Origin of the sequence: Paraburkholderia sp. CI2 (assembly GCF_014201055.1) — a bacterium.
GTDB lineage: Bacteria > Pseudomonadota > Gammaproteobacteria > Burkholderiales > Burkholderiaceae > Paraburkholderia > Paraburkholderia tuberum.
Genome location: NZ_JACHDL010000021.1, coordinates 56399 through 114069 on the forward strand (window position 1 = coordinate 56399; position 57671 = coordinate 114069).

Sequence of the window (57671 nt, forward strand, 5' to 3'; positions counted from 1 at the left end):
AACCTGAAGCAGAACATGTGGCAGGACGAGCGCCGCGACGTGCTTGCGTCGACCAGTGCTGCGCTCGACTACCTGTCGAACCTGCACGACATGTTCGGCGACTGGCAACTCGCGCTCGCTGCGTATAACTGGGGCGAGGGCAACGTGCAGCGCGCGATCGCGCGCAACGAGGCGGCGGGTCTGCCGACCGACTACATGAGCCTGCGTCTGCCGAACGAAACGCGCAACTACGTGCCGAAGCTGCAAGCGGTCAAGAACCTCGTGATGAACCCGCAGATGTACGGGCTCACCCTGCCGTCTATTCCGAACCACCCGTACTTCGTGACGGTCACGACCTCGCACGACATCGACGTCGACGTCGCCGCGCGGCTCGCCAACATGTCGACGGACGAGTTCCGTTCGCTGAACCCGTCGTTCAGGAAGCCGGTGATTCTCGGCGCGACGCAGCCGCAGATTCTGTTGCCTTTCGACAACGCGTCCGCGTTCGAGCGCAATCTGAAAACGTACTCGGGCTCGCTGTCGTCCTGGACCACCTACACGGTCGATGCACGCGCGACGCCCGCGGCGATCGCACAGAAGATCGGCGTCGACCCCGACACGCTGATGGAAGTGAACAAGATTCCGGTCGGTATGCGCCTGAAGCCGGGCTCGACGATCGTCGTGCCGCGCGGCTCGGACGACGACGAGGACATCAGCGCCGACGTCGCCGAAAGCGCGGTGCTCGCGATGGAACCCGACGTACCCGACACGCGCAAGATGCTGATCCGCGTGCGTCGCAATCAGTCGATGGCGGCCATCGCGGTGCGCTACGGCGTGTCGGTCGGTCAGCTGAAGGCGTGGAACAGGACGCATCGCGATCAGGTTGCGCGCGGCCAGGTGATCGTGCTGCACGTGCCGGTCGGCAAGCCGGTACCCAGCGAGCCGGGTCCGGAAAAGATCGCCGCCGACGTGCAAGGCGGCAGTGTGCAGAAGATTGGCGTCCACGTCGCAGACACACACGGTGAATCGCGCTACGATAAGAAGAAAGGGCGCGGCCACTCCGCCGTCGTCAAGGTCTCCGAGCCGGGCGGCAAGGGTAACAAGCCGGCGGCGCCCGTTACCAGCAAGGGCAAGGTCGAGAAGGTCTCGGCCTCGGAGCCCGGCAAGGCGTCGAAGGCCGCGGCTGAGAGCCGCCCGAAGACCGTGGCCAACGCGAAGAAGAAGGGTAAATAGACCAATAGCGGCTCTCACGGTAGTGACCACATGCGTTGCGGGGGCAGCGCATGGATTGCGCTCCGATCACGTACCGTGTTCATCCAACGCCGTCACCTCAGGGTGACGGCGTTTTTCATTGCGCGGACGATTTCTGCGCGTTTGCGGTATTTACTTTATTGTTCGTGCTTCGGCCGCGTTGGCCGCGGAGTGCCGGTCCGTCCTGATCCGTCCGAATCTCGGGAGAGGTTCTTGAGGTCATTTCCAGGTTTACTTCCTGATTTATGTCGTCGACCCAACTGCGCGTCTTTCTGCTTTTTTCCGCCGGCTACTTCGTCTCTTACGTGTTTCGCGGCGTCAATCTTGGTTTCGCGCCGTTCATCACGCGCGATCTCGGTCTGTCAGCCGCCGATCTGGGTGTGCTGACGAGTCTGTATTTCCTCGGTTTCGCGGGCGCGCAGATCCCCGCTGGCGTGCTGCTCGATCACTTCGGCGCGCGTCGCGTGACCTCCGTCACGTTGCTTTTTGCCGCGCTCGGCATCTGGGTATTCGGCGCCGCGCACAGCCTCGGCATGATGATGGTCGGGCGGCTGCTGATCGGCGTTGGCGTGTCGGTGTGCCTCGGCGCCGCGTTCAAGGCGCTCGCGCAGCATTTTCCGGTGGCGCGTTTGCCATTGATGAACGGGCTTGTGATGGCGATCGGCGGTTTCGGCGGCGTGATGGTCGGTTCGCCGCTCACGTGGGTGCTCGGTTTTTCCAGCTGGCGCCCGGTTTGCGTCGGACTCGGTGTGCTGACGGTAGCGGTTGCGCTCGCGCAATGGACGCTCGCTCCGGACGTGCGCGAAACGCATCGCCAGGCGAGCATCGTCGCGCAGTTCAAGGGTACGTGGCACATCCTGCGCAGCGCGGCTTTCTGGAAAATCGCGTCGTTCTCGGTCGTTACGCAAGGCGTCTTCTACGCGATGCAGTCGTTGTGGGTCGGAGCATGGCTGCGCGACGTACAAGGCTTCGAGCCGCACCAGGCGGCGGCGCTCGTGTCGATTCTCGGCTTCGCGATGATGGCCGGCTGCGTCGGTTTCGGCGCGGCGGCGCGTAGTCTCGAGCGGCGCGGCCTCTCGCTGTACGCGTTCTGCGGCATCGGCATGGCGCTATATGTGCTGACGCAGATGCTCATCATGTTTAACGCGCCGTTGCCGGCGAGCCTGTTGTGGGCCGCCTACGGCATCTTCGGCGGCACCGGGATTCTGAGCTACGCGGTGATGGCGCGGCATTTCCCGCCGCAGATGATCGGCCGGGTCAACACGACGCTGACGCTAATTATTTTTCTGCTGATCTTCGGTTTCCAGATCGGCGTTGGCGCGGTGCTGTCGCACTGGCCGGCGAGCGGCGGGCATTACCCGGCGCTCGCGCATCTGAGCGCGTGGAAAATCCTCGTCGCGCTGCAGGTGCTGAGTGCGATCTGGTACGTGTTGCCGGGTCGGCAGCTTGTCCGTTCGGGCGAGATGCGCGCGGAACAGGAGGCCTGAACGGCCGCGCCAGGCCTTGCGTCGGACCCGGAGGGGCCGCCACGGCGGTTCGGTCCCCGTCAATAGTGGTGTCTCGACAGAACCGCATAGACAGGCGTGGCAAGTACCTGGCGACGCGGCCCGGCAAGGCTTTGAAGGTCCGCCCAGGCACGTCGCCTCAACGCCTCGTCCTATCTCCCATTTGGAGGGGACAGTGGATTCAGGCTATAATTTGAAGGTTTGAGCTTATCCACCCGCACCCTAGCGCCTACCTCCCCCATACCGTTCATCCGCCGCGCGCCATTGGCGTAGCAAGAAGGGCTCCACACCCAGCCGAGTCGTCCGCACAATGGACCCGTCGCGCCCCTTGCAGCGTCACCCGGCAACTCGCGAGCGAGTCTGCGCGCGCATCCACGATGTGTTTCGCTGCGGCTTGCAATCGGATAGACAGGTGGCAACAGGGTGTTCCCCCAAGGAGTCTCCCGTGTTGCCGTCATTTTCTCCCGCTCTACTCGCGCTCGCCGACGGCACGGTCTTTCGTGGTTATTCGATCGGCGCCCCCGGGCATACCATCGGTGAAGTCGTGTTCAACACTGCCATCACCGGCTATCAGGAAATCCTGACTGACCCGAGCTACGCGCGCCAGATCGTGACTCTCACGTACCCGCATATCGGCAACGTCGGCGTGAATGCCGAAGACGTCGAAGCGACGAAAGTCCATGCCGCCGGCCTGATCATCCGTGATCTGCCGGTTCTCGCGTCGAACTTCCGCATGGAGGGCACGCTCCCGCAATATCTGCAGGACGAAGGCGTGGTCGCCATCGCCGGCATCGACACTCGCAAGCTGACCCGCCTCCTGCGCGACAAGGGCGCGCAAAACGGCGCGATCCTCGCTGGTTCCGACGACGAAGCGAAGGCCATCGAACTCGCGCGCTCGTTCCCGGGTCTCGCCGGCATGGACCTCGCGAAGGTCGTGTCGACCCAGGAAACCTACGAGTGGACCAAAACCGAATGGCGTCTGGGCACGGGCTACGGCGAGCAGAAAGCGCCGACGTACCGCGTGGTCGCATTCGACTACGGCGTCAAGCAGAACATCCTGCGCATGCTGGCCGAGCGCGGCTGCCATGTCACCGTGCTGCCGGCGCAAGCGAGCGCCGCTGACGCGCTCGAGCTCAACCCCGACGGCGTGTTCCTGTCGAACGGCCCGGGCGACCCTGAGCCGTGCGACTACGCGATAGCGGCGACCAGGGAGTTCATCGAGCGCGGCATTCCGACCTTCGGCATCTGCCTGGGCCACCAGATCATGGGCCTCGCGGTCGGCGCGAAGACGATGAAGATGAAGACCGGCCATCACGGCGCGAACCATCCGGTCAAGGATCTCGAAGACGGCCGCGTGGTGATCACGTCGCAGAACCATGGTTTCGCGGTCGATGCCGACACGCTGCCCGCCAACGCGCGCGTGACCCACGTGTCGCTGTTCGACGGCACGCTGCAGGGCTTCGCGCTGACCGACAAGCCGGCGTTCTGCTTCCAGGGCCACCCGGAAGCATCGCCCGGTCCGAACGACATCGCGTACCTGTTCGACCGCTTCACCGCGTTGATGGACGCGCACAAGAACGGCAAGAGCGCAGCGGCTTGAAGTAGTACAGGCCGGCCGCAGAGGCCAGCCGGAAGCGGCTCGCGGCGGCCGCCGCCGCAGCCCGCGGCGCTACGCGGCGGGCATGCCGCGAAACAGCGCGCGCAACGTGAAAACGGCGCGCCGACGGAAAGAATTCAGGAATACATTAGCGAGAGCGTTATGCCCAAGCGGACAGACATCAAGAGCATCCTCATCATCGGCGCGGGTCCGATCATCATCGGTCAGGCGTGCGAGTTCGATTATTCGGGCGCGCAGGCATGCAAGGCGCTGCGTGAGGAAGGCTACAAGGTCATTCTCGTCAACAGCAATCCGGCGACGATCATGACCGACCCGAACACGGCCGACGTGACCTATATCGAGCCGATCACGTGGGAAGTGGTCGAGCGCATCATCGCGAAGGAGCGCCCGGACGCGATCCTGCCGACGATGGGCGGCCAGACCGCGCTGAACTGCGCGCTCGACCTGCACGCGCACGGCGTGCTGGCGAAGTACGAGGTCGAGCTGATCGGCGCATCGCCGGAAGCGATCGACAAAGCGGAAGACCGCCAGAAGTTCAAGGACGCGATGACCAGGATCGGCCTCGGTTCGGCCAAGTCGGGCACCGCGCATTCGATGGAAGAAGCGCTGCAGGTGCAGGCGAAGATCGCCGTGGAAACTGGCAGCGGCGGCTATCCGGTCGTGATCCGTCCGTCGTTCACGCTGGGCGGCTCGGGCGGCGGCATCGCGTACAACCGCGACGAGTTCGAAGAGATCTGCAAGCGTGGGCTCGACCTGTCGCCGACGCGCGAGCTGCTGATCGAAGAGTCGCTGCTCGGCTGGAAAGAGTACGAAATGGAAGTGGTCCGCGACAAGGCGGATAACTGCATCATCGTCTGCTCGATCGAAAACCTCGACCCGATGGGCATCCACACCGGCGACTCGATCACGGTCGCTCCGGCGCAGACGCTGACCGACAAGGAATACCAGATCCTGCGTAACGCGTCGCTCGCGGTGCTGCGCGAGATCGGCGTCGACACGGGCGGCTCGAACGTGCAGTTCTCGATCAATCCGAAAGACGGCCGCATGATCGTGATCGAAATGAACCCGCGCGTGTCGCGGTCGTCGGCGCTGGCGTCGAAGGCAACCGGCTTCCCGATCGCGAAGGTCGCGGCGAAGCTGGCGGTCGGCTACACGCTGGATGAACTCAAGAACGAAATCACCGGCGGCCAGACCCCGGCGTCGTTCGAACCGACGATCGACTACGTCGTCACGAAAATCCCGCGTTTCGCGTTCGAGAAATTCCGTGAAGCCGATTCGCGCCTGACCACGCAGATGAAATCGGTCGGCGAAGTGATGGCGATCGGCCGCACGTTCCAGGAGTCGTTCCAGAAGGCGCTGCGCGGCCTCGAAGTCGGCGTCGATGGTCTCGATGAAAAGACCGCCAATCGCGACGAGATCATCCGCGAGATCGGCGAAGCTGGTCCGGATCGCATCTGGTATGTTGGCGACGCGTTCCGTGTGGGCATGAGCGCGCAAGAGATCTTCGAGGAGACCGCGATCGACCCGTGGTTCCTCGCACAGATCGAACAGATCGTGCTGAAGGAAAATGCGCTGGCAGGCCGCACGCTGGCGAGCCTGACGAAGGAGGAGCTGAAGTATCTGAAACAGAGCGGCTTCTCGGATCGTCGTCTGGCCAAGCTGCTCGGCGCGAAGCCGGCGGACGTGCGCGCGCGTCGTATCGAGTTGAACGTGCGTCCGGTCTATAAGCGCGTCGACACCTGCGCGGCCGAGTTCGCAACCAGGACCGCGTACATGTACTCGACCTACGAGGAAGAGTGCGAAGCGAATCCGACCAGCAACAGGAAGATCATGGTGCTGGGCGGCGGCCCGAACCGGATCGGCCAGGGTATCGAGTTCGACTACTGCTGCGTGCATGCCGCGCTCGCGATGCGCGAGGACGGCTATGAAACGATCATGGTCAACTGCAACCCGGAAACCGTGTCGACCGACTACGACACCTCCGACCGTCTGTACTTCGAATCGCTGACGCTCGAAGACGTGCTCGAAATCGTCGACAAGGAAAAGCCGGTCGGCGTGATCGTGCAGTACGGCGGCCAGACGCCGCTGAAGCTCGCGCTCGACCTCGAGGCGAACGGTGTGCCGATCATCGGTACGTCGCCGGACATGATCGACGCGGCCGAAGACCGCGAGCGCTTCCAGAAGCTGCTGCAGGACCTCGGTCTGCGCCAGCCGCCGAACCGCACCGCGCGCGCCGAAGACGAAGCACTGAAGCTCGCCGACGAAATCGGCTATCCGCTCGTCGTGCGTCCGTCGTACGTGCTGGGCGGCCGCGCCATGGAAATCGTCCACGAGCCGCGAGATCTCGAGCGCTATATGCGCGAGGCGGTGAAGGTGTCGAACGACTCGCCGGTGCTGCTCGACCGCTTCCTGAACGACGCGATCGAATGCGACGTGGATTGCATTTCCGATGGCGATGCCGTGTTCATCGGCGGCGTGATGGAGCACATCGAACAGGCGGGCGTGCACTCGGGCGACTCGGCCTGCTCGCTGCCGCCGTATTCGCTATCGAAGGCGACCGTCGCCGAACTGAAGAGCCAGACCGCTGCGATGGCGAAGGCGCTGAACGTGGTCGGCCTGATGAACGTGCAGTTCGCGATCCAGCAGGTACCGCAGGCTGACGGCTCGAAGGACGACGTCATCTACGTGCTCGAAGTGAACCCGCGCGCGTCGCGCACGGTGCCGTACGTGTCGAAGGCGACCAGCCTGCCGCTCGCGAAGATCGCAGCGCGCGCGATGGTCGGCCAGAAGCTCGCCGCGCAAGGCGTGACGAAGGAAGTCGAGCCGCCGTACTTCAGCGTGAAGGAAGCGGTGTTCCCGTTCGTCAAGTTCCCCGCGGTCGACCCGGTGCTCGGACCTGAAATGCGTTCGACCGGCGAAGTGATGGGCGTCGGCCAGACGTTCGGCGAGGCTCTGTTCAAGTCGCAGCTCGCGGCGGGTTCGCGTCTGCCCGAATCGGGCACGGTGCTGCTGACCGTGATGGACGCCGACAAACCGAAGGCAGTCGAAGTCGCGCGCATGCTGCACGAGCTCGGCTACCCGATCGTCGCGACCAAGGGCACGGCTGCCGCGATCGAAGCGGCCGGCGTGCCAGTCAAGGTCGTCAACAAGGTGAAGGACGGCCGTCCGCACATCGTCGACATGATCAAGAACGGCGAGATCGCGCTCGTTTTCACGACCGTCGACGAAACGCGCGCGGCGATCGCCGATTCGCGTTCGATCCGCATGAGCGCGCAGGCGAACAAGGTCACCTACTACACGACGATGTCGGGCGCGCGCGCGGCGGTGGAGGGTCTTCGTTATCTGAAGAACCTGGAAGTCTATGATTTACAAGGACTCCATGCTCGCCTAAACTAAGGCTTCGACTAGCTGTCCAAGATGTAAGTGCCGCGGTTAAGCGGCGTTCCGCAGGTGCTGCGGCCCGGGTTTGTCCACGGGCGGCGGCTTTCGCGGAATGCACTTAACCGCGGTGATTTTTTTTATGGCCGTTTTTTGCCTCCAGAGTTGTTTATGAGCACTATTCCATTGACGAAGCGCGGCGCAGACATGCTGCGCGATGAATTGCAGCGCCTGAAATCGGTTGAACGTCCGGCCGTGATCAACTCGATCGCGGAAGCGCGCGCCCAGGGCGATCTGTCGGAAAACGCGGAATACGACGCTGCGAAGGAAAAGCAGGGCTTCATCGAAGGCCGTATCGCCGAAATCGAGTCGAAGCTCGCGGGCGCGCAGGTGATCGATCCGTCGCAAGTGGAAGCGGACGGCCGCGTGGTGTTCGGCGCGACGCTCGAGCTCGAAGACCTCGAGTCGGGTGCGTCGGTCAAATACCAGATCGTCGGCGACGACGAAGCGGACATCGACCACGGCCTGATCTCGATCAGCTCGCCGATCGCGCGTGCGCTGATCGGCAAGTCGGAAGGCGACGTCGCGTCGGTGCAAGCACCGGGCGGCGTGCGCGAATACGAAATCATCGCGGTCAGCTACATCTGAGGGTGGCGCCGGTGTCTTTGATGCCGCATCGTTTTTTCCGCCTGTTGACGGTGGTGTGGGTCGGTAGTCTGTTGACTATCGGCTATGCGGTTGCGCCCGTGCTGTTCACGACGCTCGACCGGATGACGGCGGGCGCCGTCGCCGCGCAGCTGTTTCGTATTCAGGGTGTGATTGGCGTCGTGTGCGGCATTTTGCTGCTCGGTCTCGCCAATTTGCTCGTGCGGCGCGGGAGTGGCGCATATCGCCGCTTGCGCTGGCTGCTCGCCGGTATGCTCGTATGCGTGCTGGTTGGCTATTTCGCGTTGCAGCCGTTCATGAACGCGATGCGCGTGGCGGCGCTCGAGGCGGGCAGCGACATCGGGCATTCCGTTTATGCGACGCGCTTCGGCATCCTGCATGGCGTGTCCAGTCTGTTCTACCTGATCGAGAGCCTGCTAGGGGTTGCGCTCGTTTGGCTGCTGCCGGCGCCTGTTGGTGCCGCGGCCGAGGAAGAGGGCGCGCGCGGCGTCACGGGCAAGGTGGCGGGCTGAAGCTCGCGGGTGGCTGATGGTGTGACGGTGCGCGTGCCATGGCCGCCGGGTCGATGCCGATACCCGCGATGAACCTCACATTGCGACGAATCGTCGCGATTCCGGTGTCCAACTACGGTTTATTCGCGCTGCTTCGGGCCTCGCGCTCAAGGCCGCCAATGCGCAGTGCGGAGTCGGTCCGCACCTTGGGCGCGTGTTCTCTTACTTCGACTGATGCGAACGCTTTGCGCTGGTTTGACGCTTCTTCGCGCGCTTGATGTTGCCGCCCTGCGTCACGCGTTCATTGCCGCGCACCAGCACCGCTTTCGCTCGCGGCTTGCGCATCGGCACGTCGGTCGGCTTGGCGACCTTGACGATGCGGGGTGCGCGTCCCTTGGCCGGCCGGGTTTCTTCGGCTGCCGCTTCGCGGGCGCTCGGCAACGCGCCGCGCTTCGCTTTTGCCGCCGGCTGCGCCGATTCTGGCTTCCAGATCACGAGCAGCTTGCCGATATGCTGGATCGGTGCAGCGTTCAACGCATCGCAGATTTCTTCGTAGATAGCGATGCGCTCCTCGCGCTCATCGCCGAACACGCGAATTTTGATCAGTTGATGCGCGGCGAGGTGCACCTTGATTTCGGCGAGCACAGCGTCGGTCAAGCCTTCGGCGCCGACGAGCACGACCGGTTTGAGCGCATGTGCCTGGGAGCGCAACTCGGCGCGTTGGTCGGAAGAGACTTTGAGGGCTGGCATGGAAAGTGGAAGACTCGACTAAAATGGCGGCTCCTGCGTTTGCGTCCGATCGCCGAGCGATTCGGGCCACTCGATTCAGCAGGGCGCGCGTCAGAACAACAGAATCGCGGATCGCCGCCAGTCTGGCGGGGGCCGCGCGAATTAACCGCGTATTATCCCCTAAAGCGCGACCCGACGCAGCAATAGTTAAATCTTTAATGGCAAAAAACAAGTTCAATACCGCGTGGCTGCACGACCACATCAACGATCCGTACGTCAAAATGGCGCAGCGGGAAGGTTATCGCGCCCGCGCGGCCTACAAGCTCAAGGAAATCGACGAGCAGGACAAGCTGATCCGTCCCGGGCAGGTGATCGTCGATCTCGGTTCCTCGCCGGGCAGCTGGAGCCAGTACGTGCGCAACAAGCTCGCGGGCGGCTCGCAGCGCAACGCGGAGCGCGAAGGTGGCATCGACGGCACGATCATCGCTTTGGACATTCTGCCAATGGAGCCGGTGGCCGACGTGCACTTCATCCAGGGCGATTTCCGCGAAGACTCGGTGCTGGTCCAGCTCGAAGAATTGGTCGGTGCGCGCCAGGTAGACCTTGTAATTTCGGATATGGCGCCCAACCTGTCGGGCGTGGCGATCGCGGATGCGGCGCGGATCGAGCATTTATGCGATCTCGCGCTCGAATTCGCGCAAAATCACCTGAAGCCGGATGGTGCCCTTTTAGTCAAATGCTTTCACGGCAGCGGATACAGTCAGATTGTCGAAAAGTTCAAACGCCAATTCAAGGTGGTGGCGGCCCGCAAGCCGAAGGCGTCGCGGGATAAATCGTCAGAAACATTTATTTTGGGTAAGCATCTGAAGCGTCCCGCATAGGGATGCGGCGAGCCGGTTCCATCTCTGCCAATAATGAGCCCGATGCGTCCGGAGACGGGCGTCAAGCCGGCCCGCTACCCTATTTCCGTGGTAGTGAAACGTTATGGCAGGGGGCTGCGGACTGGATTAGAATGCTTTCGTGGTGCCGCAAGGCAAATGTAGGCGCCCGTCTAAGTGAAGGAGTGGTGCTTTGAACAACAATATGTTTTCGAAAGCAGCAGTGTGGCTGGTGATCGCACTGGTGCTGTTTACGGTGTTCAAGCAGTTCGACAAGCCCCGTGTCCAGGAAGGCGTTTCCTATTCGCAGTTCATGGACGACGCGAAGAACGGCAAAGTCAAGAACGTCATTGTCCAGGGGCGGAACCTCACGGTCACTCCAGCAGACGGCCAGAAGTACCAGATCGTGTCGCCCGGCGACATCTGGATGGTCGGCGATCTGATGAAGTATGGCGTACAGGTGAGCGGCAAGGCTGACGACGAACCCAATGCACTGATGTCCGTGCTGTATTACCTCGGACCGACGATCCTGATCATCGGTTTCTGGTTTTACATGATGCGACAGATGCAGGGGGGCGGCAAAGGCGGGGCCTTCTCGTTTGGCAAGTCGCGCGCGCGGCTGATCGACGAGAACAACAACGCAATCAATTTCACCGACGTCGCCGGTTGCGACGAAGCCAAGGAAGAAGTGTCGGAACTCGTCGACTTCCTGCGCGATCCGCAGAAATTCCAGAAGCTCGGTGGTCGTATTCCGCGCGGCGTGCTGCTCGTTGGCCCGCCGGGAACCGGTAAGACGCTGCTCGCGCGCGCCATCGCCGGCGAGGCGAAGGTGCCGTTCTTCAGCATTTCAGGTTCAGATTTCGTGGAAATGTTCGTCGGCGTCGGCGCGGCCCGCGTGCGCGACATGTTCGAGCAGGCCAAGAAGCACGCGCCGTGTATCGTGTTCATCGACGAAATCGACGCGGTCGGCCGTCATCGAGGCGCCGGCATGGGCGGCGGTAACGACGAGCGCGAACAGACGCTGAACCAGATGCTCGTCGAAATGGACGGTTTCGAGGCGAACTCGGGCGTCATCGTGATCGCCGCGACGAACCGTTCGGATGTGCTCGACAAGGCGCTGTTGCGTCCGGGCCGTTTCGACCGTCAGGTGTACGTGGGTCTGCCCGATATTCGCGGCCGCGAGCACATCATGAAGGTGCACCTGCGCAAGGTGCCGATCTCGAACGACGTCGATGCGGCAGTGATCGCGCGCGGCACGCCGGGTTTCTCGGGCGCAGATCTCGCAAACCTCGTCAACGAAGCAGCACTGTTCGCGGCGCGCCGCGGCAAGCGCATCGTCGAAATGACGGACTTCGAGGACGCGAAGGACAAGATCTTCATGGGTCCGGAGCGCAAGTCGGCTGTGATCCGCGAAGAATCGAAGCGTGCTACCGCGTATCACGAATCGGGTCATGCGGTGATCGCGAAGCTGTTGCCGAAGGCCGATCCGGTGCACAAGGTCACGATCATTCCGCGCGGCCGTGCGCTGGGCGTCACATGGCAGTTGCCGGAGCATGACAACGAAACGTACTCGAAGGAATATCTGCTCGACCGTCTTGCCATCCTGTTCGGTGGCCGCGTCGCGGAAGAGCTGTTCCTCAACCTGATCAGCACCGGTGCGTCGGACGACTTCAACAAGGCGACGCAGACGGCTCGCGCAATGGTTGCCCGCTTCGGCATGACGGATGCGCTCGGACCGATGGTCTATGTCGACGACGAGAACGACGCTTCGCCGTTCGGCCGAGGCTTCACGCGGACCATTTCGGAAGCGACGCAGCAGAAGGTCGACGCGGAAATCCGTCATGTGCTGGACGAGCAGTACAATCTCGCACGGCGCCTGCTCGAAGAGAACCGCGACAAGGTCGAAGCGATGACCGCCGCACTGATGGAGTGGGAGACGATCGACGCCGATCAGATCAACGACATCATGGCAGGCCGTCCGCCGCGTTCGCCGAAGAGCTCGCCGCCGTCGGCAAGCGACGCCTCGTCGGGCGGCAGCCCGGGCACCGAAGTCAAGCCGGGCAGCGCAACCGCGCCGGCCTGATCGGCAGCCAGTAGAAAGTGCGGGCCGGTGTGCTACACACCGGCCCGTTTTGCATTTATCCGTTCCAAGTGAAGCATTGCTACGTGTCGAAAGTCGATTCCTCTTCCGCACCCCTTCCAGAGCCGCTGCAGTGTGGCCGCTTCAAGCTGACGTTCGAACGCCCGTTGGTCATGGGCATCCTGAACGTCACTCCCGATTCCTTTTCCGATGGCGGCAAGTTCGCGACGCGCGGCGATGCGCTGCGCCAGGCCGAGCGCATGATGCTTGAGGGCGCGGACATCATCGATATCGGCGGGGAATCGACGCGTCCTGGCGCGCCGCCGGTGCCGCTCGACGAAGAGCTGGAGCGCGTGTTGCCGCTCGTCGAGCAACTGCGTGGCGCGAACGTGCCATTGTCGGTTGATACGTACAAGCCGGAAGTGATGCGTTATGCGTTGAACGCGGGCGCCGACCTGATCAACGACATCTGGGGCTTCCGCATGCCCGGCGCGATCGACGCGGTGCGCGACAGCGACTGCGGCCTTTGTGTCATGCATATGCTAGGTGAGCCGCAGACCATGCAGCTGGGCGAGCCGCACTATGACGACGTCGTCGGCGAAGTGCGCCACTTTCTCGAGGAGCGTGTCGCGACGTTGCAGCAGGCGGGGATTGCGCGCGAGCGTATCAGCGTCGATCCGGGTTTCGGCTTCGGCAAGGTCGTCGTCGAGCATAACTACGCGCTGCTCGCGCATCTGCGCGACACGGCTCCGCGCGCCGCTTCGCCGTATCCGATTCTTGCGGGCATGTCGCGCAAGTCGATGGTTGGCGCGGTGACGGGGCGGCCGGCGCCGGAGCGCGTGGCCGGCAGCATCGCCGCGGCGGTGTGCGCGGCCGAACGGGGCGCCGCGATTCTGCGCGTACACGACGTCGCGCAAACAGTCGATGCATTGAAAGTATGGGCAACCCTGCGCGACGCGGACAAGCAGAGCCGCGCGCACGGTTGAACCCGCAGCCACGGACAGGGAGAACAAACATGGCACGTCGTTACTTCGGAACGGACGGCATTCGAGGCAAGGTCGGCGAAGGCCCGATCACGCCGGAATTCGTGTTGCGGCTCGGCTATGCGGCCGGCAAGGTGCTCGCGGGCGCCGATCAATGGGCGAAAACAGGCACCCGTCCGACCGTGCTGATCGGCAAGGACACGCGGGTGTCGGGCTACATGCTCGAAGCCGCGCTCGAATCGGGCTTCTCGGCCGCCGGCGTCGACGTGATGCTGGCCGGCCCGATGCCGACACCCGGCATCGCCTATCTGACGCGCGCACTGCGGCTTGGCGCGGGTGTCGTGATCAGCGCATCGCACAACCCGTACTACGACAACGGCATCAAGTTCTTCTCGGCCGACGGCAACAAGCTGCCGGACGACGTCGAGGCGCAGATCGAGGAGCAGCTCGAACTGCCGCTCGCGTGCGCGGCCTCCGAGCAACTGGGCAAAGCGCGCCGTCTCGATGACGCAGGTGGCCGCTACATCGAGTTCTGCAAGAGCACATTCCCGGCCGCGTACGACCTGCGCGGCATGAAGCTCGTCGTCGATTGCGCGCATGGCGCCGCGTACGACGTCGCGCCGCACGTGTTCCATGAGCTCGGCGCGGAGGTGATCCCGATCGGCGTCTCGCCGAACGGCTTCAATATCAACGACGGCGTCGGCGCGACCGCGCCGGATGCGCTGGTTCGCGCGGTGCGCGCGAACCACGCGGACCTCGGTATCGCGCTCGATGGCGACGCCGACCGTCTGCAGGTCGTCGACGAGTCCGGCCGCCTTTTCAACGGCGACGAGCTGTTGTACGTGCTGGTCAAGGACCGTATGGCGACCGCCGGCCACGTGGAAGGAGTGGTCGGCACGCTGATGACCAACATGGCCGTGGAGGTCGCGCTGCAGAATGCCGGCGTCAAGTTCGTGCGCGCCGCGGTCGGCGACCGCTATGTGCTCGAACAGCTTCGCGAGCACGGCTGGCAGCTCGGCGCCGAAGGTTCGGGCCACATTCTGTCACTCGATCGCCATTCGACCGGCGACGGCATCGTGTCCGCTCTGCTCGTGCTGGCGGCGATGCAGCGCAGCGGCAAATCGCTCGCGGATCTGCTCGACGGCGTCACCCTGTTTCCGCAGAAGCTGATCAACGTACGCATGAAGCCCGGCTCGGACTGGAAGGGCAGCGAGACGATCCGCAGTGCGATCAAGGTGGCCGAAGGCGCGCTCGACGGCCGCGGCCGCGTGCTAATTCGCGCGTCGGGCACCGAGCCGGTACTGCGCGTGATGGTGGAGGCGCAGAACGTCGCGGACGCGCTCGAGCATTCTGAAGCGATTGCCGAAGCCGTGCGGGTAGCGACGGCCTGATCGATTCCCGAGTCGACGGCGGGCGGTGGCGACCGCTTGCCGCCTGCCTGAGCGTCGCAAGCAGAAGATTCAGCGGGCTCCATAAACTGCGTGGCCGGGCTTTCACACCCAACGAAGGCTCATTCCTCACCCCATCGAATCCCACTCCGCAGCCGCCAAAAGGACGGCACATCCCGCACAAAAACGACCTCCGCGCGCAGCGCAAACGTTCGCGCCCCATCTTTTTTGTCTACCATGAAAAATGCGATGCAACGGGCATCGGCACAGCGGCAATTCGGCGGCTTCGGCACCTTTCACGGGGTAATATTACTGTCACATCTGATTCATTATCAGTCACGTTTTTGTCATAAAGAGACCCTAAGCTTCGCGGTGTTCGAGTTTCACGCTCACACCACACGCTCACACCCCCTTGGAGGTCTCATGAAATTGATGCAAACCGTGTTCGCTGGCGTCGCTGGCGCGCTCTTCGCAATCGCAGCGCAAGCCGCAGACATCACCGGCGCGGGCAGCACGTTCGCGGCACCGATTTACACGAAGTGGGCCGACGCTTATCAGAAGACCGGCGGCGGCAAGGTTAACTACCAAGGCATCGGTTCGTCGGGCGGCATCAAGCAGATCGAGGCGAAGACCGTCGATTTCGCAGGGTCGGACGCTCCGCTGAAGGACGACGAACTCGCGAAGGCAGGCCTGTTCCAGTTCCCGACGGTGGTCGGCGGCGTGGTGCCGGCAGTCAACGTGCCGGGCGTCAAGCCGGGCGAGCTGGTGCTGTCGGGTGAAGTGCTCGGTGACATCTACCTGGGCAAGATCAAGAAGTGGAACGACCCGGCAATCGTCGCGCTGAATTCGAAGGTCAAGCTGCCGGATCTGGACATCGCCGTGGTGCGCCGCGCCGATGGTTCGGGCACCAGCTTCATCTGGACGAACTACCTGTCGAAGGTCAACCCGGAATGGAAGACGAAGGTCGGTGAAGGTGCGACGGTCAACTGGCCGACCGGCACGGGCGGCAAGGGCAACGACGGCGTCGCGGCTTTCGTGCAGCGTCTGCCGGGCGCGATCGGTTACGTCGAATGGGCGTACGCCAAGCAGAACCACATGAACTACGTCGCGATGAAGAACGAATCCGGCGCGGTGGTTCAGCCGGAGACCGACACGTTCAAGGCAGCGGCGGCCGGCGCCGACTGGTCGAAGTCGTTCTATCAGATCCTGACGAACGAGCCGGGCAAGAACGCATGGCCGATCGTCGGCGCGACGTTCGTGCTGCTGCACACGACGCAGGACAAGGCACCGCAAGGCGCGGAAACGCTGAAGTTCTTCGACTGGGCGTTCAAGAACGGCGGCCAGGCTGCGAACGATCTGGACTACATCTCGCTGCCGCAGTCGGTCGTCTCGGAAATCCGCACGCAGTGGAAGCAGAAGGTCAAGGATTCGGCAGGCAAGACGCTCGCCGAGTAACAGGCGTTAGCTGGCGCGGTCGATCTGGGCCGCGCCCTGTAGCACCCCGGCCGTCCTCGTGCGAGGACGGCCTGTGACTTTCACGCGGCATGCGCCGCATGCATCACCGACCGCCCGACATGTGTCGTCCGGCAACTGGAAACAGGTCCCTCAGGCTCTCATGTCCGATATTCATTTAGGGTCCGGCACGAGCCGGGCCACTCCGCCTGGCAGCGCGTCGCAGCAGAAAGCGCCTGGCCGCTCGGGCGATGTGATCTTCGGCGGCCTCGCACGCCTTTCCGCCATCGTCACGCTGCTGCTGCTCGGCGGCATCATCGTGTCGCTGATCGTCGCCTCGATGCCGTCGATTCGCGAGTTCGGTCTCGCGTTCCTGTGGACGGCGGTGTGGGATCCACCCAGCAAGCAATTTGGCGCGCTCGTGCCGATCTACGGCACTCTCGCGACGTCGATCATCGCTCTGCTCATCGCGGTGCCCGTCAGCTTCGGTATCGCGCTGTTTCTGACTGAACTGTCGCCCGCGTGGCTGCGCCGGCCGCTCGGCATCGCGATCGAGCTGCTCGCCGCGATTCCGTCGATCGTGTACGGCATGTGGGGTCTGCTCGTGTTCGCGCCGATCTTCGCGGTGTGGTTCCAGAAGCCGTTAGGCGCGGTGCTCGGCGGCATTCCGATCGTCGGCGCGCTGTTCGCCGGTCCGCCGATCGGCATCGGCATTCTGTGCGCGGGCGTGATCCTTGCGATCATGATCATCCCGTACATCGCAGCGGTGATGCGCGACGTGTTCGAAGTCACGCCGGTGCTGCTGAAGGAATCGGCGTACGGTATCGGCTGCACGACGTGGGAAGTGATGTGGAAGATCGTGCTGCCGTTCACGAAGAGCGGTGTGATCGGCGGCGTCATGCTCGGTCTCGGCCGCGCGCTGGGTGAGACGATGGCGGTCACGTTCGTAATCGGCAACACCAACCTGCTCGACAATATTTCGCTGTTTTCGCCGGGCAACAGCATCACCTCGGCGCTCGCCAATGAGTTCGCGGAAGCGGAGCCGGGCCTGCATACGTCGGCGCTAATGGAACTCGGCCTGATCCTGTTCGTGATTACATTCATCGTGCTGGCGATTTCGAAAATCATGCTGCTGCGTCTTGAGAAAGGGGAGGGCGCGAAATGAGCGGGCCGTCCCTGAACATACCGGGTCTGAAGGACCCCGCGACGCTCGAAACGATGCGCGTGCGCCTGCAAGGACGCCGTCGCATGACGAACGCGCTCGCGCTGACGATGTCGCTCGCGGCGATGGCGTTCGGTCTCCTGTGGCTCGTGTGGATTCTCTATACGACGCTGCGTCTCGGTATCGGCGGTCTGTCGGTCGAGCTGTTCACGCAGTCGACGCCGCCGCCGAACACCGACGGCGGCGGTCTCGCCAACGCGATCGTCGGCAGCGTGATGCTGGTAGGGCTCGCAACGCTCGTCGGCACGCCGATCGGCATCATGGCGGGCGTCTATCTCGCCGAATACGGCCAGAAGGGCTGGCTCGCGAACCTCACGCGCTTCATCAACGACATCCTGTTGTCGGCGCCGTCGATCGTGATCGGTCTGTTCGTCTACGCGCTCGTCGTCGCGAAGATGGGCCACTTCAGCGGCTGGGCCGGCGCGTTCGCGCTCGCGTTGCTGCAGATTCCGATCGTGATCCGCACGACCGAAAACATGCTGAAACTCGTGCCGAGCGCGATGCGTGAAGCCGCGTTCGCGCTCGGCACGCCGAAGTGGAAGATGGTGCTGTCGATCACGCTGAAGGCGTCGATCGCGGGCGTCGTCACCGGTGTGCTGCTCGGGGTCGCGCGGATTGCCGGCGAAACCGCGCCTCTCCTCTTCACCGCGTTGTCGAACCAGTTCTTCTCGGTCGATATGGGCCAGCCGGTCGCCAACCTGCCGGTCACGATCTACAAGTTTGCGATGAGCCCGTTCGCGCAGTGGCAATCTCTCGCGTGGGCCGGCGTCTTCCTGATCACGCTCGCGGTGCTGGGACTGAACATCCTCGCGCGCGCGATCTTCTCGAACAAGTAAGGGCGGAGTGAATCCGATGAACATGGCAGAAACCCAACTCAATCCGACCGGGCACGCCGCGCCCGCGGGCTCCGACCCCGAAAGCAGCGCTCACGCACAAACGCCGTCGCATCCGAAGATCGAGGTCAAGGACCTCAACTTCTTCTACGGCAAGTATCACGCGCTGAAGAACATCAATCTGCAGATTCCCGAAGGCAAGGTGACCGCGTTCATCGGCCCGTCGGGCTGCGGCAAGTCCACGCTGCTGCGTACCTTCAACAAGATGTACGCGCTCTACCCGGAGCAGCGCGCGGAAGGCGAAATCGTGATGGACGGCGAAAACCTGCTGACCGTGCGCCAGGACATTTCGCTGCTGCGCGCGCGCATCGGCATGGTGTTCCAGAAGCCGACGCCGTTCCCGATGTCGATCTACGACAACATCGCGTTCGGCGTGAAGATGTTCGAGAAGCTGTCGCGCTCGGAAATGGACGATCGCGTCGAATGGGCGCTGACCAAGGCGGCGCTGTGGAACGAAGTGAAGGACAAGCTCGGCCAGAGCGGCTACGGTTTGTCGGGCGGCCAGCAGCAGCGTCTGTGCATCGCGCGCGGTATTGCAATTCGCCCCGAAGTGCTGCTGCTCGACGAGCCCTGCTCGGCGCTCGACCCGATTTCGACGGGCCGTATCGAAGAGCTGATCGCTGAACTCAAGAGCGACTACACGGTGGTGATCGTCACGCACAACATGCAGCAGGCGGCCCGCTGTTCGGACTACACTGCCTATATGTACCTCGGCGAACTGATCGAATTCGGCGACACCGAAAAGATCTTCATCAAGCCGGTCCGCAAGGAAACCGAGGACTACATCACCGGCCGCTTCGGCTAATCCGCCGGGCAATACAACGGAGTACGACATGTCCGATAAACATCTGTCCAGCCAGTTCGACGCCGACCTGAACCTCGTTTCGTCGAAGGTGCTCGAAATGGGCGGTCTCGTCGAATCGCAGATCGTCAACGCGATGCAGGCGCTCAACGAATTCGACCTCGACATCGCCGAGCAGGTGATCGTCGCCGAAGACCGTCTGAACAAGATGGAAGTCGAGATCGACGAAGAGTGCAGCAACATCATCGCGCGCCGTCAGCCGGCCGCGCGCGATCTGCGCTTGCTGATCGCGATCTCGAAGACCATCACGAACCTCGAGCGCGCCGGCGACGAAGCCGAAAAGATCGCGAAGCGCACCAAGCGTCTGATGGAAGACGGCGCATCGCGCACCATCAACATCGCCGAGATCAAGCTGTCGGGCGAAATGGCCGTGTCGATCCTGCGCCGTGCGCTGGACGCGTTCGCGCGTCTGGACACGGTCGCCGCCGCGCAGATCGTGCGCGACGACAAGGCGATCGACGAGGAATTCCGCGCGTTCGTGCGCAAGCTGATTTCGTATATGACGGAAGATCCGCGTTCGATCTCGGTGGGCCTCGACTTCCTGTTCATCGCGAAGGCAATCGAGCGGATCGGCGACCACGCGAAGAACATCGCGGAATTCATCATCTACATCGTCAAGGGTACCGACGTGCGGCACCAGTCGCGCGACACGCTCGAACGCGAAGCGCTCAGCTAATCCAGAGATAAGGAACAGAGGTGCCGATGCCCAGCAGCATTCTCGTCATTGAAGATGAGCCCGCCATTTCCGAACTGATTTCGGTCAATCTTCAACACGCCGGGCACTGCCCGATTCGCGCGTACAACGCGGAGCAGGCGCACAACCTGATCAGCGACGTACTGCCCGATCTCGTGCTGCTCGACTGGATGTTGCCGGGTAAATCGGGTATTTCGTTCGCGCGCGATCTGCGCAACAACGAGCGTACGAAGCATATCCCGATCATCATGCTGACCGCGCGAGGCGACGAGCAGGACAAGGTGCTCGGCCTCGAGATCGGCGCCGACGACTACGTGACGAAGCCGTTCTCGCCGAAGGAACTGATGGCGCGCATCAAGGCGGTGCTGCGCCGCCGCGCGCCGCAGCTGACCGAAGACGTGGTCGCAATCAACGGCCTGAAGCTCGATCCGGCCACGCACCGCGTCGCCGCGCATGCGGAAGGCAGCGAGATCAAGCTCGATCTCGGCCCGACCGAATTCCGTCTGCTGCACTTCTTCATGACTCACCCGGAGCGCGTGCACAGCCGCACGCAACTGCTCGATCAGGTGTGGGGCGATCACGTGTTCGTCGAAGAGCGGACCGTCGACGTGCATATCAAGCGTCTGCGCGCGGCACTCAAGCCGGCCGGGTGCGATGCTATGATTGAAACGGTACGCGGCAGCGGTTACCGGCTGGCGAAGAGCGCCTGATAGCCGTCGTCGGCGCGCTGCATTGCACGGCGCTGTGTCGCCGTACCTCCCTCCTGCGCTGTATTTTCTCTTCGATCGCTAGACCATGAACATCATCTGGGCGCGCTCCATCGTGTCGGTCGTGCTGCTTGCTGTTCTGTGCGCGGTGGTCGGCGCACTGCTGAACGTCAAGGCAGGGCTCGCTCTCGCCATCGTCCTGCTGCTCGCACAGAGCGTCTTCAGTACCTTCCACAAGCAGCGTCTGTGGCGTCTGCTCGACGCGCCGGTGTACGGCGAAGTGCCGAGCGCCCCCGGCATCTGGGGCGAAATCTATTACCGTCTGCACAAGCTCGCGAAGCGCTGGCATGCCCAGGTGCGCCAGGTCGAGCAGCAGCATTCGCGTTTCATCCAGGCGATCCAGGCGTCGCCTAACGGTGTCGCGATGCTCGACGATCATGATCAGATCGAGTGGTGCAACGCGATTTCCGAAAGCCACTTTGGGCTCGATGCGAAGCGCGATCTGCGTCAGCACATCACGCATCTGGTGCGTCATCCGGATTTCGTGCGCTATCTGAATTCACATCGGTACGAGGAAATGCTGATCATGCGCGGCATGGGCGACAAGCGCCAGAACGTGCTGTCGGTGCAGGTGTTTCCTTACGGCGACAATCGCAAGCTCGTGCTGTCGCAGGACATCACCGAGCTCGAGCGCACCGACGCGATGCGGCGTGACTTCGTCGCCAACGTGTCGCACGAATTGAAAACGCCGCTCACCGTGTTGTCCGGCTTTCTCGAGACGATGCGCGAGCTGCCGTTGGGCGAAGCCGAGCGCGCGCGTTATCTCGAGCTGATGGAGCAGCAGGCGTCGCGCATGCGTCATATCGTCAGCGATCTGCTCGTGCTCGCGACGCTCGAAGGCGATAACAAGCCACCGAGCGATCAGATGATCGACATGCGCGCGGTGTTGCGGCATCTGCATGACGACGCGCAGAGCTTGTCCAGCGATCATCACAAGATCGTCTTCGATGCCGACGAAGCGCTGACCGTCACCGGCGTGGAAACCGAGATTTTCAGCGCATTCGGCAATCTGGTGACGAACGCGATCCGCTACACGCCGGACGGCGGCTCGATCAAGGTTAACTGGCGTGCGCAGGGTGGCCATGCGGTGTTCTCGGTCGCCGATAGCGGCCTCGGCATTCCGGCCGCCGATATCCCGCGGCTCACCGAGCGCTTCTATCGCGTCGATCGCAGCCGTTCGCGCGACACGGGCGGCACCGGGCTCGGTCTCGCGATCGTCAAGCACGTACTGCAACGGCACGATGCGCAACTCGACGTGAAGAGCGAAGAAGGGCGCGGCAGCACGTTCACGGTGCGCTTTCCGGTGTATCGGACGGCGCGCTGTCAAACCGCACAGGTTTGAGCGCGGCAGTCACCCGAAACGCGGACGACTACGAACAGAACTTGCCGAGCAGACTCATCTGAGCATTGCGCGACGCCTTGCCCGGCCGGCGCCGGCGATAGTGACCGTCGCTCTGCATCAACCAGGCCGACTGGTTGTCGCCGAGAAACGCCGACAGCCCTTCCGCGATCACGCGCCGCTTCAGTCGCCGGTTGTTGACCGGGAATGCGACTTCGACGCGCCGGAACAGATTGCGATCCATCCAGTCGGCGCTCGACAGATAGACCTGTTCCTTGCCGCCGTCGTAGAAGTAGTAGATGCGATGGTGTTCGAGAAAGCGCCCGACGATCGAGCGCACCGTGATGTTCTCGGAGAGCCCTTGCACGCCCGGCTGCAGCGAGCACACGCCGCGCACGATCAGATCGATCTTCACGCCGGCCTGCGATGCTTCGTACAGCTCGGCGATCACCGTCGGCTCGAGCAGCGCGTTCATCTTCGCGACGATGCGCGCCTTCTTGCCCGCGCGCGCATGCTCGGCTTCCTTGCGGATCGCGTCGACGAGCTTCGGATGCAGCGTGAACGGCGACTGCCACAGCTCGTGCAGCTTCAGCTCGCCGCCGATGCCGGTGAGCTGCTGGAACACATGGTGCACGTCCTCGCAGATCTTCTGATCGGCGGTCATCAGACCGAAATCGGTATAGAGGCGCGCGGTGCGCGGGTGATAGTTGCCCGTGCCGAGGTGCACGTAGCGCTTCAGGCTCGACTTGCCGCCCGCCGACACGCGTCGCACGATCAGCATCATCTTCGCGTGGCACTTGTGGCCGACTACGCCGTAGACCACGTGCGCGCCGACCGCTTCGAGCTGCGAGGCCCAGTTGATGTTGGTTTCCTCGTCGAAGCGCGCGAGCAGCTCGACGACCACCGTGACTTCCTTGCCGTTGCGCGCGGCCTGCATCAGCGCATCCATCAGCGGCGAGTCGGTGCCGGTCCGATAGATGGTCTGCTTGATCGCGACCACGTTCGGGTCCTTGGCCGCCTGCAACAGCAGCTCGAGCACCGGCTGGAAGCTCTCGTACGGATGATGCAGCAGCACGTCGCCCTGATCGATCACGTCGAACATGCTCGCGCTGTTGGCGATCTGCCTCGGCGTCGACGGAATGTGCGGCACGAACTTCAGATCGGGCCGGTCGACCATCTCGGGCAGCTGCATCAGCCGCACCAGATTGACGGGGCCGTTCACGTAGTAGCAGTCCTTGTTCGACAGACCGCTTTCGTCGAGCAGGCGCCGCACCACATGCGAGGGCGTTTCCGCCGACACTTCGAGCCGCACCGCATTGCCCAGATGCCGCGCCGGCAGTTCGCCCTGCAACGCGACGCGCAGATTGGTGATTTCGTCTTCGTCGACGAACAGCTCGCTGTTGCGCGTGATGCGAAACTGATTGCAGCTGCGCACGAAGAGATTCGGAAACAGCTCGCCGACAAAGTGTTGGAGCAGCGAGCTCAGCAGCACGAAGCCATGCGGATAACCCGACAGCTCCTGCGGCATGCGCACGAGTCGCGGCAGCGCGCGCGGCGCCTGCACGATGCCCATCATCGCCTGACGGCCGAACGCGTCCTTGCCCTCGAGCTCGACGACGAAGTTCAGGCTCTTGTTCAGCACGCGCGGAAACGGATGCGCGGGGTCGAGACCGATCGGCGTGAGCACCGGCAGCAGTTCGTTGAAGAAGTAGTTGCGCGCCCATTCGGTCTGCGCGTCGCTCCAGGCTTCGTTGCCGTGGAAATAGATGCCTTCCTGTTCGAGCGCGGTGAGCACCGTGTCGTGCAGCATGGTGTACTGGCGATGCACGAGCTTCTGCGCACGTTCGACCACGAGGTCGTACATGTGAAGCAGCGACATGCCGTCGGGCGACAATGCGCCGGGGTTGTCGCCCATCTGTTCCTGAAGCCCGGCCATGCGGACTTCGAAGAATTCGTCGAGGTTGCTACTGGTGATGCAGATAAAGCGGAGACGTTCGAGCAAGGGGACGGCGGGATCGGCGGCTTGCGCCAACACACGCTCGTTGAAACCCAGAATGCCCAGCTCGCGATTCAATAGGGGATAGCGGACGGACATCGGCGGCGGGATTGGAATATCTGAAATGGAGACGGAAAGACGCTCGGAAATTCTCACGGTTTGATGACGTCATGATGACATCGGCGATTTTTTAACATTTTATGCCGCAATCGTCGTCTGTCGTCAATATGACGCGCTACCTATGCGACGATACCGAACTCCCTGCGCCGCGAGGTGACACCGTGAAGGCTGCTACGCTTAGAATGGCGTCTTTGAACAGTGCGGCCGGCCGCGACGCGCACCATGCGCCGAAGGCGCCGGGCGGGCGCGCGGCGCTGCCGGAGTCCGCCGTCACGCCCTCGGCCGCAGCCGCCGCGCTCGCGCGCATGGAGTACGCTTACCCGATGGTCAATCTTCCTCATCTCCTCGCCGCCGTCGATCTCGGTTCGAACAGCTTCCGGCTCATCGTGGGCCGGGTCGAGGAAACCGACGCGGGCAGCCAGATCTATCAGGTCGACGCCTTGCGCGAGCCGGTGCGGCTCGCGGCCGGGCTATCAAGCGACAAGATGCTCGATCGCGCATCGCAGGTGCGTGGCTGGGATGCGCTGAAGCGCTTCGGCGAGCGGTTGCGCGATTTTCATCCGGACCACGTGCGCGCGGTCGCGACCAATACGCTGCGCATCGCGAAGAATGCGGGCGAATTTCTCGGCGAAGCGCAGGCCGCGCTCGGTTTTCCGATCGAGGTGATCGCCGGGCGCGAGGAAGCGCGCCTGATTTATGCGGGCGCCGCGCACTCGGTGCCGGCGAGCGCGGGCAAGCGGCTCGTCGTCGATATTGGCGGTGGCTCGACGGAATTCATCATCGGCTCGCACTACACGCCGATGATGATGGAGAGTTTGTATATCGGCTGCGTGAGCCATAGCCGCGCGTTTTTCCCGGCCGGCAACGTCGACGAGTACACGATGCGCCAGGCCGAGCTCGCCGCGCGCCGCGAAATCCAGATCATTTCCGCCGAATACAAGAAGACCGGCTGGGAGCAGGCGATCGGCTCGTCGGGCACCGCGCGCGCGCTCGCCGAACTGGTCGAGGCGAACAATTTCAACGATGCGGGCGTCACCCACGGCATTTCGCGCGGCGGCCTCGAGCGGCTCAAGCGCGCGCTGATCAAGGCCGAAAACGTCAACCGGCTGAAACTGATTGCGCTGAAGAGCGACCGCGTGCCGGTGCTCGCGGGCGGGCTGTCGATCATGATCGCGGTGTTCGACGAACTGGGCGTCGACTATGTCGACACCACCGACGGCGCGCTGCGCCTCGGCGTCATGTACGACCTGCTCGGCCGTTCGCAGCACGAGGACATGCGTACGGTGACGGTCGAGGGCTTCATGCGCCGCTATGGCGTCGATCGCCCACAGGCGGTGCGCATCGGCGATCTGTCGACGAGCTTCTACGACCAGTTCGTCGAACCGGACGAGGAACGCCGCGCGGAAAACCGCATGTTCATCGGCTGGGCGGCGTCGCTGCACGAAATCGGGCTGTCGATCTCGCATAGCGCGTATCACAAACACTCGGCTTATATCGCGAGCAATGCCGACATGCCGGGCTTTTCGCGTACCGACCAGGCGCGCCTCGCCGCGCTCGTGCTCGGCCATGCGGGCAAGCTCGGCAAGCTGTCGCAGACGCGCGACGTCGAATGGCCACTGCTGTTCTGTCTGCGGCTCGCGGCGTTGCTGTGCCGTCGACGCGCGGACGTCGGCCTGCCGGGCATCACGGTTGCTCAGGCGAACGGCGGTTACGAGGTGCGTTTGCCGAACGAGTGGGTCGCCAACAATCCGTTGACGGATTACAGCCTGATCCAGGAGGCGGCGGAGTGGGAGAAAGTCGGGATTCCGTACCGTGTCGTTTATACGGACGATTGACGCGATGCGAATCGACGCACGCGTCGATTCGCGGCGTGTGCACGAACAAAAAAAGCCCTGCAAATGCAGGGCTTTTTCGTATCTCGGCGCAGCTTATCGCGGCAACGCATCGCCGAGGAAGTGCCGCGCATAGCGCGCGTTGATATCGGACAGACGGAACAGCGTCAGGAAATCCGCGGTATTGAAGTCGGGGTCCCACGCCGGTGCGCCGCAAATCTTCGCGCCGAGACGCAAGTAGCCCTTCACGAGCGGGGGCGGCGCGACGGCGGCACCCGTCTGCAGTTCGTCGACCGGCAGCGGCGTATGCGGGAACGCGCGATATTCGGGCGCGGTCAGCGCGTTGTCGCGCAGCGAGCAATACAGGTTCGCCGCATAGTGGCCGCCGTCGGCCATCGCGACGCTCGCGCAGCCGAGCATCGTCTCGTAGCCGTTGTGCTTCATGTACGCGGCGAGCCCAGCCCATAGCGACATGATCACCGAGCCGCTGCGATAGTCCGGATGCACGCACGAGCGGCCGACCTCGACCATCTTCGCGCGCAGATGCGTGAGACGCGACACGTCGAACTCGCTTTCCGCATATAGACGGCCGATGCGCGCGGCCTGGTGCGGCGGCAGAGCGCGATACGTGCCGACTACTTTCAACGTGTCGAGATCGCGTACCAGCAAATGGTCGCAGTACGAATCGAAGGCGTCGACGTCGAGGCCCGCGGGGCCGCTGAGGCGTGCGCCCATTTCGTCGGCGAAGACGCGATAGCGTAGACGCTGCGCTTCACGCAGCTCTTCGTCGGTACGCGCCCACGACACTTGCAGGCGATGCTGCGCGGTGACCGTTTCCTCGGCGCGTGGCAGACGGCGCGGTTCGAAAAGCGAGGCGAAGGGCAGGGTGGGCGTCGGCAGTTCTCGCATTGGCTGTCCTGGTCGAAAAGAGTGAGGATTTCTTTTTTCGCCAATGTAGTAACGCGCGGTGACGCTCGCATGGCAAAGCCGTGACGATTGGATGACTGCCCGTAAGCCCTCGCGTGGGTGCCTGTAATGTCGGAGGTGTCGCGCGACACGCGCGCTTAGATCAGATCGGGGCTGATGGCGGCGCGCAACACCGCCTCATCTTCGCCGTTGCGCTCGCGGCTCTCGATCCACCAGATGCCGGCTTTTTTCAGTGGCCAGCTCGCGCGGCTGTCGCCGAGCAGTTGCGCGGCGACGTGGCCGAGCGTCGGTTGATGGCCGACGATCACGACGGTTTGCGCGATGCCGCCGGGCCAGCCGGCCGCTTCCAGCACGTCGTTCGCGCTCGCGTTCGGCGCGAGTTCGCGCACGATGCGGTACTTGTCGCTCAACGTCTCGGCGGTCTGGATGGTGCGCACGGCGGGGCTCGCGAGTATGACCGCGTCGTCGGGCAAACGGGCGCGCAGCCATTTCGCGGCGTTCTGCGCCTGCTTGCGGCCGCGCGTGGTGAGCGCGCGGGAGAGATCGCTCGCGGCGACATCTTCTGCTTCGGCGTGACGCCAGAGGATCAGGTCCATGGGAGTCTCCTTTTTGAGCGGCTTGGGATGGCGTTGCGGCGGGCTTGCGCGTCTTCGCGGCGAGGTAGCTGCCCCAAGCACTGTCGCATGCGCGGGTGATGATTTGCAAGGCGAGTGCCTGACGGGTCGGCTGTCGGCGTCCACGTGAACGCGAGCCAAAAAAGCAAAAACCCGCGAAGCCGGAGGCTTCGCGGGTTTCGACCTGCTTTTCGTGGTCGGAGCGATAGGATTCGAACCTACGACCCTCTGATCCCAAATCAGATGCGCTACCAGGCTGCGCTACGCTCCGACGAATCCGGGAGTATAGGGGGTGCGGGCAGGAGCGTCAATCCCTTGGCGGCACCAACCGCACGGGCAACGACGTTCACCGTAGCGGGCTCGCGCCGGCCTCGCGGTGGGCTATATACGCCCCATCAACAGCAGAACGATCACGATGATCAGCACGACGCCGACGAGTCCAGTCGGCCGATAGCCCCAGCCGCTGCTATACGGCCAGCTTGGCAACGCGCCGATCAGCAGCAGGATGAGCACGATTAGCAGGATGGTTCCGACGGTCATGGCGTTCTCCTTTTTGAGGGGGCCGCGAAATCGCTGGCCGCATCTTCACGCTGGTTTGGCGCGCGCGCCGCGACAATCGACGCGCGTGTCGCGCGTCTGTTGCTGGATCGGAACCAGCAAGGCATGTGCCCATCACCCGTTAAGCTCGATGCAGTGAGGCCTTGGACGAAAGCGCAGAAGGAGAGAGCGACGCAGGAAGCGTCGTCGTTCGATGTAGGTATGCCGAAAGAACCGGAAAGGCGTTGCGCACGTCCAGCGGACCTCGATGCGCGCAGGCGCCGCAACGCCGGTCAACGCGTCATCGAGCGGACCGCGCGACTGAGGCACCGTGACATGCCGGTGCCGCGGCCAGAGGCCATTCGGTCAGAGTCGAAGATCACCCGCATCAATGCCTTGGACGCCTCCAATGCGGCATATGTAGATGCTGATGCGTCCAGTGGTGCAGCATGCCCTCGCCATCGTGTTCACGCCGGTAGGCCCGCGATTCGAAAATCGACAACGCCACCAGCACGATCAGGCCTATTGCGAGCCCGATCAGGCCCGCGATCGATTCACCGTCCATGGCAGTCTCCCGGTAGGTTCAGCCATGAACCCATGGTAGCGCAGGTCCGGCGAAATCTCACGAATTGGAACGAGCGACGCACAAGGTGTGTTGTGATGGCGTCGCCGAACGCGCTTTGCGGTTAGACTCTCGGCGCGCCGGCGGACGTCCGCCATCGCTTTGTCCCGGAGACGATTGCAAAATGACCCGCGTTCTGACTCTTGCCTTGCTGTTGTGCGCCGGCGTCGCCGGCTGTGCGGACAATCCGTCCGCGCATCGCGGCAGTCCACCACATGATCCCGCCGACTACCACGGCGTGCCCACCGACGATCGGCCGCCCGCGATGGTGCCCGCGCCCGTCGCGCAGTGAGCGCTCGTTGAAGTGAAAACTTCGGGAAAGGGCGGGGAAAGCGAAGCACCGGCGCGGGCACGCCGGCACGTCTGACCCGTGCCGACGGTTCGCGCGGAGAGCACGGGCTGAGAGCATTCCAGGACGCGCTCGTTATGCGATATGTATGCGCTTGTTTCAAGCCGTAACGGTCTGTCGTCCGCCGAATAGCCAACGGTGCCCAGCGCACTGCGCTAGGCAGCCGCAATCCCCGGCGACACGCCCGGCAGGTAACGCGCGAGCGTTGCGCCACGCGTGGCCATGAAGATCAGCAGCGCGATCCACAGCCCGTGATTGCCGTGCCACGCGAGCAATGCCGACGACGCCGCCACGAACACCGCAAGCGACACGGCCATCGACATCATCAGCTCGCGCGTTCGCGTCGCGCCGATGAACACGCCGTCGAGCAGGAAGCCCCACACCGAAATGACCGGCGACAGCGCCGCCCACGGCAGATAGGTTTCGGCCGCGGCACGCACGGCGGCCTGATCGGTCAGCCGCTCGATGATCCACGCGCCCGCGCCCCAGTACACGCACGAGAAGCCGATCGCGCCTAGCGCCGACCACAGCGCGGTGACCTTGACCGCCTGCGCGAACGCGTGACGATCGCGCGCACCGATCGCCGCGCCGACCAGCGCCTCGGCCGCGTGCGCGAAACCGTCGAGCCCGTACGCCATGAAGGTCTGGAAATTGAGTAGCAATGCGTTCGCGGCGAGCGTCGCGTCGCCTTGCCGCGCGCCGAGATGCGCGAACCAGCCGAACGACGACAGCAGGCACAGCGTGCGCACGAAGATGTCGCGATTGAGCACGACGAGCCGCTTCAGCGCGGCGGCGTCGAACAAGGCGGCGCGATTCAGCGCGGGCAGGCCGCGCGGCCTGCCGTGCCATAGCAGGGCGAGCCCGAGCACGAAGCCGAGCGCGTCGGCGGTCGCGGTAGCCGCGCCGATGCCGGCCACGCCCCAATGAAACGCGTACACGTACAGCAGCACCGCGGCGATGTTCACGCTGTTGATGAAGACCTGCGACAGCAATGCGAGCCGCACCTGCTGCGTGCCGAGCAGCCAGCCGAGTATCACGTAGTTGCCGAGCGCGAGCGGCGCGGCCCAGATGCGCGCGTGGCAATAAACCTGCGCGTGCCGCTGCACGGCGTCACTGCCGCCGATCGCCCGCAGCGCATAGTCGATCAGCGGTTGCTGCACGAGCAGCACCAGTGCGCCGATCGCGGCCGCCATCAGCAGTGCGCGCACGACGGTGTTGCGCAACTCGTCGCTGCGGCCCGCGCCGTGCGCCTGCGCGACGAGGCCGGTCGTGCCCATGCGCAGGAAGCCGAAGCCCCAGAACACGAAGTTGAAGAAGAGCCCGCCGAGCGCGACGCCGCCGAGGTAAGAGGCACTGTCCAGATGACCAGCGACGGCGGTGTCGACCGCGCCGAGGATCGGTTGCGTCAGATTCGCGAGGACGATCGGCAACGCGAGCGCGAGCACCCGGCGATGCCAGCGCACCGGCAGCGCGGGCGCGCTGGCTGGGTGTGCGGCGGTTTCGGATCGCGCGGCGGGGGGCATACCGGCATCGGGCGTCCTCGCGTCGTTCAAGAGCGCTCCTGCACGCACACCCAAGGAGAGACGACGACGGCCCACAGCTCGGGGTCGCGCGCGGCGAAATCGGCGGCCGTCTCCGACTGAACGCGCACGACGAGGCCGGAGGACAACCATTGGGCGACCCGGGTGGTGTCGTCGTTGGCGATTGCCTCGGCGACGCTCACGAGATCGAGGTCGCGCGCGACGTGCAGCAGTATGCCGCGCGCAAAAAAACGTTCGAGTTCGCTCCAGCCGATCTTGGCGGTTTCGCCGAGCAGCTTCGCATAAAGGGGGCTTTGGGAGGCGTCGTTGGAAGTCATCGTGGACAGGGTCGGACGGGGCCGTCACTATAAACTATCGGCAAGGACCGGCGGGCCGCGTGGCGGCCTTGCGCAACGTGCCGGGCGGCCTTTTACGCAGCTTGGACTGAATCGGATTCTGAACCTGGATGCCGGCGGATTCAACGACGGCGGCACACGAGGCGTGCCGTCTATCAGCACCGGCTATTAATCGTCCGAATATTCAAAACTGAAACGAGTTTGAATGCGGTTTCAATATTGTCGGCGGAATTGTCAATGTTAAAGATTTCACTATTCGCGAATTTGTTGTGAAGAAGTATCGGCGCTTATTCGGAAGAGTTGCCGCGACTAATCGATGCGTTACGTGCGTTTCCGCACCAAGTTAATATTCGCAAGCCAAAGCGGCGTTATTGCCGAATGAGTTAGTGTTATTCGGCCAGACGTATTTCCTCTGCTGGTTTGGCGGGACTTTCCGCCGATCGCCCAGGAGCATTAGCCGGTGCGATACTCCGACATTCCTGGTTTGAATGATTTGGCGTGTGGAGTATCCCGGCTGCGGCGCATTAAGCCGGTCTGATTCCGACATTTCCGATTCACGGATTGCGGAATCCGTACGCCGTGTAACATTGGCTGCAAAATTAATACATTGCGCTTGGAAATGCAGATTGTTAGATTTCGTTCTGGCGCATGGTGAACCGGTCCTTTGCCGATATGCGCCGAACCCCCGTTAGCCCGGCCTCGTGCCGGGCTTTTTTTTAATGGATTTACGCGGATGTTTAACCTGCCGCAGCGATCTTCACCGCGAATTCACATGTGCGGCCGATGATGGCGGATTATTTTTTTCGGCGCGAGACTCATGACCGGGGTGATCATTTTTGTCGGCGTGTGGCTAATCGCGCTCGCGTTGCTGGTGCGCTTCGCCGCGCGCATCGATCCGCGCTCCGGGCGCTGGCGACGCCGCTAAGCGGTGACGCTCTGCCGCTCGGCGGCCGCGCGTGCCGCACGGCGCGCTGCCTTTTACTGCTTGCAGCGGATGACCATCGAACGGTTTTTCACATTCGCGCCGAAAATCCCACCGATCGTGCCGCCCGACGTCGCGCCGTTGTCGACGTCTTTCGAAACCACGTCGTACCCGTAGTTGCCGCAGGTTTCGCCCGCGCGCTTGTAGCACTCGGCCCAGCTCGTGCTGGCATCGCTGCCGCTGCAGTTGATCGCGAAGCCGGTGTCGCCGCTCGGCAGATAGGTCATCGTGGTCGTGGTCGAGCAGCCGCCGAGGCCGCCGAGCGTCAGGAGGCCAAGACTGATCGTCGCAGCCGTCGCGACGCGCGCCAATGGGCTTTTCATTTCAGATTCCTTGCAAATAACGGAAGGGCGTGGCGCGCAGCCACGCCGCTTCGAATTGAGCGTTTATAGCACGGCGGGTTCCCGCGCCCGCCGCCTAGCGCGGTGGCAGTTGTTTCGACGGATCGATCGAACGGCCCTGGTAGCGCAGTTCGAAATGCAGCATTACGCGATCGGTATCGGTGTCGCCCATTTCGGCGATTTTCTGGCCGCGCTTGACCGATTCGCCTTCCTTCACCAACAGCGCGCGGTTATGCGCGTAAGCGGTCAGATAGTCGGCGTTGTGCTTGAGGATCAGCAGATTGCCGTAGCCGCGCAGACCGTTGCCCGCATAGACGACGGTGCCAGGCGCCGCCGCGACGATGGGCGTGCCGGCCGCCGCGGCAATATCGATACCCTTCGAGTTGCCGCCGTCGAAACGGCGGAACACCGTGCCGTCGGCCGGCCATACCAGCGAGATCGGCGCGGGCGCGGTCGCCGGCGTAGTGTCCGCGGGCGCAGGACGCGGCGCGGCCGCCGCGCTCGCGCTGCCACTGCTGCTACCGCCACCGCCGCTGCGGATCGCGCCGCTCGTCGACGCCGCGCCGCCTGGCGGCGCGACGCGCAGCACCTGGCCGACCTCGATGCTGTCGGGATTGGTCAGGTTGTTCCAGCGTGCGATGCTCTGCACCGATTGCCGGTTGCCGCGCGCGATTTTCGACAGCGTGTCGCCCCGTTCGACCCGGTAGTAGCCCGGTCCCACCGGCGCCGACCCGCACGCGGCGAGCAGCGCGAGCAATGCCGCGCAGCCGAGTCGTTTGATTCTTGTCGTTTCCAGCATTGGACCTCGCAAAGCACTGCCGCGCGCTGATCCCGATCACGCGGCACAGACAGACAAAGCGTTCGATTCTAACGGTTTTGTGTTGCGCCCCCCGGCGAGGGGGGCGAAGTGGCGGGCGGCCGCTTCGAGCGGCTCGCCGCCGGCGTCGGCGTATCAGCTGGTCTTCTCGACGGTAATGCGCAGTGCCGCCGTTTCGGTTTGTCCCGGCTCGAGCCAGCGCAAACCTCGGCCGTTGTGGATCGCATCGGGCAACCCGAGCCACGGCTCCACGCAGTAAAAGTCCGACTGCGGCGTTTCAGTCCACGTCGTCACCGCGTACCAGGGCACCGAGCCGGGCCGCTGCAGATCGATCGTGATCACGCGATCGATGCCCGGCGCCTCGACCCTCACCGGTCGATCGGGCGTGCCGGTCAGGCAATGGAAGCGATCGTAGATCCGGTCTTCGTCGAGCGTGTAGCTCGCTTCGCCCGGCTCGGCGGGGCTGATCGAGCCGTCCTCGAGCTGACGGCACCGCTCGGTGCGCGGCAGTTCGAGCGTCGTTTGCGCGCGCTGCGTGTGCGGCAGCGTGAAGTAGAAGTGATGGCCGGCGTAGTAGGGCAGGCGCGCGTCGCCGGTATTGGTGGTGGTCAGCGTCACGTCGAGCGTGCGCGGATCGATGAGCTCGTAGGCGGCCTCGAAGCGGAAGCCGAACGGATAGGAGCCGCGGGTCGCTTCACTGTCGGTCAGAACCATCCGCAGGCCGGCGCCATGCACGTCGGCGTGAGGCTCGAACGGCAGGTCGCGCGCGAAGCCGTGCATCGGCAGCTCGCGCACGGTGCCCCGCGCGTCACGCCAATAGCCGATCTTGCCGTCGACGCGATGACGGCCGAGAAATGGAAACAGCAGCGGATTGCCGCCGCGAATCCGCGCGGGCACGCTCCAGTCGGCGTGCTCGGGCCAGTGAATCACCTCTTCGCCGTCGATCGTCCACGACAGCAGACGGCCGCCGGCTTGCGGCGAAAAACGGAGCACCGAGGCGTCCTGGGCGATCTCGAGAATGTCCTGTTCCGGGGAGAGGGGCATGGTCAACAGCTAGCCAGATAGAGGTTGAGGGTCGCGCAAAGCGGCCGCGTGGGTCGGCCGTTGCATCTGCATCGAAGCGGCGTTTTGCGCCATTCGCTTCGGCTGCGTCTCGCGCGGCGAAACCGCGATTTTGCGCTGCTTTGCGCTACGGGGAAACCCTTCCCGGGAAATTGCGGGTGTCGGAAAAGGGCGAATCCTATTGATAATCCGTCGGAGCGTCCGGTCCATCCGACTCCCGGGCGAATCGGCTCAGGAGGCATCATGGATCTCGCAATGGCAATGGCGGTGGGCTTATTCGGAATATTCACCGCCAGCACGTATTACTTCTTCCACTCTCTCAAGCGCTGATCCGCTGGTTTCATTCCCTGCTTTCGCAGCACGCGCGCGACGAATCCGCCGCCCGCTTTCTTGCTCTCGCGTAACAACGGTGTCGAGTTGTGACGCGGCGCGTCAATATTTCTCCGAATGTGGCCTAACCGCTTGGCGCTGGGTGTGTAGCCAGGCATAATCGGTGCGCCTTTGACGCGCCGGCTCCCCCTTTTGTGCGGCGCGCAGTTCCCGACACTTTGCTTACAAGGACCGCCGCGTGAACCTGTCGTTTCTCATTTTTCTGAGCGTGCTTCAAGGCGTTACCGAACTGTTTCCGGTGAGCAGCCTTGGCCACACGTTGCTCGTGCCAGCCCTGTTCGACATGCATATCGACAAGCATGCGCCGCAACTGCTGCCGTTCCTCGTCGCCCTGCATCTCGGCACCGCGTTCGCGCTGCTGTGGTACTTCCGCGCGCGCTGGTACGCGCTGGTGCGCGGTTTCTTCGCGTCGCTCGGCGGCCGCCGCAACGACGACGGTCACATGATGTGGGCGCTGATCATCGGTACGATTCCGGCGGGCCTCGTCGGTCTCGTGCTGGAAAAGCGCCTCGAGGCGCTTTTTCATGATCTGCGGATCGTCGCGATTGCGTTGATCGTGAATGGCGCGCTGCTGTGGTTCGGCGATCGTCTGCAACGCGCGCGCGCGCATCAGGCGCCGGAAAAGCTGACGTTCCGCCAGGCGTTCTTCGTCGGCCTCGCGCAGATCGGCGCGCTGATTCCGGGCTTCTCGCGCAGTGGCCTGACGATGATCGCCGGCAATGCGGCCGGCCTCACCACCGAGAAAGCCGCCGAGTTTTCGTTCCTGCTCGGCACGCCGATCATTTTCGCGGCTGGCGTACTCGAACTGCCGAAGCTGCTTCACGCGCCGAGCCAGCTTGCCGACGCGGTGCTGGGCGGCGTGCTGACCGCGATCGCAGCGTACCTGAGCGTGCGTTTCCTGATGCGCTATTTCGAAGGCCGCGGACGTCTCGCGTCGTTCGGCGCGTACTGCGCGATCGCGGGGATCCTGTTCCTCGGCTGGTTCATGCTGCATCCGCAGCCGGTCTGAGCGCGCCGGGCGATCAGTTATAATCCGGGCCCGGTTGGTTGCAGGTCAGTTAGAATTTTAGTTTGTGGGAAATCGGGCGGCTCGCCGCGAGTGCCGGTTTCATGCAGATATCGATCCATACGGCAGTAGCTCAGCTGGATAGAGCATCGGCCTTCTAAGCCGAGGGTCGGGGGTTCGAGCCCCTCCTGCCGTACCAGTAAAATAAAGCACTAAGCCCAGCGTTCGCCCGCTGGGCTTTTTGCATTCTGAATCTGTGGAAGCGCAGGTGTAAGCAAATTTCAGCAATACATGAGGCGGGGTCGCACCGCTCACCTGTTCGAGCGTCGGCATTGAGCAGTACGCCCGGCGTCCGAAGTCCCTCCCGCGCTTGCAAAACGCGTCGCGCGCCACGCCTTGAGTGGAGGCGCGCCCTTCACGCTGCGCCACCGCCCGCGCATGCCCGATTATTTCGCGGTTGATTCTTCACATGCTGCGCAGTGAAGCGGAATGGATCACATAGTGCGGTGAATGAACGGTCAAGTGCGGGAAATTGAGACCTGTCCTTGAGAGTCTGTTTACGATGGAGGAACCGCCATTCGTCCAAGTAAAGTGCGGCCGCCGATTGTCGGCCATAGCTGATGCTTCCGTTCCCGAATTGCTCAGTTGGGCACGGCGCCGTGGCCGGCGTATTCGCGCTGCGCGATTCGCTATACTCTTCGCAAAACCTATCGCGAGAGAAAACGATGAAAGCGTACGCTCGGGGCACTGTCGAAAACTATGATGATCGCGGCGGGTACGGATTTATTCTCCCCGACGAGCCTGCGGACGGGGAGGAAAAGCTCATCGTGCATAGGCGATCGTTGCGGTCCGTAGCGCTCGTACTGAGAAGTGGCGACCGCGTTGTATATCAGAAGGAAAGCGTTCCGCGCGGAACGCTGGCTACGGATGTTCACCTGGAAGTGCCGGACGAAACCAGCGAGTCTAGTGAGACGCGTGACGGCACTATTGCAACGATTGAGACGAGTCTTTCGTGTGGGACGATCCGCGATTCCGCCGGGGCGACAATATTTTTTAGCTTTGCAGAACTCCTCGACAAAGACGCATCGCCCCAGCCGGGTGATCGGGTCACATTCACCGTGGTCAAGAATGAACTCGGCTTCCAAGCACGTGATTTATCGCTCGACACTTCAGTTCAAGCCGAATCTAGAGGTACTGACCGCGAACCGGTTGCCCCCAAAGCCGCGGCAGAAATTCTAGCGCAAGCCATCCTCGCAAGAGATAACCGGCAATTCGCGGAAGCCGAAAGACTTTACGAACGGGGCTTGGAAAAATTCCCAACCGTGCAGTTGGCTACCAGCTATGCGGCGATGCAGAAAAATCGAAATCGCCGGGCGGAAGCAATGCGCATTTATCAAAAATGCATTGCGCTATTCCCAAATAATTCAAAGCTGCGCGATGACGCCGGAAATCTCGCATATTCCATGGGGGACAGTAATCTCGCGTTGCGCTATTTTGAGGAAGGACTTCGTCTTGCCCGGCAAAATGAGACGGCGAACGAGGGAATCTTTCTCCTAGCCATAGCCCGAATCTATATTAAGAAGGGCACGCATCTAGATCTTAAAAAAGCGCTTGAAACCTATCAAGCTGCCGAGCGGGTGCTGGCGCACAGTAAGACTGGCAAACAGGCGTTACCAAGATCCGATCTCTTGGCGATGCAAGTCGCTAGCGTGCGAATTCAACATCACCGTGGAAATGTGGCGTTTGAGTTCATCCAAAAAGCCGGATTCAAGATGCTGCGAGCACAACTTTTCGACCAAGCTACTGCCGGAGCTGACTTTGTCGTTGAAGTTGATAGACCGGAACTTCTCGAGAGCTACGGCATAGCGGGTGGCCTACTTATCAGATGTTTTTTTAAATCAGACATTACTCGGTCAGATCTTGAAGGTATCGACAGAGTTGCGAAGATCGAAGGCGAATCGGGCTTGGTCGATGAGCAAGTCGCAATTGTGATCGTGTCCTCTCTTCCTGAAACTCTACAAAGTACACTATTTAGAAGGATTGAAGATCGCACTCGGTCGGTTCCGGCCATCGTGCCATTAACGCAGTCGGAATTGGAGACAAGTCTTGATGCGATGGCAACGCTTCGAACCGTGCTTGATCAATGGTTGTATCGCCGGGACCTATTTGCGCTGAACTCTCCCGTATCGGGACGTAGGTTTTTTGGTCGTGAAAAGCCGCTAGCGGAACTACGCGATGCGATATCTACTGGCACTGCGGCAGGTATCTTTGGACTCCGGAAAGTAGGCAAGACGTCCATATTGAAAGAGGTGGAGCGTCGTGGCACCGAGGCCGGCGATATAGTTTTGTACGTAGATTTGCTCCGGGTGCCAGCGGACGTCGCGAACACACGCTGGCTGTATTGGAAGCTTGGGGCCGAACTACATCGTTCGAGCATAAAGGTCGGCTTAAAGGGGGTGAAATGGCGCATCGGCCAAGCATTTCCGGATTTTCTTGACGTCCCCGCAGATTTTCCTATTGCCACGGCTTTCGATTCCGATTTGACGCAAGCACTAAAAGCTATTGAGCAAAGCGCGTCGAGCCCGAAACCAAAGATCGTTTTAATGTTGGATGAAATTGAGCGCTTGCTTCCGAACGGATTGGGGAAGGAAGGATTCGGTGGATTTTTTGATTTCTTCAGCTATATCCGAGGCGTTTCGCAGGAGTCGGCGGACTTCGTACCTATAGTTACGGGCGCGAATGCAGCAATTGCCGAAGTTTCTCAATTTGACAGAAAAGATAATCCCGTATTCAATTTTTTCAGAGAAATATACCTTCCTTTGCTGCAACCAAAGGAACTTACAACAATGGTTCAGGTTTTGGGGCGGGGTATGGGCATTAATATCCCAGCAAACGCGTGCGAGCTTATTTTTCGATTGACTGGCGGGCATCCGTTCTTCACAAGGCAATTATGTAGCTTTTTGTCGGAACAGCATACGCAAAGGCCGCTTAATGTCCGCCCCGAAATGATCGAAAGTCTTACGGACCGGTATCTTGAGGTTGCAGGAAAGGATTTTCAAGAAGTATTGGATCGCTTCTCGCGTGACTATCCTGATGAGCTAGATGCATGCGTGGCTATCGTTGAGGCCGGTGGCACTTTACCAATTAAGGAGTTGGTAAAGAAATCTGGGGATAGTCGGGTAAATCTACGTCACCTTTTAGGTTATCAAATTGTAAAGTTGATGGACGACAACGCGTCGATATCAATTGAACTTTTGCGTCGTTGGTTGCAACTCGGCCAAGGAATTACTCGTGGATAAAAATTCGAACTCCAAGCAATCGACGTTGTGTGTCGGTCGTGATCAACTGATCAACGACGTGGTAAGAGCGGCCAAAAAGCATGGGGCGGTCTTGTTGTTTGGTGGGCGTCAGTCTGGCAAAACGACTCTGCTCCGAAAGCTGACAGAAGTACTGTCTATGAAAAAGGCGAACGTCGGTACGCTAGCAAGTCTCGACGTACCAGTGTATGTCGATCTAATGCGTTTGCCTATCGAAGCAACATCTACTGATTTTTTCTCATTTCTAATTGCGGCCGCAGCAGCACAGTGCGCGCGGCAAATCGATGGATTCACTTTTTCTTATTCGAATGAGTCGGAATGCTCAGGCGACTCGCTGACACAGTTTATTTCGAATCTAGAAATTATCGGTCGCGGCTGTGGTGAGGTGGATATCCATCTCATGTTTCTTCTTGACGAAGCCAAAAGAATTTTGAATGATCGGTTCACGAGAGGCTTCCAAGATAATCTTTTTGCGTTGCTGTACGGTGAATCTGAACTTCGCCCGGTGTACTTGTCGTTTGTCTTCGCTGGTGCGCAGCACCTATATAAACTTTCAGAGGACAGCACTTCACCGATCGGCAGTCGAGCAGCTCCAATCACAATTAATAATTTGTCCAAGGATGACGTTGCGACATATTGTCGACACTCTCTCAACGGGGATGAATCGAATCAAGGGATCTATGCCGATTTCGTTTATGCAGAAACCGGTGGTCACGCGGGACTGATGACCCGGTTTGTGGATGAATTGTCAGGAACTTTGATCACCGCCTTGGATACCGAGACGATTTCCGAAATTGTACTGTCCCGCAATAGAGGGCTTCTGGATAATTGGATTGGATCGCTGACCCCTGAAGCCCTGTGTGTCGCAACCGCTCTATGCAATGTACAGAATTTGAGTCTTGGTGATGTTGCTCAACGCTTGTTCAATGCGCGTCTTAATCAATTTACGGCCTCGCGGGTTATTGACGAGCTTTGCTATACCGGCGTTGCGCTATTTTTGGAAAAGCGAGTGTTGCCGGCTAATCAGCTTTTCTGGTCTTATTTCAAATCTTCGCTCGTGGCGCACAGTGGTGAAGGGAAAACCCACGAGACTTGGCGTTTGATCGAGGAAGCTGAACTACTGCTCAGGGATGTCGTATTGCGCACGTACGTTGCTGCTTTTGGGTATAGCGCGTTGCCAACCATGCGAAAAATACTGGGCGACAAAACGTGGGAAAAAATTCTGGAGATTCAGGAGAAGAGCGCTAAGCAATACAGGCTAAGCAGACAGCCGGATAGTCGAGATATCATGTCGTGTATGTACATTGGTGATCTGCAAGCGTTAATTATAAGCAATGTGGCTTGGACACATTTTAAATCACGATTCCGAGATAAAAGAGAATTTGAAGATATCATAAAGGCGATTGCTCCGGTGCGTAATGATCGCGCGCATTTCTCGGTGGTCCCCGAAAAAGAATTGGAGCGGTGTCGAATTGCCTGCGACGATTTGATCGTCTTGTTCGAGCGCTCTGACGATCCAGGCACCGTTGAATAGTGGTAAGAGCTGGTTGCCTTTAACGCGCGCCTCGATGACCAGAATCATCGAAGGGTTACAGGTTTCGCGCCTGTAACCCTTTTTGTTTTTGTGCAATGTTGCACGCCCGGTGGCTGCCAGGTTGTCGCGTGTTCGTACGGCTCGCTTCGGGTGTTTCCCGACTCAGGAAATCGCGCGCGGCGCCGTTAATTCAACAGAACCGTGTGACGCGCCGCGATGGGGGAATCAGCGTGAACCGACTTAGCCTCAACACCAAACTCTGGCTCGCGCTGCTGATTACGTGGCTCGGCCTGCTCGGCCTCGGCGGCTGGGCCGCATGGCAGTCGCGCGCGACGATGCTGGCCGAGCGCAAGTCGGCGGTGCAGAACGTCGTGGAAAGCGCGTACGGCATCGTCGCCGACTACGCGCAGCGCGCCGACCAGCACGAGCTGACCCCCGAACAGGCGCGGCAGCAGGCGCTGGCGCGGCTGTCCGCGATGCGCTACCCCGGTAGCGGCTACATGATCGTGTCGACTGCCACGCCGGTCGTGATCATGCATCCGATGCTCGCCGATCTGCGCAACAAGGACGTGTCGCACTACGCGGACAGCGACGGCAAGCTGCTGTTCGTCGAAATGGTCAAGGTCGCGCAGGCGCACGGGCAGGGCTTCGTCGATTACATGGGCCGCCTCGCCGGCAACAACGAGCGCGTGCCGAAGATCAGCTTCGTCAAGCGCTTTGCCGCGTGGGACTGGTTTCTGATTTCGGGTGTCTACGTCAACGACATCGACGCGGCGTTCCGCGCCGACCTGCTGCGCTATCTGCTGACGATCCTCGCGATCGGCAGCTTCAGCACCCTCGCGCTCGTGCTGATCATCCGCAACGTGAAGCGCAGTCTCGGCGGCGAGCCCGCCTATGCGGCGAGCGTCGCGCAGACGATCGCCGACGGCGATCTGTCGAGCCCGGTCACGCTGGCCGGCGACGATCAGGAAAGCATGCTGTTCGCGATGCAGCGCATGCAAAGCCGCCTCGCCGACGCGATCCGGCGCATTCGCGGCGGCACGGAAACGATCACGGTCGCGGCCGAAGAGATCGCCGCGGGCAATCTCGATCTGTCGGCGCGGACGGAACAGCAGGCGTCGTCGCTCGGCGAAACGGCCGCGAGCATGGAGCAACTGACGGCGACGGTCAAGCAGAACGCCGACAACGCGCTGCAGGCCAATCGCATGGCGCGCTCGGCGTCGCAGCTCGCGGGCGAGGGCGGCGAGGCCGTGCAGCACGTCGTCGCGAACATGCAAAGCATCGCGGCGAGCTCGGCGCGGGTGGTCGATATCATCGGCGTGATCGAAAGCATCGCGTTTCAAACCAACATCCTCGCGCTGAACGCGGCCGTCGAAGCCGCGCGCGCCGGCGAGGAGGGCCGCGGCTTCGCGGTCGTCGCGGGCGAGGTGCGCAACCTCGCGCGCCGCAGCGCCGACGCGGCCAAGGAGATCAAGACGTTGATCGAGGATTCGGTCGCGCGCGTCGGCAGCGGCAAGACGCTCGTCGAGAAGGCGGGCGGCACGATGGAGTCGCTCGTCGATGCGGTGAAGCGCGTGACCGACATCATCAGCGAGATTTCCGCCGCGTCCGACGAGCAGAGCCGCGGCATCGAGCAGGTCAATCTCGCGATTGCGCAGATGGACGAGACCACCCAGCAGAACGCGGCGATGGTCGAACAGGCGGCGGCCGCCGCGCAGTCGATGCAGGAGCAGGCGCAGATGCTGCGCGACGTCGTCAATACGTTCCGCCTGCAGGGGACGGCCGCCGCGCGTTGATGGCCGCGTCGATGGCGCGCTGCCTGCCGAAGTGTGCATGCTATGCTTTTGAGGTCAGGATCAAAAGCCGCCGTGCGCCCGTGCGCGCCGTGCACACTTCGAGGAGAGTCCTACATGTCGACGCGAACCCGTGTGCTGTTCCACCTCAGTGCCGCGAGCCTCCTGCTCGGTGCGGCGATCGGCGCGCAAGCCGCGAACCTCGGCTTTCTGGGCGACACGCCGATCACCTATATGAGACAGCGTGACAACGACTCGATCAAGCATGCGGTCATGAGCGCGCTCAATGACAGGAAGGACGGCGAGAGCTTCACGTGGGTCAACGACGGCACCGGCAATAGCGTGAAGATCGACGCGACCATCTCGATGGACAGCACCTCGACCGAAGGCGCACGCACCTGCCGCACCCTCGGGGTCGTACTCAATGCAAAGGGGCAATCGATGAACCTGCGTCCGAACTTCTGCAAGGAAGGTGGCGCCTGGCAGCTGCAGAAGCGTTGAGCATGCGTGAGCGCGGGGCGAGAGGTGGATGCAGTGAGGCTGCGCGATGAGCCCGCGAATCGTCTCGTGCGGGATCGTGCTGCTCGATCCCGACGGACGCGTGCTGCTCGCGCACGCCACCGAAACGACGCACTGGGACATCCCGAAAGGCCAGGGCGAGGCCGGCGAGGCGCCGCACGTGACGGCGCTGCGCGAGATGGTCGAGGAAACCGGCATCGCGCTCGAGGCCGATCGGCTGAAGGATCTCGGCCTGTTCGTCTACCGGCGCGACAAGGACCTGCATCTGTTCGCGGCGCGCGCGGGTGCCGGCGAGCTCGATCTGAGCACGTGCACCTGCACGTCGCTGTTTCCGCGCCGCTCGGACGGCACGCTGATCCCCGAAATGGATGATTACCGCTGGGCGTCGATCGAAGAGGTGCCGCGCTATGCGAGCCGTAGTCTGACGCGGCTCTTCGAGACGACGCTGTCGCTCACCGAGTTGCACCGGTCGCTATAGACGGCGCACGCCGCCTTCAATCGAGCGCGTGGTCGTTCGGATGCGCGAACAACGCGCGGTTCTGCTCCGACAGCGGGAAATTGACGTTGATGCCATGCGGCGGAATCGGCTGCGTGAACCACTGCCGATACAGACGCTCGGCGTCGCCGGACGTCTGCGAACGCACGATCACGCGATTCACGAGCGCGCGGAACGGCTCGTCGCCCTTGCGGAACATGCACGCATAAACCTCGTAGCCAAGCGGCGTGCCCGTCACGATGAAATCGTCGGGATGCGGGTCGGTCGCCTTGAAACCGTAGACGATCGGCTCGTCCATCACGAATGCCACCGCGTGACCGTCCTTCATCGCGTTGAAGGCCTCCTGATGGTCGCGCACGCTCATGATGCGCATGTTCAGCTGCTTGTCGGTGTTGAGGCTGCGCAGCAGGCGCTCGTCGGACGTGCCCGCGGTCGTCACGACCGGCTTGCCGGCCAGATCGGGGAAATCGGTGATGCCGCTGTTCCTGCGCGTGATCATGCGCACCGCGTACTGGAAAAAGCTGTCTGAAAACGCGGCGACGTTCTCGCGCTCGACCGTGTGCGTGGTCGAGCCGCATTCGAGATCGATCTGGTTGTTCAGCAGCATCGGCGTGCGGTTCGACGACGTTACCGTGATTTCGTGAACCCGCAGCTGCGCCATGCCGAGCGTTTTCCTGATTTCATCGACGATCTGCATCGCGATCGCCTGCGAGTAGCCGACCGTGCGCTCGCCGTCGAAGTACGAGAACGGGATCGACGCCTCTCGCACGCCGATCGCAACGACGCCGTCGTCGTGGATCTTTCTCAGCGTGCCGGTCAGTTCATCCGCGCGGGCGGGGCCGGTGAACGCGAGCACGCCGCAGGCGGCCAGCGTAAGCAGCACACTGTGCATGCCGCGCAGCAGACGCGGGAAGCGTGAGCCGCACGCACTCCGTGCGACGCGAACCCTGCTTTCAGACCCTTCCCCGTGGCGGTCTGCAACCTTCATCGGACCTCCCGGACCGGCGCGCTCAGGCGAGCGCGCAGTGAGTGTCGATCGAAACATCCGGCAACCCGGATGGGCCCGCAACGCCGGGCCCTCGCTGGCGCGGGCTCAGGCCGGCTTGCCCCAACTGTCGCGCAGACTGACGATGCGGTTGAATACGGGCTTACCCGGCTTCGAATCGACGCGGTCGGCGACGAAGTAGCCGTGGCGCTCGAACTGGTAGCGCTGCTCCGGCCGCGCATGGCGCGCGCCGGTTTCGAGGTAGGCCTGGACCACGCGTTTCGAGTCCGGATTCAGCGCTTCGAGGAAGTCGCGGCCGCCGGCGTCCGGTTGCGGTTCCTTGAACAGCCGGTCGTAGATGCGCACTTCGGCCGGGCACGCGGCCGCCGCGCTGACCCAGTGGATGTTGCCCTTGACCTTGTAATTGTTCGCGCCTTCGGTGCCCGATTTGCTGTCCGGGAAGTAGTTGCAGTGCACCGCGACGATATTGCCGTTCTCGTCCTTGTCCGCGTGCGTGCATTCGATCACGTAGCCGTAGCGCAGCCGCACCTTGTTGCCCGGGAACAGGCGGAAGTAGCCCTTCGGCGGCGTCTGCGTGAAGTCCTCGCGCTCGATCCACAGCTCGCGCGAAATCGGAAACTCGCGCAGGCCCTGTTCCGGATGATGCGGATGCACCGGTGCGTGGCACGGCTCGGTGAGGCGTTCGGGGAAGTTGTCGATGATCAGCTTGACCGGATCGAGCACGGCGGCGATGCGCGGCGCCTTCTCGTCGAGATCGTCGCGCAGCGCGCCTTCGAACACGCTCATGTCGATCCACGAGTCGACCTTGGTCACGCCGATGCGCTCACAGAACAGCTGGATCGACTCGGGCGTGAAGCCACGCCGGCGCACGCCGACGATGGTCGGCATGCGTGGGTCGTCCCAGCCTTCCACATGGCCTTCGTTGACGAGTTGCAGCAGCTTGCGCTTGCTGGTGATCGCATAGGTCAGGTTCAGGCGCGAAAACTCGATTTGCTGCGGCAGCGGACGCCCGAAGACACCGGCCTCGGCGAGTTCGTTCAGGATCCAGTCGTACAGCGGCCGATGGTCTTCGAATTCGAGCGTGCACAGCGAATGCGTGATGTTTTCGAGCGCGTCCGAGATGCAGTGCGTGTAGTCGTACATCGGGTACACGCACCAGGTGTCGCCGGTACGGTAGTGATGCGCGAAGCGGATGCGGTAGATGACCGGGTCGCGCATGTTGAAGTTCGGCGACGACATGTCGATCTTCGCGCGCAGCACGTGCTCGCCTTCCTTGAACTCGCCCGCCTTCATGCGGCGGAACAGGTCGAGGTTTTCCGCGACCGAACGCTCGCGGAAGCGCGACGGCGTGCCGACTTCGGTGGCCGAGCCGCGGTTCGCGCGGATTTCCTCGGCCGACTGGCTATCCACGTAAGCCTTGCCGCGCTGGATCAGCAGTTCCGCGAACTCGTACAGCTTGTCGTAGTAGTCGCTCGCGAAGTACAGATGCTCGGTGCGGTCCTTTTCCCATTCGAAGCCGAGCCAGCGCACCGAGTCGATGATCGACTCGACGTACTCGACGCTTTCCTTCTCCGGATTGGTGTCGTCGAAGCGCAGATGGCACACGCCGCCGTAGCTGCGCGCGACGCCGAAGTTCAGGCAGATGCTCTTTGCGTGACCGATGTGCAGATAGCCGTTCGGCTCCGGCGGGAAGCGCGTTTCGACGCGCTGGCTCCATTTGCCGGTGCGGTTGTCGTCGTCGATGATGTTGCGGATGAAATTGGATGTCGCGGGCGCGTCGTTGCGTTCGGTATTCATGCGAGAAGATGAGAGTCCGTGGGGGCGCGCAATGCGCCCGTGTAGCCGTCAATTCTACCTGACGAGCCCGTTCGCGGCAGGTGGTTGCGGCGCGCAGCCAACGGCGCAGTGGGTTTGGCGCGGCTGCCGGAGTCAGGCAAGCCGGCGCGCGGGGCTGTAACAGGAGGTAAAACGGGTTGGCGACGCGCGACGCGCCGACTTAGGATGCGCTGCTGCGCGCGGCCCGCGCGCCTGTGCTGGGCCTTCGCGCGGGGCGGGCTTGCCCGAGCCGTCCACGCTGTCCTTCATCTTCCTGCACGAGGCTCCGCTGCTCGTGCGCCATGCTCGCCTCGTTGCCGGAGTTTTCTCGGATGTCTGTCCCGACGCACGGCGCGTTTCGCGCGCCCTTTGCCCGCGCTTTGGCTAGCGCCCGATTTTCTTGCCGTAACCGTCGTGTGCTCGCTTCGGCCTGGTTTGCCGCGCTTGCCGTGAACGTGGCCGCGCCGCTGTCCGCCGCGGCGAAAACACCGGCGCCGAAGCCGGCGCTCGATGCGTCGGCAGTCGCCGCGCCGGATAGCTACAGCGCTGACACCGCGCAGCAGATCTTCGCCGCAGGCGGCAACGCGGTCGATGCCGCGGTCGCGATGGCCTTCACGCTCGCCGTCACGCGGCCCGATGCGGGCAACCTCGGCGGCGGCGGTTTCATGACGCTGCTGGTCGACGGCAAGCCGTATTTTCTCGACTATCGCGAGCGCGCGCCGCAGCAGGCGACCCGCGACATGTACCTCGACGACAAGGGCAACGTGGCGCCGGGCATAAGCACGGTCGGGCATCGCGCGGCGGCCGTGCCGGGCACTGTCGATGGCATGTGGGAAGCGCAGCGGCGCTTCGGCAAGCTCAAATGGAAGCAGGTGCTCGCGCCCGCGATCCATTACGCGACCGACGGCTTCCAGGTCGACCCGCGGCTGCAGCAGCGACGCGACGCGGCCGCCAGGAGTTTCGCCGGCAAGACCAATTTCGACGCCTACTTCGCGAACCTGAAGGCGGGCGCGATGCTGCGCCAACCGGAACTCGCGCAGACGCTGGGGCGGATCGCGAGCGACGGCGGCCGCGAGTTTTACGAGGGCCGCACCGCTCAAATGATCGCCGCGCAGATGTACGGCCACGGCCTGATCACGAGCCAGGATCTGAGCCAGTACAAGGCTCTGTGGCGCGAGCCGCTCGCGGCCGACTGGCACGGCTACCGCGTGATCACCGCGCCGCCGCCGAGCTCGGGCGGCCTCGGGCTGATCCAGATGCTGAAGATGCGGGCCGATCTGCAGCCGGCGTTCGACGGCCTTGCATTGAATTCAGCGCCGTACATCCATCTGATCGCGCAGATCGAGGATCGCGTGTTCGCGGACCGGCAGCGCCATATCGGCGACCCGGACGCATCGCCGGTGCCGGTCGCGAAGCTGATCGACGACGCCTACCTCGCGCAGCGCGCGGCCGAAGTCAAAGCCGACGAAGCGCCGGCCGCCGCGACGGTGAAACCCGGTGTCGACGGCGGCGCGGCGACGGAGAAGGCGCAAACCACGCATTTCTCGGTGGTCGACAAATGGGGCAACGCGGTGTCGAACACCTACACGCTGAACGGCGATTTCGGCTCGGGCGTCGTGGTGGACGGCGGCGGGTTCCTGCTGAACGATGCGATGGACGATTTCGTGATCAAGCCAGCCGGCGCTGGCGCGACGGGCGCGGCGTCGACACCCGGCGCCGCCGATGCCGAGCCGGATGCGATCGCGCCGGGCCGCCGCCCGATTTCGTCGATGACGCCTACGCTGCTGCTGAAGGACGGCAAGATCGCGCTAGCGATCGGCACGCCCGGCGGCTCTCGCATCCTGACGACGATCTTCCAGGTGATGACGAATCTGTACGACTTCGACATGTCACCGACGGACGCGCTCGCCGCGATGCGTTTCCATCATCAGCTGCTGCCGCCAAAGACGATCTACTTCGAGCCGTACCGTCCCGCGCCGGATGAGCTCGCCACGCAATTGAAGGCGCTCGGCTTTACGGTCGAGCAGCAGTCGTTCAACGGCGACGTGCAGATGATCCGCGTGGACGGCACGACACCCGAGCCCGCGAGCGATCCCCGTGGTGGTGGCGTGGCACGCGTGATACGGTAGACGGCCCGCCGCGCTATCCCGCGAGCGGGCGATAAGCCGAACACGGGGAAGCACGATGAGCGAACACCAACCAACCACACTCGTACTGCCGGGCTATCTGGACTCCGGCCCAGGCCACTGGCAAACGCGCTGGGAAGCGCTCGATCCCGCGGTCGTCCGCGTGCAGATGCCGGACTGGGACCACCCTTCGCGCGACGCCTGGTGCCGTACGCTGGCCGCCGCGCTTGACGCCGTGGACGCGCCGGTCGTGTTCGCCGCTCACAGCCTCGGCTGCCTGACCACGGCGTTCTGGGCCTCGCAGTACGCAAGCGCGGCGCAGCTCGCGAAGGTGGCCGGCGCGTTGCTGGTCGCCGTGCCCGATCCGGACGAAGCGCACTTCCCGAGGGACGCGGGCGGCTTTGCGCCGGTGCCGCTCACCCGCCTGCCGTTTGCGACGATCGTGGTGGCGAGCAGCGACGATCCTTATGGCGGCGTGCCGTTTTCACAAACCTGCGCGAACGCGTGGGGCAGCCGCTGGATCGGGATCGGCGCGCGCGGCCACATCAACGCCGACAGCGGTCTCGACGATTGGGACGAGGGGCGGGGCTGGCTGGCTTCGCTAACGGCGATGCGCTGAGTCTCGCCGCCTTCTCGATCAGATCACCGCTTTGCGCTTCAACTCGGCAATCGTCTGCGCGTCGTATCCGAGCACGTCGCTCAGCACCCGCTCGGTATGCTCGCCGAGCAGCGGCGGATGGCTCAGCGCCTGCGGCGGCGTGCCGGTCATGGTGATCGGATTGCGCACGAGCTTGACCGTGCCGCCCGACGGATGCGGCAGATCGACCTGCAGACCGCGCGCGACCACCTGCTCGTTGTCGAACACTTCGTCGAGGTTGTTGATCGGTCCGCACGGCACGCCGGCCGCTTCGAGCGCCGCGATCCATTGCTCCTTGCCCTGCAGGCGGACCATGTCCGCGAGCATCGGCACGAGCAGTTCGCGGTTGCGCACGCGCGCGGGGTTGGTTGCGAAACGCTCGTCGTCGGCGAGTTCCGGGCGGCCGCCTACTTCGACGAACTTGCGGAACTGTCCGTCGTTGCCGACCGCGACGATGATCCAGCCGTCGCTGGTCTGGAAGGTCTGGTAGGGCACGATGTTCGGATGCGCATTGCCCCAGCGCGCCGGCGGCTGGCCGCTCGCGAGGTAGTTCGAGTTCATGTTGGCGAGCATCGCGACCTGCACGTCGAGCAGCGCCATGTCGATGTATTGGCCAGCGCCCGTGCGGTCGCGGTGCGTGAGCGCGGTCAGCACCGCGATCGTCGAGTACATGCCGGTCATCAGGTCGGCGATCGCGACGCCGGCCTTCTGCGGGCCGCCGCCCGGCTGACCGTCACGCTCGCCGGTGATGCTCATGAAGCCGCCGATCCCCTGCACGATGAAGTCGTAACCGGCGCGCTGCGCATACGGGCCGGTCTGCCCGAAGCCCGTGACCGAGCAGTAGATCAGGTCGGGCTTGACCTTTTTGAGCGAGTCATAGTCGAGGCCGTACTTCTTCAACTGGCCGACCTTGTAGTTCTCGAGCACGACGTCGCTTTGCGCGGCCAGTTCGCGCACGATCCGCTGACCCTCGGGCGACGCGATGTCGAGCGTGACCGAGCGCTTGTTGCGGTTCGCCGCGAGATAGTAGGCGGCCTCGCGCGTGTCCGCGCCGTCCGGCGTTTTCAGATAGGGAGGCCCCCAGTGGCGCGTGTCGTCGCCGACCTCGGGGCGTTCGATCTTGATGACGTCGGCGCCGAAATCGGCGAGCGTCTGCGCGCACCATGGACCGGCGAGCACGCGGGTGAGATCCAGCACGCGGATGTGACTGAGAGCGCCCATGTTCCTGAATGTCTCCTGATGGTTGCAGGCCGCGCGGCGAGCTGCCATGCGTTATTTCGCGCGTAGTTTCGCGGAAGTCATCTTAAGCGATTCGCGCTCGCGGGCGCAGTCAGCCGAACGTCATGGCGCGGATCGGACGATCGGACAAGCGAGCGCCAACCAGGCGGCGCGCAGTGCCGTGCGCGCTTGCCGATCCCGTATAATCAGTCGTTTAAAGAAACAGACAGTTGGCGCATCCCACCGACCGCCAGTCTCCGTCAGGAACCGTCAGGACCGTCCCCCGCCCGCTATGAAAGCCGCTGAAATCCGCGAGAAATTCCTCAAGTTCTTCGAATCGAAGGGCCATACGATCGTCCGTTCGTCGAGCCTCGTGCCCGGCAACGACCCGACACTGCTCTTCACCAATTCGGGGATGGTGCAGTTCAAAGATGTGTTCCTCGGCGCGGAATCGCGTCCGTATTCGCGGGCCACGACAGCGCAGCGCAGCGTGCGCGCCGGCGGCAAGCACAACGACCTCGAGAACGTCGGCTACACCGCGCGTCACCACACGTTCTTCGAGATGCTCGGCAACTTCTCGTTCGGCGACTACTTCAAGCGCGACGCGATCCACTACGCGTGGGAACTGCTGACCGGCGTCTACCAGCTGCCCAAAGACAAGCTCTGGGTCACCGTCTACCAGGAAGACGACGAAGCGCACGACATCTGGGCGAAGGAAGTAGGCGTGCCGGTCGAGCGCATCGTCCGCATCGGCGACAACAAGGGCGCGCGCTACGCATCGGACAACTTCTGGCAGATGGCCGACACCGGCCCGTGCGGCCCGTGCTCGGAAATCTTCTACGACCACGGCCCGGACGTGTGGGGCGGGCCGCCGGGATCGCCCGAGGAAGACGGCGACCGCTACATCGAAATCTGGAACCTCGTGTTCATGCAGTTCAACCGCGACGCGCAGGGCAACATGACGCCGCTGCCGAAGCAATGCGTGGACACCGGCATGGGCCTCGAGCGCATCGCCGCGGTGCTGCAGCACGTGCACAGCAACTACGAGATCGACCTGTTCCAGGCGCTCATTCAAGCCGCTGGCCGCGAAACCGGTGTGACCGATCTGGGCAACAACTCGCTGAAGGTGATCGCCGATCACATCCGCGCGTGCTCGTTCCTGATCGTCGACGGCGTGATTCCGGGCAACGAAGGCCGCGGCTACGTGCTGCGCCGTATCGTGCGCCGCGCGATCCGCCACGGCTACAAGCTCGGCAAGAAGGGTTCGTTCTTCCATCGCCTCGTCGCCGACCTCGTCGCGCAGATGGGCGACGCTTACCCTGAACTGAAGCAGGCCGAGCAGCGCGTGACCGACGTGCTGCGTCAGGAAGAAGAGCGCTTCTTCGAGACGATCGAACACGGCATGTCGATTCTCGAGGCCGCATTGGCCGATCTCGACGCCGCAGGTGGCAAAACCAGCGGCAAGACGCTCGACGGCGAACTCGCGTTCAAGCTGCACGACACCTACGGCTTCCCGCTCGACCTGACCGCGGACGTCTGCCGCGAGCGCGAAGTGACGGTCGACGAACCCGCGTTCGACGACGCGATGGCGCGTCAGCGCGAGCAGGCTCGCGCGGCGGGCAAGTTCAAGATGGCGCAGGGCCTCGAATACTCGGGCGCGAAGACCACCTTCCACGGCTACGAAGAAATCGTCTTCGACGACGCGAAGGTCGTCGCGCTGTACGTCGATGGCGCGTCGGTGCAGCAGGCGCAGGCCGGCCAGCAGGCGGTCGTCGTGCTCGATCACACGCCGTTCTACGCCGAGTCGGGCGGCCAGGTCGGCGATCAGGGCGTGCTCGCCAACGCCAGCACGCGCTTTGCAGTCGTCGATACGCTGAAGGTTCAGGCCGACGTGGTCGGCCACCACGGCACGCTCGAGCAGGGCACGCTGAAGCTCGGCGACATCGTCAAGGCCGAAATCGACGCGGTGCGCCGCGCCCGCACGGCGCGCAACCACTCGGCCACGCACCTGATGCACAAGGCGTTGCGCGAAGTGCTCGGTTCGCACGTGCAGCAGAAGGGCTCGCTCGTCGACGCCGACAAGACCCGCTTCGACTTCGCCCACAACGCGCCGATGACGGACGAGCAGATTCGCCGCGTCGAGGAAATCGTCAACGCCGAAGTGCTGGCGAACGCGCCCGGCATCGTGCGTGTGATGTCGTACGACGAGGCGGTGAAGGGCGGCGCAATGGCGCTGTTCGGCGAAAAGTACGGCGACGAAGTGCGCGTGCTCGACCTCGGCTTTTCGCGTGAGCTGTGCGGCGGTACGCACGTGAATCGCTCGGGCGACATCGGTTTCTTCAAGATCGTGATGGAAGGCGGCGTCGCGGCCGGTATCCGTCGCGTCGAGGCGATCACGGGCGACAACGCGGTGCGCTACGTGCAGGAGCTCGAAGCGCGCGTCAACGCGGCCGCGGCCGCGCTGAAGGCACAACCGGCGGAACTCACGCAGCGCATCGGCCAGGTGCAAGACCAGGTGAAGGCGCTCGAGAAGGAACTGGGCGCGCTGAAGTCGAAGATGGCGTCGAGCCAGGGCGACGAACTCGCGGGCCAGGCGATCGAAGTCGGCGGCGTGCATGTGCTCGCGGCGACGCTCGAAGGCGCGGACGTGAAGACGCTGCGCGAAACGGTCGACAAGCTCAAGGACAAGCTGAAGAGCGCGGCGATCGTGCTCGCGTCGGTGGAAGGCGGCAAGGTCAGCCTGATCGCGGGTGTGACCGCCGACGCCAGCAAGAAGGTCAAGGCGGGCGAACTGGTCAACTTCGTGGCCCAGCAGGTGGGCGGCAAGGGCGGCGGCCGTCCGGACATGGCGCAGGCCGGCGGTACCGAGCCGGCCAACCTGCCGGCGGCGCTCGCGGGCGTCAAGGGCTGGGTCGAAGGGCAGCTTTGATTCTGATGGTCGGTTGAGTCCGGCTCGACGCGAAGTCGAGCCGGGTTCGACGAAGGGGCCACGCGGTGCGCCAGCAGGATCGGCGCGTTGCGTGGTCCCTTCGCTTTTGCTGAAGCCGACCGGGTTGCGTCGAACCTGGTCGGCGGGGCGAATTCAACGATCAGACCACATTCGCATCCGCGGACGCCACCGCATCCACCTCGGCCGCCCCTTCCTGCGACGCCACCAGCGTGCGTCGCAACGCATTGAGCGCCGACGAAAAATGCCCGCGTCGCCACACCAGCAGCGTATCGATCATGCCGATATCGGGCAATTCGTGCACCGCGATATTGCTCGTGTCGGTCGCCAGATCGAGCACCGAGCGCGGTGCGACCGCGACGCCCGCGCCGGCCGCCACGCACGCGACGATCGCGTGATACGAGCCGAGCTCCAGCACCCGTTGCGGCCGCGTGCCGTGCTCCAGATACCACTTCTCGATATACGCGCGATACGCGCAGCCCCGCTCGAACGCGATCAGCGTCGATAGCGCGATGTCGCGCACTTCGCGGATCGGCCGATGACCGCGCGGCGTCAGCATCACGAGTTCCTCGCGGAAGATCGGCACGGTCTCGAACAGATCGCCGAGCGTGGCCGGATCGAGCGGCGTCGCGACCAGTGCCGCATCGACCTCGAACTCGCGCACCCGCTCGATCAGCCTGCCGGTCGTACCGGTCTCCAGTTCCAGTTCGACGGCCGGCCATTGCTGGTGATATTGCGCGAGCAGGCCCGGCAGACGCGTCGCCGCGACGCTTTCCATCGTGCCGAGACGCAGACGCCCGCTCGGACGATCCTCGCGCACCGCGTGCCGCGCCTCGTCGGCGAGCGCGAGCAGCCGTTCCGCGTAGGGCAGCAGCGTCTCGCCGGCCGGCGTCAGCACGAGGCGGCGGCCGTCGCGGATGAACAGCTCGGTGCCGAGCTGCTCCTCGAGCTGCTTGATGCGCGTGGTCACGTTCGATTGCACGCGATTGAGCTTCGCCGCGGCGCGCGTCACGCCGTTTTCGCGCACGACCGCGCGAAAAATGGTCAGAGCGGCCAGATCCATGATTCTCTCCTGGAGATGAATAACATTCTAATTATTCATTTTTCGTGATCAAAAGGTCAAGCTAACATGGATTCACACCATCGCAGATTGACCGTCCGATCATGAACGATCTCGCTTCCCACGCGTACCCGCGCTTCCACGGGCCGCACGCCGCCCGGCGCGCGGCGCTCGCCTGCATGGTCACGCTGGCCGTCGCGCTCGGTATCGGGCGCTTCGCATTCACGCCGCTGCTGCCGCTGATGCTGCACGGCGCCGCGCTCGGCCAGCCGCAGATCGATATCCAGCATGGCGGCTGGCTCGCGTCGTTCAATTACGCCGGCTATTTCGCCGGCGCGATGACGTGCGCGGCGCTGCGGGTCGAGCCCGCGCGCATGGTGCGCGTCGGACTCGCCGCGACCGTGCTGCTGACGCTCGCGATGGGCGTCACCGGCCAGTTCTGGGCGTGGGCGCTGGTGCGCTTCGTCGCCGGCGCGGTCAGCGCATGGACCTTCGTGTTCGCGTCGCAGTGGGGCTTGCGGCGGCTCGCCGAACTCGGCGCGCAGGCGTGGAGCGGCGTCATCTATACGGGGCCGGGCGTGGGCATCGTCGGCACCGGCTTGCTGGTCAGCGTCGCGGGTGGCTATGGCGCGGTGGTCGGATGGATCGGCTTTGCGGCGATCGGCGCGGTGCTGTCGGTGCTGGTGTGGCCGGTGTTTGGCGAAGCGCAGCGTGCGGGAACAGCGAAGCCTGCCGCTGCAAGCTCCGCAACCGCAAAGCCCGCCACCGGATCGCGCGCCAGCGCAAACCAGCCGCCTCGTACGGCCGGCATTCAGACGAGCCATGCCGTCCACCGCGCCGACGCGTTCTGGCTGGTCCTGCTCTACGGTATCCCGGGCTTCGGCTACATCATCACCGCGACCTTTTTGCCGGTCATCGCGCGCCACGCGTTGCCGGGCTCGGCGTGGCCGGACCTGTTCTGGCCGATGTTAGGTGCGGCGCTGATCGTCGGCGCGTTGCTCGCCGCGCGTTTGCCCGTGCATTGGGACAACCGCGCGCTGCTCGCGGGCTCGTATGTGCTGCAGGCGTTCGGCATCGCGCTGGGCATCGTATGGCCGACGGCGGGCGGGTTCTCGCTCGGCAGCATCCTGATCGGCCTGCCGTTCACCGCGATCACGCTATTCGCGATGCGCGAGGCGCGGCGTCTGCGCGGCGACGACGCGGCCGGGCTGATGGGTTATGCGACGGCGGCCTATGGCATCGGTCAGATCGCGGGTCCGTTGGTGGCCGCGCCGATTGCCGCGCACACGGGGTCGTTTTCGCTGGCGCTGTGGCTCGCCGCGGGCGCGCTGCTGGCGGGGGCGGCGGGCCTGGTCGCAGTGACGCGCGTGCCGCGTGGCCCGCGCCGTGGCCGCATGCCGGATTGCGGTTGCAGCTAAGACGCGAAAACAAATCTCGCACGAGCGCACTAAAATGACCGCTTTCCGTCATTCCCTCGCGCCTGTCGCCGGGCGCGTCGCTCGACCATGCAACATTTCGCGTCCGACAACTACGCCGGCATCTGTCCCGAAGCGCTCGACGCACTGATCGCCGCCAACAACAGCGGCCACGAGCCGGCCTACGGCGACGACTCCTGGACCAACCAGGTCTGCGACCGTCTGCGCGACCTGTTTCAGACCGATTGCGAAGTGTTCTTCGTGTTCAACGGCACGGCGGCCAATTCGCTCGCGCTCGCGTCGCTGTGCCAGTCGTACCACTCGGTGATTTGCCACGAACTCGCGCACATCGAGACCGACGAATGCGGCGGCCCCGAGTTCTTTTCAGGCGGCTCGAAACTGCTGACGGCGCCGGGCATCGCCGGCAAGCTCACGCCCGATGCGATCGAGTCCATCATCACGCGGCGTGCCGATATCCACTATCCGAAGCCCAAGATCGTCACGCTGACGCAGTCGACCGAGGTCGGCACCGTCTACAGCGTCGAGGAAGTGCGCGCCATCGCGGCGATCGCGAAGCGTCGTCATCTGAAGGTGCACATGGACGGCGCGCGCTTCGCGAACGCGGTCGCCGCGCTCGACGTGCATCCGTCGGAAATCACATGGCGCGCGGGCGTCGACGTGCTGTGTTTCGGCGGCACCAAGAACGGCTTGCCGGTCGGCGAGGCGGTGGTGTTCTTCGACCGCGCGCTCGCCGACGATTTCGCCTATCGGTTGAAGCAGGCGGGACAGCTCGCATCGAAGATGCGCTTCATCTCCGCGCCGTGGCTCGGCCTGCTCGACAACGACGTATGGCTGCGCAATGCGCGTCACGCGAACGCGATGGCGCGTCTGCTGGAGACGCGGTTGCAGGAAATCCCCGGCGTGAGCATCATGTTTGCGAGCGAATCGAACGCGGTGTTCGCGCAGTTGCCGCCGCATGCCGCGAAGGCGATGCGCGCGCGCGGCTGGAAGTTCTACGAGTTCATCGGCGCGGGCGGTTGCCGGCTGATGTGCGCGTGGGACACGCAGCCCGACACGGTCGAGCGTTTCGCCGCCGAGGTGCGTGAGCTGTGCGTCGCGTGATGCACCACTCGGCACACGCGCAAAGCCACCCAACTACGCCCCGCCAGAAAACACGAAACAAAGAGACGTCCCCCGCCATGACCGAGTACCGATTCTGTCCCCGCTGCGCGAAACCCCTGACCGAACGCGCCGACCCCGACCACGAGGGCGGCCGCGTCCGTCAGAGCTGTCCCGATACCGAGTGCGGCTACGTCCATTGGAATAACCCGCTGCCGGTCGTCGCGGCGATCGTCGAGTACGAGGGCAAGATCCTGCTCGCGCGCAATGCCGCGTGGCCGGAGGGCATGTTCGCGCTGATCACCGGCTTCCTCGAAAACGGCGAGACGCCGGAGCAGGGCATCGCGCGCGAAGTGATGGAGGAGACCTCGCTGCACGCCGGGTCGGTCGAGCTGATCGGCGTGTACGAATTCATCCGCAAGAACGAGCTGATCATCGCGTATCACGTGAAGGCGCATGGGACGATCGCGCTGTCGCCCGAGCTGCTCGAATACCGGCTCGTCGAGCCCGCGAAGCTGCGGCCGTGGCGCGCGGGCACCGGCCAGGCGCTCGGCGAATGGATGCGGCGACGCGGGTTGCCGTTCGAATTCGTCGAGCGGCCGGGGCAGTGAGGCGTTCGGCCCATCGAGCCGCAACATTGGCCAGCACACAGACGACGCAGAAATCACAGCCACCATGGAGACAGCCCACAACGCACGCGACACCACACGACTCGGCACATCCATCGACGCATCACCGAACCGATCATCCACGTCAATCGGCGGTCAATGAGCGCACGCTCAGGGAGAAAACGGCATGGCCTACATCTACTACCTGACCCATATTCATCTGGGCTACGACGCACTGTCGCAACTGTCGTCCGAGTGCACGCGCATCGGCATCGAGCGGCCTCTGGTGATCAGCGACAAGGGCGTCGTCGCGGCCGGCATTGCGCGGCAGGCACTCGACGCGCTGAAGCTCGGCGACGTGCCGCTGTTCGACGACACGCCGTCGAACCCGACCGAGGAAATGGTGCTCGCGGCC

General features: G+C 63.4%; 47 protein-coding genes and 2 tRNA genes (2 of these 49 running past the window's edge). 33 read left to right on the forward strand and 16 right to left on the reverse strand.

What is annotated here, in order from left to right:
• The 6 genes from HDG32_RS25390 to HDG32_RS25415 all read left to right on the forward strand — a co-directional run.
• Window positions 1–1212, forward strand: partial view of a transglycosylase SLT domain-containing protein gene (locus HDG32_RS25390; RefSeq protein ID WP_184071657.1) — the 3' portion only. The gene continues 477 nt to the left of window position 1, outside the view; only the last 1212 of its 1689 coding nucleotides appear in the window; its start codon lies off the left edge, out of view; it ends in the stop codon at window positions 1210–1212.
• 263 nt (window positions 1213–1475) lie between these two features.
• Complete coding sequence (locus HDG32_RS25395; protein WP_184071659.1) at window positions 1476–2717, forward strand: nitrate/nitrite transporter; 1242 nt, start codon at window positions 1476–1478, stop codon at window positions 2715–2717.
• A 463-nt stretch (window positions 2718–3180) separates the two neighbouring features.
• Window positions 3181–4335, forward strand: a complete 1155-nt coding sequence (carA, locus tag HDG32_RS25400; protein WP_090801117.1) for a glutamine-hydrolyzing carbamoyl-phosphate synthase small subunit — start codon at window positions 3181–3183, stop codon at window positions 4333–4335.
• Between the two features lie 159 nt (window positions 4336–4494).
• Window positions 4495–7749 carry a carbamoyl-phosphate synthase large subunit gene (carB, locus tag HDG32_RS25405; RefSeq protein ID WP_184071661.1) on the forward strand — a complete coding sequence of 1085 codons (3255 nt, stop codon included), beginning with the start codon at window positions 4495–4497 and terminating at the stop codon, window positions 7747–7749.
• A gap of 153 nt (window positions 7750–7902) precedes the next feature.
• On the forward strand, window positions 7903–8379 hold the full coding sequence (gene greA, locus HDG32_RS25410) for a transcription elongation factor GreA (RefSeq protein WP_026225947.1): 477 nt from the start codon (window positions 7903–7905) through the stop codon (window positions 8377–8379).
• 20 nt (window positions 8380–8399) lie between these two features.
• On the forward strand, window positions 8400–8909 hold the full coding sequence (locus HDG32_RS25415) for a DUF4149 domain-containing protein (protein ID WP_026225946.1): 510 nt from the start codon (window positions 8400–8402) through the stop codon (window positions 8907–8909).
• Between the two features lie 201 nt (window positions 8910–9110).
• Here the strand turns inward: HDG32_RS25415 and HDG32_RS25420 are convergent, their stop codons facing one another.
• Window positions 9111–9638, reverse strand: a complete 528-nt coding sequence (locus HDG32_RS25420) for a YhbY family RNA-binding protein (RefSeq protein ID WP_026225945.1) — start codon at window positions 9636–9638, stop codon at window positions 9111–9113.
• Window positions 9639–9835: 197 nt separating this feature from the next.
• Between HDG32_RS25420 and HDG32_RS25425 the strand changes: the two genes are divergently transcribed.
• From HDG32_RS25425 to phoR, 11 genes are all read left to right on the forward strand, one after another.
• Window positions 9836–10498, forward strand: a complete 663-nt coding sequence (locus HDG32_RS25425) for an RlmE family RNA methyltransferase (protein WP_184028328.1) — start codon at window positions 9836–9838, stop codon at window positions 10496–10498.
• Between the two features lie 190 nt (window positions 10499–10688).
• The gene (ftsH, locus tag HDG32_RS25430) at window positions 10689–12578 is read left to right on the forward strand and encodes an ATP-dependent zinc metalloprotease FtsH (RefSeq protein WP_018421239.1); all 1890 of its coding nucleotides are present in this window, start codon (window positions 10689–10691) and stop codon (window positions 12576–12578) included.
• Between the two features lie 170 nt (window positions 12579–12748).
• Window positions 12749–13561 carry a dihydropteroate synthase gene (gene folP, locus HDG32_RS25435; RefSeq protein ID WP_184071745.1) on the forward strand — a complete coding sequence of 271 codons (813 nt, stop codon included), beginning with the start codon at window positions 12749–12751 and terminating at the stop codon, window positions 13559–13561.
• Between the two features lie 29 nt (window positions 13562–13590).
• Complete coding sequence (gene glmM, locus HDG32_RS25440; protein WP_184071664.1) at window positions 13591–14949, forward strand: phosphoglucosamine mutase; 1359 nt, start codon at window positions 13591–13593, stop codon at window positions 14947–14949.
• A gap of 420 nt (window positions 14950–15369) precedes the next feature.
• Complete coding sequence (gene pstS, locus HDG32_RS25445; protein WP_184071666.1) at window positions 15370–16401, forward strand: phosphate ABC transporter substrate-binding protein PstS; 1032 nt, start codon at window positions 15370–15372, stop codon at window positions 16399–16401.
• Window positions 16402–16561: 160 nt separating this feature from the next.
• A complete protein-coding gene (gene pstC / locus HDG32_RS25450) occupies window positions 16562–17563 on the forward strand; it encodes a phosphate ABC transporter permease PstC (RefSeq protein ID WP_184071668.1) in 1002 nt (333 codons plus the stop codon).
• A complete protein-coding gene (pstA, locus tag HDG32_RS25455) occupies window positions 17560–18456 on the forward strand; it encodes a phosphate ABC transporter permease PstA (protein WP_184071670.1) in 897 nt (298 codons plus the stop codon). Before pstC ends, pstA begins: the two co-directional genes overlap by 4 nt.
• 16 nt (window positions 18457–18472) lie before the next feature.
• A complete protein-coding gene (gene pstB / locus HDG32_RS25460; protein ID WP_184071672.1) occupies window positions 18473–19318 on the forward strand; it encodes a phosphate ABC transporter ATP-binding protein PstB in 846 nt (281 codons plus the stop codon).
• A gap of 28 nt (window positions 19319–19346) precedes the next feature.
• Complete coding sequence (gene phoU, locus HDG32_RS25465) at window positions 19347–20051, forward strand: phosphate signaling complex protein PhoU (protein ID WP_184028343.1); 705 nt, start codon at window positions 19347–19349, stop codon at window positions 20049–20051.
• Window positions 20052–20077: 26 nt separating this feature from the next.
• Window positions 20078–20779 (forward strand): phosphate regulon transcriptional regulator PhoB, encoded by a 702-nt coding sequence (gene phoB / locus HDG32_RS25470; RefSeq protein WP_008922879.1) that lies wholly within the window; start codon window positions 20078–20080, stop codon window positions 20777–20779.
• An 85-nt stretch (window positions 20780–20864) separates the two neighbouring features.
• Window positions 20865–22178, forward strand: coding sequence for a phosphate regulon sensor histidine kinase PhoR (phoR, locus tag HDG32_RS25475; protein ID WP_184071674.1), 1314 nt, complete (start codon window positions 20865–20867; stop codon window positions 22176–22178).
• A 28-nt stretch (window positions 22179–22206) separates the two neighbouring features.
• Here the strand turns inward: phoR and ppk1 are convergent, their stop codons facing one another.
• Complete coding sequence (gene ppk1 / locus HDG32_RS25480; protein ID WP_184071676.1) at window positions 22207–24270, reverse strand: polyphosphate kinase 1; 2064 nt, start codon at window positions 24268–24270, stop codon at window positions 22207–22209.
• Between the two features lie 203 nt (window positions 24271–24473).
• Between ppk1 and ppx the strand changes: the two genes are divergently transcribed.
• The gene (gene ppx, locus HDG32_RS25485) at window positions 24474–26126 is read left to right on the forward strand and encodes an exopolyphosphatase (protein WP_184071678.1); all 1653 of its coding nucleotides are present in this window, start codon (window positions 24474–24476) and stop codon (window positions 26124–26126) included.
• 93 nt (window positions 26127–26219) lie between these two features.
• On the opposite strand, the gene HDG32_RS25490 is transcribed toward ppx, so the two are convergent.
• The 5 genes from HDG32_RS25490 to HDG32_RS25510 form a co-directional block, all read right to left on the reverse strand.
• A complete protein-coding gene (locus HDG32_RS25490) occupies window positions 26220–27032 on the reverse strand; it encodes a GNAT family N-acetyltransferase (RefSeq protein ID WP_184028352.1) in 813 nt (270 codons plus the stop codon).
• A 155-nt stretch (window positions 27033–27187) separates the two neighbouring features.
• Window positions 27188–27646 (reverse strand): histidine phosphatase family protein, encoded by a 459-nt coding sequence (locus HDG32_RS25495; RefSeq protein ID WP_184071680.1) that lies wholly within the window; start codon window positions 27644–27646, stop codon window positions 27188–27190.
• Window positions 27647–27858: 212 nt separating this feature from the next.
• Window positions 27859–27935, reverse strand: a tRNA-Pro gene (locus tag HDG32_RS25500).
• A 110-nt stretch (window positions 27936–28045) separates the two neighbouring features.
• Window positions 28046–28204: a DUF3309 family protein gene (locus tag HDG32_RS25505; RefSeq protein ID WP_090801093.1), complete on the reverse strand. Its 159-nt coding sequence runs from the start codon at window positions 28202–28204 to the stop codon at window positions 28046–28048.
• Window positions 28205–28589: 385 nt separating this feature from the next.
• Complete coding sequence (locus tag HDG32_RS25510; protein ID WP_018421224.1) at window positions 28590–28766, reverse strand: hypothetical protein; 177 nt, start codon at window positions 28764–28766, stop codon at window positions 28590–28592.
• 181 nt (window positions 28767–28947) lie between these two features.
• Between HDG32_RS25510 and HDG32_RS25515 the strand changes: the two genes are divergently transcribed.
• Window positions 28948–29115 (forward strand): hypothetical protein, encoded by a 168-nt coding sequence (locus HDG32_RS25515; protein WP_167368601.1) that lies wholly within the window; start codon window positions 28948–28950, stop codon window positions 29113–29115.
• A gap of 212 nt (window positions 29116–29327) precedes the next feature.
• On the opposite strand, the gene HDG32_RS25520 is transcribed toward HDG32_RS25515, so the two are convergent.
• From HDG32_RS25520 to HDG32_RS25540, 5 genes are all read right to left on the reverse strand, one after another.
• Window positions 29328–30695, reverse strand: a complete 1368-nt coding sequence (locus HDG32_RS25520; protein WP_184071747.1) for an MATE family efflux transporter — start codon at window positions 30693–30695, stop codon at window positions 29328–29330.
• A gap of 26 nt (window positions 30696–30721) precedes the next feature.
• Window positions 30722–31030 carry a DUF2288 domain-containing protein gene (locus HDG32_RS25525; RefSeq protein WP_090801091.1) on the reverse strand — a complete coding sequence of 103 codons (309 nt, stop codon included), beginning with the start codon at window positions 31028–31030 and terminating at the stop codon, window positions 30722–30724.
• A 996-nt stretch (window positions 31031–32026) separates the two neighbouring features.
• Entirely contained in the window at window positions 32027–32353 is a 327-nt protein-coding gene (locus HDG32_RS25530) for a hypothetical protein (protein ID WP_018433468.1), read from the reverse strand.
• A gap of 94 nt (window positions 32354–32447) precedes the next feature.
• Window positions 32448–33170 carry a peptidoglycan DD-metalloendopeptidase family protein gene (locus HDG32_RS25535; protein WP_184071682.1) on the reverse strand — a complete coding sequence of 241 codons (723 nt, stop codon included), beginning with the start codon at window positions 33168–33170 and terminating at the stop codon, window positions 32448–32450.
• A 153-nt stretch (window positions 33171–33323) separates the two neighbouring features.
• A complete protein-coding gene (locus HDG32_RS25540) occupies window positions 33324–34232 on the reverse strand; it encodes an aldose epimerase (RefSeq protein WP_184071684.1) in 909 nt (302 codons plus the stop codon).
• Between the two features lie 586 nt (window positions 34233–34818).
• Between HDG32_RS25540 and HDG32_RS25545 the strand changes: the two genes are divergently transcribed.
• From HDG32_RS25545 to HDG32_RS25575, 7 genes are all read left to right on the forward strand, one after another.
• A complete protein-coding gene (locus tag HDG32_RS25545) occupies window positions 34819–35649 on the forward strand; it encodes an undecaprenyl-diphosphate phosphatase (RefSeq protein ID WP_184071686.1) in 831 nt (276 codons plus the stop codon).
• Window positions 35650–35768: 119 nt separating this feature from the next.
• Window positions 35769–35845: transfer RNA gene (locus HDG32_RS25550), tRNA-Arg, on the forward strand.
• Between the two features lie 526 nt (window positions 35846–36371).
• Entirely contained in the window at window positions 36372–38945 is a 2574-nt protein-coding gene (locus HDG32_RS25555) for a cold shock domain-containing protein (RefSeq protein WP_184071688.1), read from the forward strand.
• Window positions 38938–40497, forward strand: a complete 1560-nt coding sequence (locus HDG32_RS25560; protein WP_184071690.1) for a hypothetical protein — start codon at window positions 38938–38940, stop codon at window positions 40495–40497. The genes HDG32_RS25555 and HDG32_RS25560 overlap by 8 nt, the downstream gene beginning before the upstream one ends.
• A gap of 230 nt (window positions 40498–40727) precedes the next feature.
• Window positions 40728–42293, forward strand: a complete 1566-nt coding sequence (locus tag HDG32_RS25565; protein WP_184071692.1) for a methyl-accepting chemotaxis protein — start codon at window positions 40728–40730, stop codon at window positions 42291–42293.
• 114 nt (window positions 42294–42407) lie between these two features.
• On the forward strand, window positions 42408–42791 hold the full coding sequence (locus HDG32_RS25570) for a hypothetical protein (RefSeq protein WP_184071694.1): 384 nt from the start codon (window positions 42408–42410) through the stop codon (window positions 42789–42791).
• 46 nt (window positions 42792–42837) lie between these two features.
• Window positions 42838–43287, forward strand: a complete 450-nt coding sequence (locus HDG32_RS25575; protein WP_184047748.1) for an NUDIX hydrolase — start codon at window positions 42838–42840, stop codon at window positions 43285–43287.
• Window positions 43288–43303: 16 nt separating this feature from the next.
• Here HDG32_RS25575 and HDG32_RS25580 read toward each other — a convergent pair whose 3' ends face one another.
• On the reverse strand, window positions 43304–44293 hold the full coding sequence (locus tag HDG32_RS25580; protein ID WP_409340057.1) for a transporter substrate-binding domain-containing protein: 990 nt from the start codon (window positions 44291–44293) through the stop codon (window positions 43304–43306).
• Window positions 44294–44398: 105 nt separating this feature from the next.
• On the reverse strand, window positions 44399–46108 hold the full coding sequence (locus HDG32_RS25585; protein ID WP_184071696.1) for a glutamine--tRNA ligase/YqeY domain fusion protein: 1710 nt from the start codon (window positions 46106–46108) through the stop codon (window positions 44399–44401).
• Between the two features lie 350 nt (window positions 46109–46458).
• On the opposite strand from HDG32_RS25585, the gene ggt reads away from it, so the two are divergent.
• Together ggt and HDG32_RS25595 are read left to right on the forward strand one after the other, a co-directional pair.
• Window positions 46459–48255, forward strand: coding sequence for a gamma-glutamyltransferase (gene ggt / locus HDG32_RS25590; protein ID WP_184071698.1), 1797 nt, complete (start codon window positions 46459–46461; stop codon window positions 48253–48255).
• A 55-nt stretch (window positions 48256–48310) separates the two neighbouring features.
• Entirely contained in the window at window positions 48311–48871 is a 561-nt protein-coding gene (locus HDG32_RS25595) for an alpha/beta hydrolase (protein ID WP_184061461.1), read from the forward strand.
• An 18-nt stretch (window positions 48872–48889) separates the two neighbouring features.
• Here the strand turns inward: HDG32_RS25595 and HDG32_RS25600 are convergent, their stop codons facing one another.
• Entirely contained in the window at window positions 48890–50110 is a 1221-nt protein-coding gene (locus tag HDG32_RS25600) for a CaiB/BaiF CoA-transferase family protein (protein WP_184071700.1), read from the reverse strand.
• A gap of 289 nt (window positions 50111–50399) precedes the next feature.
• Between HDG32_RS25600 and alaS the strand changes: the two genes are divergently transcribed.
• Window positions 50400–53036 carry an alanine--tRNA ligase gene (gene alaS, locus HDG32_RS25605; RefSeq protein WP_184071702.1) on the forward strand — a complete coding sequence of 879 codons (2637 nt, stop codon included), beginning with the start codon at window positions 50400–50402 and terminating at the stop codon, window positions 53034–53036.
• 160 nt (window positions 53037–53196) lie between these two features.
• Here alaS and HDG32_RS25610 read toward each other — a convergent pair whose 3' ends face one another.
• Entirely contained in the window at window positions 53197–54117 is a 921-nt protein-coding gene (locus tag HDG32_RS25610; RefSeq protein ID WP_184071704.1) for a LysR family transcriptional regulator, read from the reverse strand.
• A gap of 101 nt (window positions 54118–54218) precedes the next feature.
• Here HDG32_RS25610 and HDG32_RS25615 point away from each other — a divergent pair, with 101 nt between their 5' ends.
• From HDG32_RS25615 to HDG32_RS25630, 4 genes are all read left to right on the forward strand, one after another.
• Entirely contained in the window at window positions 54219–55532 is a 1314-nt protein-coding gene (locus HDG32_RS25615) for a YbfB/YjiJ family MFS transporter (protein ID WP_184071706.1), read from the forward strand.
• 87 nt (window positions 55533–55619) lie between these two features.
• Complete coding sequence (locus HDG32_RS25620; RefSeq protein ID WP_184071708.1) at window positions 55620–56651, forward strand: low specificity L-threonine aldolase; 1032 nt, start codon at window positions 55620–55622, stop codon at window positions 56649–56651.
• A 77-nt stretch (window positions 56652–56728) separates the two neighbouring features.
• Window positions 56729–57259 (forward strand): NUDIX domain-containing protein, encoded by a 531-nt coding sequence (locus HDG32_RS25625; protein WP_090801064.1) that lies wholly within the window; start codon window positions 56729–56731, stop codon window positions 57257–57259.
• A gap of 184 nt (window positions 57260–57443) precedes the next feature.
• Window positions 57444–57671: the 5' portion of an iron-containing alcohol dehydrogenase gene (locus tag HDG32_RS25630; RefSeq protein ID WP_184071710.1), read on the forward strand. The gene runs 921 nt beyond the window's last position; 228 of the gene's 1149 nt are visible here — the first part of the coding sequence; its start codon is at window positions 57444–57446; its stop codon lies off the right edge, out of view.

Bases quoted from the DNA above. Each gene is read 5' to 3' on its own strand.
- HDG32_RS25505 (WP_090801093.1), bottom strand. From the start codon at position 28,204: ATGACCGTCGGAACCATCCTGCTAATCGTGCTCATCCTGCTGCTGATC.
- HDG32_RS25625 (WP_090801064.1), top strand. From the start codon at position 56,729: ATGACCGAGTACCGATTCTGTCCCCGCTGCGCGAAACCCCTGACCGAA.
- phoB (WP_008922879.1), top strand. From the start codon at position 20,078: ATGCCCAGCAGCATTCTCGTCATTGAAGATGAGCCCGCCATTTCCGAA.
- pstB (WP_184071672.1), top strand. From the start codon at position 18,473: ATGAACATGGCAGAAACCCAACTCAATCCGACCGGGCACGCCGCGCCC.
- HDG32_RS25585 (WP_184071696.1), bottom strand. From the start codon at position 46,108: ATGAATACCGAACGCAACGACGCGCCCGCGACATCCAATTTCATCCGC.
- HDG32_RS25615 (WP_184071706.1), top strand. From the start codon at position 54,219: ATGAACGATCTCGCTTCCCACGCGTACCCGCGCTTCCACGGGCCGCAC.
- pstC (WP_184071668.1), top strand. From the start codon at position 16,562: ATGTCCGATATTCATTTAGGGTCCGGCACGAGCCGGGCCACTCCGCCT.
- HDG32_RS25525 (WP_090801091.1), bottom strand. From the start codon at position 31,030: ATGACTTCCAACGACGCCTCCCAAAGCCCCCTTTATGCGAAGCTGCTC.
- HDG32_RS25495 (WP_184071680.1), bottom strand. From the start codon at position 27,646: ATGGACCTGATCCTCTGGCGTCACGCCGAAGCAGAAGATGTCGCCGCG.
- HDG32_RS25570 (WP_184071694.1), top strand. From the start codon at position 42,408: ATGTCGACGCGAACCCGTGTGCTGTTCCACCTCAGTGCCGCGAGCCTC.
- folP (WP_184071745.1), top strand. From the start codon at position 12,749: ATGGGCATCCTGAACGTCACTCCCGATTCCTTTTCCGATGGCGGCAAG.
- HDG32_RS25555 (WP_184071688.1), top strand. From the start codon at position 36,372: ATGAAAGCGTACGCTCGGGGCACTGTCGAAAACTATGATGATCGCGGC.
- phoU (WP_184028343.1), top strand. From the start codon at position 19,347: ATGTCCGATAAACATCTGTCCAGCCAGTTCGACGCCGACCTGAACCTC.
- HDG32_RS25530 (WP_018433468.1), bottom strand. From the start codon at position 32,353: ATGAAAAGCCCATTGGCGCGCGTCGCGACGGCTGCGACGATCAGTCTT.
- alaS (WP_184071702.1), top strand. From the start codon at position 50,400: ATGAAAGCCGCTGAAATCCGCGAGAAATTCCTCAAGTTCTTCGAATCG.
- HDG32_RS25600 (WP_184071700.1), bottom strand. From the start codon at position 50,110: ATGGGCGCTCTCAGTCACATCCGCGTGCTGGATCTCACCCGCGTGCTC.
- phoR (WP_184071674.1), top strand. From the start codon at position 20,865: ATGAACATCATCTGGGCGCGCTCCATCGTGTCGGTCGTGCTGCTTGCT.
- pstA (WP_184071670.1), top strand. From the start codon at position 17,560: ATGAGCGGGCCGTCCCTGAACATACCGGGTCTGAAGGACCCCGCGACG.
- ggt (WP_184071698.1), top strand. From the start codon at position 46,459: ATGTCTGTCCCGACGCACGGCGCGTTTCGCGCGCCCTTTGCCCGCGCT.
- HDG32_RS25575 (WP_184047748.1), top strand. From the start codon at position 42,838: ATGAGCCCGCGAATCGTCTCGTGCGGGATCGTGCTGCTCGATCCCGAC.
- glmM (WP_184071664.1), top strand. From the start codon at position 13,591: ATGGCACGTCGTTACTTCGGAACGGACGGCATTCGAGGCAAGGTCGGC.
- HDG32_RS25595 (WP_184061461.1), top strand. From the start codon at position 48,311: ATGAGCGAACACCAACCAACCACACTCGTACTGCCGGGCTATCTGGAC.
- HDG32_RS25425 (WP_184028328.1), top strand. From the start codon at position 9,836: ATGGCAAAAAACAAGTTCAATACCGCGTGGCTGCACGACCACATCAAC.
- HDG32_RS25415 (WP_026225946.1), top strand. From the start codon at position 8,400: ATGCCGCATCGTTTTTTCCGCCTGTTGACGGTGGTGTGGGTCGGTAGT.
- HDG32_RS25510 (WP_018421224.1), bottom strand. From the start codon at position 28,766: ATGGACGGTGAATCGATCGCGGGCCTGATCGGGCTCGCAATAGGCCTG.
- ppx (WP_184071678.1), top strand. From the start codon at position 24,474: ATGGCGTCTTTGAACAGTGCGGCCGGCCGCGACGCGCACCATGCGCCG.
- carB (WP_184071661.1), top strand. From the start codon at position 4,495: ATGCCCAAGCGGACAGACATCAAGAGCATCCTCATCATCGGCGCGGGT.
- HDG32_RS25515 (WP_167368601.1), top strand. From the start codon at position 28,948: ATGACCCGCGTTCTGACTCTTGCCTTGCTGTTGTGCGCCGGCGTCGCC.
- HDG32_RS25520 (WP_184071747.1), bottom strand. From the start codon at position 30,695: ATGCCCCCCGCCGCGCGATCCGAAACCGCCGCACACCCAGCCAGCGCG.
- HDG32_RS25490 (WP_184028352.1), bottom strand. From the start codon at position 27,032: ATGCGAGAACTGCCGACGCCCACCCTGCCCTTCGCCTCGCTTTTCGAA.
- HDG32_RS25420 (WP_026225945.1), bottom strand. From the start codon at position 9,638: ATGCCAGCCCTCAAAGTCTCTTCCGACCAACGCGCCGAGTTGCGCTCC.
- HDG32_RS25620 (WP_184071708.1), top strand. From the start codon at position 55,620: ATGCAACATTTCGCGTCCGACAACTACGCCGGCATCTGTCCCGAAGCG.
- HDG32_RS25540 (WP_184071684.1), bottom strand. From the start codon at position 34,232: ATGCCCCTCTCCCCGGAACAGGACATTCTCGAGATCGCCCAGGACGCC.
- pstS (WP_184071666.1), top strand. From the start codon at position 15,370: ATGAAATTGATGCAAACCGTGTTCGCTGGCGTCGCTGGCGCGCTCTTC.
- HDG32_RS25610 (WP_184071704.1), bottom strand. From the start codon at position 54,117: ATGGATCTGGCCGCTCTGACCATTTTTCGCGCGGTCGTGCGCGAAAAC.
- HDG32_RS25580 (WP_409340057.1), bottom strand. From the start codon at position 44,293: ATGAAGGTTGCAGACCGCCACGGGGAAGGGTCTGAAAGCAGGGTTCGC.
- greA (WP_026225947.1), top strand. From the start codon at position 7,903: ATGAGCACTATTCCATTGACGAAGCGCGGCGCAGACATGCTGCGCGAT.
- HDG32_RS25395 (WP_184071659.1), top strand. From the start codon at position 1,476: ATGTCGTCGACCCAACTGCGCGTCTTTCTGCTTTTTTCCGCCGGCTAC.
- HDG32_RS25535 (WP_184071682.1), bottom strand. From the start codon at position 33,170: ATGCTGGAAACGACAAGAATCAAACGACTCGGCTGCGCGGCATTGCTC.
- ppk1 (WP_184071676.1), bottom strand. From the start codon at position 24,270: ATGTCCGTCCGCTATCCCCTATTGAATCGCGAGCTGGGCATTCTGGGT.